Origin of the sequence: Sorangium sp. So ce362, assembly GCF_051519845.1 — a bacterium.
Taxonomy (GTDB): domain Bacteria; phylum Myxococcota_A; class Polyangia; order Polyangiales; family Polyangiaceae; genus Sorangium.
Window position 1 is genome coordinate 4,728,384 of sequence record NZ_CP150332.1, and the last position, 57,671, is coordinate 4,786,054.

The 57,671-nt window shown below is 72.5% G+C and carries 42 protein-coding genes and 1 pseudogene (1 of these 43 only partly in view); 28 read left to right on the forward strand and 15 right to left on the reverse strand.

Annotated elements, in window-relative coordinates:
- Window positions 1-42: 42 nt before the first annotated feature.
- Window positions 43-1,329, reverse strand: a complete 1,287-nt coding sequence (locus WMF17_RS18315) for a phosphodiester glycosidase family protein (protein ID WP_437603364.1) — start codon at window positions 1,327-1,329, stop codon at window positions 43-45.
- 436 nt (window positions 1,330-1,765) lie between these two features.
- Here WMF17_RS18315 and WMF17_RS18320 point away from each other — a divergent pair, with 436 nt between their 5' ends.
- The 4 genes from WMF17_RS18320 to WMF17_RS18335 all read left to right on the forward strand — a co-directional run bounded on the left by WMF17_RS18320 (window position 1,766) and on the right by WMF17_RS18335 (window position 5,755).
- Window positions 1,766-3,157 (forward strand): DEAD/DEAH box helicase, encoded by a 1,392-nt coding sequence (locus WMF17_RS18320; protein WP_437603365.1) that lies wholly within the window; start codon window positions 1,766-1,768, stop codon window positions 3,155-3,157.
- 204 nt (window positions 3,158-3,361) lie between these two features.
- The gene (locus WMF17_RS18325; protein ID WP_437603366.1) at window positions 3,362-4,375 is read left to right on the forward strand and encodes a M23 family metallopeptidase; all 1,014 of its coding nucleotides are present in this window, start codon (window positions 3,362-3,364) and stop codon (window positions 4,373-4,375) included.
- Between the two features lie 439 nt (window positions 4,376-4,814).
- Window positions 4,815-5,216, forward strand: a complete 402-nt coding sequence (locus WMF17_RS18330) for an SPW repeat domain-containing protein (protein ID WP_437650605.1) — start codon at window positions 4,815-4,817, stop codon at window positions 5,214-5,216.
- A 149-nt stretch (window positions 5,217-5,365) separates the two neighbouring features.
- Entirely contained in the window at window positions 5,366-5,755 is a 390-nt protein-coding gene (locus WMF17_RS18335; protein ID WP_437603368.1) for a hypothetical protein, read from the forward strand.
- On the opposite strand, the gene WMF17_RS18340 is transcribed toward WMF17_RS18335, so the two are convergent.
- A complete protein-coding gene (locus tag WMF17_RS18340; protein ID WP_437603369.1) occupies window positions 5,673-6,926 on the reverse strand; it encodes a dicarboxylate/amino acid:cation symporter in 1,254 nt (417 codons plus the stop codon). The two genes, WMF17_RS18335 and WMF17_RS18340, sit on opposite strands and share 83 nt — an antisense overlap.
- 214 nt (window positions 6,927-7,140) lie before the next feature.
- Between WMF17_RS18340 and WMF17_RS18345 the strand changes: the two genes are divergently transcribed.
- On the forward strand, window positions 7,141-7,635 hold the full coding sequence (locus WMF17_RS18345) for a DUF4442 domain-containing protein (RefSeq protein WP_437603370.1): 495 nt from the start codon (window positions 7,141-7,143) through the stop codon (window positions 7,633-7,635).
- Window positions 7,636-7,697: 62 nt separating this feature from the next.
- Here WMF17_RS18345 and map read toward each other — a convergent pair whose 3' ends face one another.
- Entirely contained in the window at window positions 7,698-8,447 is a 750-nt protein-coding gene (map, locus tag WMF17_RS18350) for a type I methionyl aminopeptidase (protein WP_437603371.1), read from the reverse strand.
- A 104-nt stretch (window positions 8,448-8,551) separates the two neighbouring features.
- Between map and WMF17_RS18355 the strand changes: the two genes are divergently transcribed.
- Together WMF17_RS18355 and WMF17_RS18360 are read left to right on the forward strand one after the other, a co-directional pair.
- A complete protein-coding gene (locus WMF17_RS18355) occupies window positions 8,552-8,869 on the forward strand; it encodes a LysR family transcriptional regulator (protein ID WP_437603372.1) in 318 nt (105 codons plus the stop codon).
- Window positions 8,870-8,898: 29 nt separating this feature from the next.
- Window positions 8,899-10,797, forward strand: coding sequence for an inositol monophosphatase family protein (locus tag WMF17_RS18360; protein ID WP_437650606.1), 1,899 nt, complete (start codon window positions 8,899-8,901; stop codon window positions 10,795-10,797).
- 136 nt (window positions 10,798-10,933) lie between these two features.
- Here the strand turns inward: WMF17_RS18360 and gnd are convergent, their stop codons facing one another.
- Window positions 10,934-11,917 carry a phosphogluconate dehydrogenase (NAD(+)-dependent, decarboxylating) gene (gnd, locus tag WMF17_RS18365; protein ID WP_437603374.1) on the reverse strand — a complete coding sequence of 328 codons (984 nt, stop codon included), beginning with the start codon at window positions 11,915-11,917 and terminating at the stop codon, window positions 10,934-10,936.
- Window positions 11,918-12,025: 108 nt separating this feature from the next.
- Window positions 12,026-13,060 carry an STAS domain-containing protein gene (locus WMF17_RS18370; RefSeq protein ID WP_437603375.1) on the reverse strand — a complete coding sequence of 345 codons (1,035 nt, stop codon included), beginning with the start codon at window positions 13,058-13,060 and terminating at the stop codon, window positions 12,026-12,028.
- A gap of 305 nt (window positions 13,061-13,365) precedes the next feature.
- Here WMF17_RS18370 and WMF17_RS18375 point away from each other — a divergent pair, with 305 nt between their 5' ends.
- From WMF17_RS18375 to WMF17_RS18385, 3 genes and pseudogenes are all read left to right on the forward strand, one after another.
- Window positions 13,366-13,587 (forward strand): hypothetical protein, encoded by a 222-nt coding sequence (locus tag WMF17_RS18375; protein ID WP_012236178.1) that lies wholly within the window; start codon window positions 13,366-13,368, stop codon window positions 13,585-13,587.
- A 621-nt stretch (window positions 13,588-14,208) separates the two neighbouring features.
- The gene (locus tag WMF17_RS18380) at window positions 14,209-15,477 is read left to right on the forward strand and encodes a DNRLRE domain-containing protein (RefSeq protein WP_437650607.1); all 1,269 of its coding nucleotides are present in this window, start codon (window positions 14,209-14,211) and stop codon (window positions 15,475-15,477) included.
- 164 nt (window positions 15,478-15,641) lie between these two features.
- Window positions 15,642-15,707 (forward strand): annotated as a pseudogene (locus tag WMF17_RS18385) (hypothetical protein); the annotation flags it as partial.
- Window positions 15,708-15,768: 61 nt separating this feature from the next.
- On the opposite strand, the gene WMF17_RS18390 reads toward WMF17_RS18385, so the two are convergent.
- Complete coding sequence (locus WMF17_RS18390) at window positions 15,769-17,370, reverse strand: metallophosphoesterase family protein (RefSeq protein WP_437650608.1); 1,602 nt, start codon at window positions 17,368-17,370, stop codon at window positions 15,769-15,771.
- Window positions 17,371-17,499: 129 nt separating this feature from the next.
- On the opposite strand from WMF17_RS18390, the gene WMF17_RS18395 reads away from it, so the two are divergent.
- On the forward strand, window positions 17,500-18,756 hold the full coding sequence (locus WMF17_RS18395) for an SUMF1/EgtB/PvdO family nonheme iron enzyme (protein ID WP_437603378.1): 1,257 nt from the start codon (window positions 17,500-17,502) through the stop codon (window positions 18,754-18,756).
- A 175-nt stretch (window positions 18,757-18,931) separates the two neighbouring features.
- Here the strand turns inward: WMF17_RS18395 and WMF17_RS18400 are convergent, their stop codons facing one another.
- Window positions 18,932-22,432, reverse strand: coding sequence for a kelch repeat-containing protein (locus tag WMF17_RS18400; protein ID WP_437650609.1), 3,501 nt, complete (start codon window positions 22,430-22,432; stop codon window positions 18,932-18,934).
- 251 nt (window positions 22,433-22,683) lie between these two features.
- On the opposite strand from WMF17_RS18400, the gene WMF17_RS18405 reads away from it, so the two are divergent.
- The 3 genes from WMF17_RS18405 to WMF17_RS18415 all read left to right on the forward strand — a co-directional run bounded on the left by WMF17_RS18405 (window position 22,684) and on the right by WMF17_RS18415 (window position 28,154).
- Window positions 22,684-23,376: a hypothetical protein gene (locus tag WMF17_RS18405; protein WP_437650610.1), complete on the forward strand. Its 693-nt coding sequence runs from the start codon at window positions 22,684-22,686 to the stop codon at window positions 23,374-23,376.
- Entirely contained in the window at window positions 23,319-23,882 is a 564-nt protein-coding gene (locus WMF17_RS18410; RefSeq protein ID WP_437650611.1) for a thrombospondin type 3 repeat-containing protein, read from the forward strand. The genes WMF17_RS18405 and WMF17_RS18410 overlap by 58 nt, the downstream gene beginning before the upstream one ends.
- A gap of 1,020 nt (window positions 23,883-24,902) precedes the next feature.
- Window positions 24,903-28,154: a thrombospondin type 3 repeat-containing protein gene (locus WMF17_RS18415; protein WP_437650612.1), complete on the forward strand. Its 3,252-nt coding sequence runs from the start codon at window positions 24,903-24,905 to the stop codon at window positions 28,152-28,154.
- Here WMF17_RS18415 and WMF17_RS18420 read toward each other — a convergent pair.
- Window positions 28,144-29,130 carry an aldo/keto reductase gene (locus WMF17_RS18420; protein ID WP_437650613.1) on the reverse strand — a complete coding sequence of 329 codons (987 nt, stop codon included), beginning with the start codon at window positions 29,128-29,130 and terminating at the stop codon, window positions 28,144-28,146. The two genes, WMF17_RS18415 and WMF17_RS18420, sit on opposite strands and share 11 nt — an antisense overlap.
- A 747-nt stretch (window positions 29,131-29,877) precedes the next feature.
- Between WMF17_RS18420 and WMF17_RS18425 the strand changes: the two genes are divergently transcribed.
- From WMF17_RS18425 to WMF17_RS18450, 6 genes are all read left to right on the forward strand, one after another.
- Complete coding sequence (locus WMF17_RS18425) at window positions 29,878-30,711, forward strand: hypothetical protein (protein WP_437603380.1); 834 nt, start codon at window positions 29,878-29,880, stop codon at window positions 30,709-30,711.
- A gap of 441 nt (window positions 30,712-31,152) precedes the next feature.
- On the forward strand, window positions 31,153-33,009 hold the full coding sequence (locus WMF17_RS18430) for a serine/threonine protein kinase (RefSeq protein WP_437650614.1): 1,857 nt from the start codon (window positions 31,153-31,155) through the stop codon (window positions 33,007-33,009).
- Between the two features lie 36 nt (window positions 33,010-33,045).
- Window positions 33,046-34,902 (forward strand): PEGA domain-containing protein, encoded by a 1,857-nt coding sequence (locus tag WMF17_RS18435; RefSeq protein ID WP_437650615.1) that lies wholly within the window; start codon window positions 33,046-33,048, stop codon window positions 34,900-34,902.
- Between the two features lie 227 nt (window positions 34,903-35,129).
- Complete coding sequence (locus tag WMF17_RS18440) at window positions 35,130-36,923, forward strand: OmpA family protein (RefSeq protein WP_437650616.1); 1,794 nt, start codon at window positions 35,130-35,132, stop codon at window positions 36,921-36,923.
- A 385-nt stretch (window positions 36,924-37,308) separates the two neighbouring features.
- Entirely contained in the window at window positions 37,309-38,694 is a 1,386-nt protein-coding gene (locus WMF17_RS18445; protein ID WP_437603386.1) for a hypothetical protein, read from the forward strand.
- Window positions 38,695-38,822: 128 nt separating this feature from the next.
- Window positions 38,823-39,596 (forward strand): PP2C family protein-serine/threonine phosphatase, encoded by a 774-nt coding sequence (locus WMF17_RS18450; protein ID WP_437603387.1) that lies wholly within the window; start codon window positions 38,823-38,825, stop codon window positions 39,594-39,596.
- Between the two features lie 42 nt (window positions 39,597-39,638).
- On the opposite strand, the gene WMF17_RS18455 is transcribed toward WMF17_RS18450, so the two are convergent.
- Both WMF17_RS18455 and WMF17_RS18460 read right to left on the reverse strand, forming a co-directional pair.
- Window positions 39,639-40,700 carry an EfeM/EfeO family lipoprotein gene (locus WMF17_RS18455; protein ID WP_437603388.1) on the reverse strand — a complete coding sequence of 354 codons (1,062 nt, stop codon included), beginning with the start codon at window positions 40,698-40,700 and terminating at the stop codon, window positions 39,639-39,641.
- 82 nt (window positions 40,701-40,782) lie between these two features.
- Window positions 40,783-42,018, reverse strand: coding sequence for a di-heme oxidoredictase family protein (locus WMF17_RS18460; protein WP_437650617.1), 1,236 nt, complete (start codon window positions 42,016-42,018; stop codon window positions 40,783-40,785).
- 194 nt (window positions 42,019-42,212) lie between these two features.
- On the opposite strand from WMF17_RS18460, the gene WMF17_RS18465 reads away from it, so the two are divergent.
- Window positions 42,213-43,001 carry a hypothetical protein gene (locus tag WMF17_RS18465; protein WP_437650618.1) on the forward strand — a complete coding sequence of 263 codons (789 nt, stop codon included), beginning with the start codon at window positions 42,213-42,215 and terminating at the stop codon, window positions 42,999-43,001.
- A gap of 10 nt (window positions 43,002-43,011) precedes the next feature.
- Here WMF17_RS18465 and WMF17_RS18470 read toward each other — a convergent pair whose 3' ends face one another.
- Window positions 43,012-44,493 (reverse strand): PGRS family protein, encoded by a 1,482-nt coding sequence (locus tag WMF17_RS18470; RefSeq protein ID WP_437603391.1) that lies wholly within the window; start codon window positions 44,491-44,493, stop codon window positions 43,012-43,014.
- A 282-nt stretch (window positions 44,494-44,775) separates the two neighbouring features.
- Here WMF17_RS18470 and WMF17_RS18475 point away from each other — a divergent pair, with 282 nt between their 5' ends.
- Complete coding sequence (locus WMF17_RS18475; protein ID WP_437603392.1) at window positions 44,776-45,261, forward strand: hypothetical protein; 486 nt, start codon at window positions 44,776-44,778, stop codon at window positions 45,259-45,261.
- Window positions 45,262-45,356: 95 nt separating this feature from the next.
- Here the strand turns inward: WMF17_RS18475 and WMF17_RS18480 are convergent, their stop codons facing one another.
- Entirely contained in the window at window positions 45,357-47,216 is a 1,860-nt protein-coding gene (locus tag WMF17_RS18480) for an acyl-CoA dehydrogenase (protein WP_437603393.1), read from the reverse strand.
- A 259-nt stretch (window positions 47,217-47,475) separates the two neighbouring features.
- On the opposite strand from WMF17_RS18480, the gene greB reads away from it, so the two are divergent.
- Window positions 47,476-47,949 carry a transcription elongation factor GreB gene (gene greB, locus WMF17_RS18485; protein WP_437603394.1) on the forward strand — a complete coding sequence of 158 codons (474 nt, stop codon included), beginning with the start codon at window positions 47,476-47,478 and terminating at the stop codon, window positions 47,947-47,949.
- A gap of 51 nt (window positions 47,950-48,000) precedes the next feature.
- Window positions 48,001-48,396 carry a lactoylglutathione lyase gene (gene gloA, locus WMF17_RS18490; protein WP_437603395.1) on the forward strand — a complete coding sequence of 132 codons (396 nt, stop codon included), beginning with the start codon at window positions 48,001-48,003 and terminating at the stop codon, window positions 48,394-48,396.
- Window positions 48,397-48,520: 124 nt separating this feature from the next.
- On the opposite strand, the gene WMF17_RS18495 is transcribed toward gloA, so the two are convergent.
- Window positions 48,521-49,438 (reverse strand): hypothetical protein, encoded by a 918-nt coding sequence (locus tag WMF17_RS18495; RefSeq protein ID WP_437603396.1) that lies wholly within the window; start codon window positions 49,436-49,438, stop codon window positions 48,521-48,523.
- A 312-nt stretch (window positions 49,439-49,750) separates the two neighbouring features.
- On the opposite strand from WMF17_RS18495, the gene WMF17_RS18500 reads away from it, so the two are divergent.
- Window positions 49,751-50,059: a YciI family protein gene (locus WMF17_RS18500; protein WP_437603397.1), complete on the forward strand. Its 309-nt coding sequence runs from the start codon at window positions 49,751-49,753 to the stop codon at window positions 50,057-50,059.
- 60 nt (window positions 50,060-50,119) lie between these two features.
- On the opposite strand, the gene WMF17_RS18505 is transcribed toward WMF17_RS18500, so the two are convergent.
- Window positions 50,120-52,636, reverse strand: a complete 2,517-nt coding sequence (locus WMF17_RS18505; RefSeq protein ID WP_437650619.1) for a hypothetical protein — start codon at window positions 52,634-52,636, stop codon at window positions 50,120-50,122.
- 190 nt (window positions 52,637-52,826) lie between these two features.
- Between WMF17_RS18505 and WMF17_RS18510 the strand changes: the two genes are divergently transcribed.
- Entirely contained in the window at window positions 52,827-53,438 is a 612-nt protein-coding gene (locus tag WMF17_RS18510) for a hypothetical protein (RefSeq protein ID WP_437650620.1), read from the forward strand.
- A gap of 107 nt (window positions 53,439-53,545) precedes the next feature.
- Here WMF17_RS18510 and WMF17_RS18515 read toward each other — a convergent pair whose 3' ends face one another.
- Window positions 53,546-54,835: a glycosyltransferase family 4 protein gene (locus tag WMF17_RS18515; protein WP_437650621.1), complete on the reverse strand. Its 1,290-nt coding sequence runs from the start codon at window positions 54,833-54,835 to the stop codon at window positions 53,546-53,548.
- A 264-nt stretch (window positions 54,836-55,099) separates the two neighbouring features.
- Here WMF17_RS18515 and WMF17_RS18520 point away from each other — a divergent pair, with 264 nt between their 5' ends.
- Both WMF17_RS18520 and WMF17_RS18525 read left to right on the forward strand, forming a co-directional pair.
- The gene (locus WMF17_RS18520; RefSeq protein WP_437603401.1) at window positions 55,100-56,563 is read left to right on the forward strand and encodes a hypothetical protein; all 1,464 of its coding nucleotides are present in this window, start codon (window positions 55,100-55,102) and stop codon (window positions 56,561-56,563) included.
- Window positions 56,564-56,953: 390 nt separating this feature from the next.
- Window positions 56,954-57,671 carry the 5' portion of a TIGR03013 family XrtA/PEP-CTERM system glycosyltransferase gene (locus WMF17_RS18525; protein WP_437650622.1) on the forward strand. It continues 644 nt past the right edge of the window, so the window shows 718 of its 1,362 coding nt (coding positions 1-718); it begins with the start codon at window positions 56,954-56,956; the stop codon falls past the right edge of the window.

A 57,671-nucleotide genomic window follows, 5' to 3' on the forward strand; every position in this document is an offset into this window, starting at 1 on the left:
GCGAGGCCCGGTCCGGAGGGGACCGCCGCGCGCTGCGAGGGGTCACGGCGTCGCGGCGGGGGGCGCCGGGGCCTTGCGGGTCAGGTAGAAGAAGTCGCGCAGGGAGCGCTTGCGGATGTACTCGTCTTCCGAGAACTCGAAGCCGCTCGCCAGCGCGACCGGCGCGAGGGCCCCGCCCTCGCCGGGCTCGTAGCTCAGGAACTTCGGGTACGACCAGTTCACGTCGAGCTGCGCCACGGCCGAGGCGCCGGCATGGCGCAGCCCGAGCCCGATGGCGGCCGCCGTCGTGTGGTTGCTGATGGCGACGAAGAGCACCTTGCCGTCGCGGTCGAGCCCCACCGCGGAGCGGCGGATCACCGTGTTGCCGTCCAGCGTGGCGCCCCAGTTGCGGACATCGGGCGCGCGGAGCAGCGGGTGGAGCTCGCCCTGGTCGACCATGCAGCTCGGCGTCTGGCGCCACCACCGCATGCCGCCCTCGTCGGCGGCCATCCGGGGCCACGGCGCGATCTGCATCCGCCCGTCGCGGTGGAGCGCGAGGGTGCAGCCCTTGTCCCGGGGGCGCACCAGGGTCACGTCGTCGACCCGCATCCCCCACTGGCCGTGCTCGGTCATGAAGCCGCCGTTGAACGCCGCGAGCAGCCGCTCGTGATGCGCCTCCGGGATCTTCGCGAGCCGCTCGTAGGTCTTGCCCTCCTCGGTCGTCGCCGCCGGCTCCCGCGAGCCGGCCATGAGGTGGACGTCGACCCCCGCGAGATCGACCGCCACGACGAACAGCTCCGCCCAGGAGCGGTGTGGATCCGGGTGGATCAGCGTCTTGTAGAGGCGCGGCGGGTCGCCCGGGCGCGCGCGATCCTCGATGGGCACCCACCGCCCATCGCCGGGAGCCGGCCAGGCCGTGTGCGACGGGCCGACGTCCTTCGGCCGGAACACCGCCGCCACGACCGTCGGGGCGATCGCCTCGGCGACCGCGGCGTCCGCCGAGGCGGCGGGGGCGGCTGGCGCCTGCTCGGGCACCTCCCAGTACGTCTTCGGCGGCTCGTTGCTGCGAAGGAGCCGGTGGACGCGATCCTCGGCGCTGTAGGCCGTCTCCTCGAGCGCGGTCACGTTCTCGGCCCCGATCACGGAGCGCAGGCCGTTCGCGACGAGTGGGCCCATCCACGGGATGCGGTGCACCGCGATCCACATCCCGACGCCGGCGAGCGCCGAGACGGCGACCGAGCCGAGGACCCAGCGCCGCAGCCGCGAGCGGCGCTGCGGAACGCCGGGGTGCTGCGGGGCGGAGTGCCCGGCCTGGGCCGGCGGTTTCGAGGCTTCGGCGGTTTCGGCCATGGAGTGCTGCCGGCGTGGTGCGGTGCTGCGAAAGGGAGGAAAGATGCGAGGCGACGCGGGCGCACGCGAGCTGCCGTCCCCGGCTCGGGCGACGGTGTAGCACGATGCGCCGAGCGCACGGAACCCGCTCCGCGCACGGCGCGACGCCGATCCGCGCGCGGGGTCCGGTCGTCGCGTCGGTCGCGCTGGTCGCGGGCGCAACGACCCGCCGCCGGGTTCGTGGTCGCCCTCGACTTCCTCACCACACCGTACTAGAGTCGCGGCCTCGGACTGACCTGGCACGGGTCGCGGTGCTCGGTCGCTGTCATGTGGGCCTCGCAGCCTCCTTTCATGGAGGCGCAAGGCGGCAGCTCTCCGTGATCGAACCCTCTGCAAAGGAGGGCGCGGTGCCGCGGCGCTCTCAGCCCTTGCTCAGGAGGGGCTCTCCACGAGCCCGATGTCCATGCAATTTCTCGATCTCAAGCTCATCGAACCGCTGCTCCGCGCCGTCGAGGCCGAGGGGTACAGCACCCCGACCCCCATCCAGCAGCAGGCCATCCCGCCCATCCTCGAGGGCAACGACGTCCTCGGGTGCGCGCAGACCGGGACGGGCAAGACCGCCGCGTTCGCCCTGCCGATCTTGCAGCGCCTCGCGCAGGGCGGCACGCCGACCCAGCGCGGGCTCCGCGTGCTCGTGCTCACCCCGACGCGGGAGCTCGCCGCGCAGATCGCCGAGAGCTTCACCACGTACGGCAAGCACCTCGGCCTGCGGACCGCGGTCATCTTCGGCGGGGTGGGGCAGCGCCCCCAGATGGAGGCGCTGCGCCGCGGCGTCGACGTCGTCGTGGCGACGCCGGGGCGGCTGCTCGACCTCTGCTCGCAGGGCGTCGCCCCGTTCGGGCGGCTCGAGATGCTCGTGCTCGACGAGGCCGATCGGATGCTCGACATGGGGTTCATCCACGACATCCGGCGCGTGCTCGCGATGCTGCCCGCGCGCCGGCAGACGCTGCTGTTCTCGGCCACGATGCCGCCGGACATCCAGAAGCTCGCCGACAGCATCCTGACCCGCCCGGTGCGGGTCGAGGTCGCGCGGATCGCCACGACGGCCGAGAACATCGACCAGCGGGTGGTCTTCGTCGAGCGGTCCGACAAGCGGGCGATGCTGGAGCACGTGCTCAAGGATCCCGAGCTCCGCCGCGCGATCGTGTTCACCCGCACCAAGCACGGCGCCAACCGCGTGGTCCAGCAGCTCAGCCGCGCGCGCATCGAGGCCGTCGCCATCCACGGGAACAAGTCGCAGGGGGCCCGCGAGCGGGCGCTCGCGAGCTTCAAGCAGGGGACGACGAGCGTGCTCGTCGCGACCGACATCGCGGCGCGGGGCATCGACATCGACGACATCTCGCACGTGATCAACTACGACCTCCCGAACATCCCGGAGAGCTACGTGCACCGCATCGGCCGCACGGCGCGCGCCGGGGCGTCGGGGGTGGCGCTCTCGTTCTGCGACAGCGAGGAGCGCCCGTTCCTCGCCGACATCGAGCGCCTCATCCAGAAGCGCCTCCCGCTCCTTTCGATCCCCGGACTCCCCGGCTTCCAGCCCGATCCCAGGCCCGCGTCGCAGCCCCTGGGGCAGGGGCGGCCGCAGGGACAGGGCCGGCCCCAGGGACAGGGCCGGCCCCAGGGGCAGGGCCGGCCTCAAGGGCAGGGCCGGCCGCAGGCGCGACCGCAGGGGCAGGGCCGGCCGCAGCCGCAGGGGCATGCCCGTCCCCAGGCGCAGGGGCAGCCGCAGGCGCGCCCCCAGGCGCGACCGCAGCCGCGCCACGATACCACCCCTCGCGTGGACAACTGATCCCCGCCGCCCACATCCGATCCGCCGCGGCACGCTCGCCCTGAGCGGCCTCGCGAGGCCGCCGCTGGCCGCGCTCCTCACGCTCGCCGACGCGGGCGAGGGCGCCCAGGCGGCGGCCCTCCGGCCGTTCGCACCGGCGCATGCCGGCATGGCCAACATCCACATTTTTCGTCGAGGTACGCAAAATCTGGCACGATCGCGGCCATGCGCGTCCCTGTCCTCGTCGTAAGCTTGCTCACCATCGCCGCCTGTGATCGCGGCGCTTCATCGAGCTCGCCCGCCGCGGGGGCCCAGGCTTCCGCCGACCCGGCGCCGGATGCCGCCGCCGCCCCGGTCGCCTCGGCCAGCGCGCCGGCCCCGACGGACGCGACGGCCGGGGCCGCGCCCGCCGCGGTCGATGGCGGCACGGGAGCGGCGGCGAGCGCGGACGTGGCCGACGCCGGGCCAGCCGCGGCCGACGAAACCCGGCTCGCGGTCGAGGGGCGCGCCGTCCAGGGAGGGCTCCTCCGCGCCAAGCTGAACGGCAAGCTGCGCCGGATGGCGTTCCCCGGCCATCGCGTGACCGTCAGCGACGAGGGGGAGTTTCTGATCGCCTTCTCGCGCAACGCGCCGGCGCAGGAGAAGCTGACCATCACGTTCGACGACGGGCAGGTGCTCGAGAAGATCTTCGACGTGGAGCAGCGCACGTTCGAGGTCGACAAGGTCGACAACCTGCCGGAGAACACGGTCAAGCTCGACATGGCGACCCGCGTGAAGCTCACGCAGACCGAGAAGAAGCTCGACGCCGTCCGGAACAAGTACACGAAGAAGAACTGCTACAAGAGCGGCTTCATCTGGCCGTCGAAGGGGTCGATCACCTCGCGGTACGGCCAGCCGCGCTTGCTCAACGGCACCGACGGCGGGATCCACTGGGGCGTGGACATCGCGGCTCCCGTCGGAACGCCGGTGCGCGCGCCCGCCTGCGGCAAGGTCGTGTTCGTCGAGAAGAACCTTCCGCTGAGCGGTCACACCCTGATCATCGATCACGGCCACGGACTGACCTCCACGTTCATCCATCTTCACGGCTTCGCCGCGAAGGTGAACGACGAGGTCAAGCAGGGTCAGGTCGTCGCGACCGTCGGCATGACCGGCCGCACGAATGGAGCGCACCTCGACTGGCGCATGAACCTCTTCGGGACGCGCGTCGATCCCGAGCTCCTGCTCGCGCCGGCGAAGTGACGGCCGGCAAGCTCCTTAAGAGCGTCCCTTACGCCGGCGTTCCCGGGGATCGAGGCTCGGGACGCCGGGCGAGCACGCTGGACAGTCGGGACAACACGCCTTCTCCGCCGACGACACGAAGCGCCCAGAGACACCGTGTCATGTGGCGGGTGGGCGCATGTCGGGGCAATGTGCCACACGAAGAGATCTCATGGTGACGGGCCATGTGGCGGCGGCGGCGTCCGGGTGCCCCGGAGCGCGTTGTGCCCAGCGCCGCCTCAGCGCACAAAGACAGGTCGGCCGACAATCCGTCTCCGTGATCTCTGCGCGATGGAATGATGGAATGGCCGTTGAGCTCGCTGGCGACCCTCTGCGCCGGGCCGCTCTGCGGCATGCGCCTTGCAACTCCACAGACCGACGAAGGCACTCACAACAACGTGTGGTTTGCAAGGAGTCGGTCATGAAGATCCTGTCGCCTCGAGTTCATGGGTACATCGATTACGCTGTTGCGGCCCTGTTCCTGCTGGCTCCTTCGCTGTTCGGCTTCGGCGGGCTCCCCGAGACGCTCTGCTACATCCTGGGTGCCGTGCACGTCGGCATGACGCTGCTCACCGCATTTCCGCTGGGCGCCGCCAAGATCATCCCGTTCCCGGTCCACGGAGCGCTCGAGGCCGCGGTCGCCGTGTTCCTCGTCGCGGCGCCCTGGCTGTTCAGCTTCGATGCCGCGTCCGCGGCGAGGAACTTCTATCTCGTGTCGGGCGTGGCCATCGGCCTGGTCTGGCTCGTGACCGACTACCGTTCGGCGTACGCCACGACGACGGCCAGCGGTCGTTACCGGTCGGAACACGGGTCGTTCTCCTGATGATCGCGTGAGCGTTCCTCGCGAATCGGCGCGTCGGCCAGGGCAGCGCCTCGGCCGCGCGCGTTTTTGTTTCCCGAACGGCGGACGTGACGGGGTGGTGGCTCGAGCGAGTTTGCGGCAAGCTCATGCATGGCGGGAGGGAGGACGCGATGAGCGACCTGAAGAAGACGGGCCTGGCGGGCCTGCAGGTGGGCGACTACCGCGTGGGGGCGGTGCCCGTCGGCGGGACGAGCGACGCGCTCGACACGGAGGCCAACCGCGAGCGGGCCCGGCGGGCCGAGGAGGACAGGCGGGCGGCCCAGTTCGGCGGCACGCCCGAGGGGGCAGGGGAGGCCGCGCTGGAGGCCGCCGAGGCCGCCGTGGACGAGGCGATCCAGGAGGCCCGCGCGCGCTTGAGGAGCGGCGAGGACGAGGAGGTGCCGATCCTGCTGCGCGATCCCGTGACGGGGACCACGCTCACGCACGCGCCTCTTCCTGCGGCTTGGGGTGCTGATCCCGCGACACGTACACCGCCGCTGCCAGGTCGCCCACGACGTTGATCACGGTCCGGCACATGTCGAGGAAACGGTCCACCCCGAGGACCAGGCCGAGCCCCTCGGGCGGGATGCCGAGCAGACCCAGGATCATCGCGATGACGGGGAGCGAGCCGGCAGGGATGCCCGCGGTGCCAATCCCCCCGAGCACCGAGATGAGCATCACGATCGCCTGCTGCCCCAAGGTCAGCGAGACGCCGTAGACCTGCGCAAGGAACAGCACGGTCACCCCCTCGAAGAGCGCCGTCCCGTTCTGGTTCATCGCGGCGCCGGCGGTCAGCACGAAGCGCGCCACGGACGACGGCAGCTTCAGCTCCTCCTCGGCCACCTTCAGCGAGGTCGGCAGCGTCGCGTTCGACGAGGCCGTCGAGAACGCCGTCACGATCGCCGTCCGGCTCCCGCGGAAGAAGGCGACCGGCGACATCCCGCCGAGGAAGCGCACCGAGAGCGAGTACACGACGAACATGTGCAGCCCGAGGCCGAGCAGCACCGTGAGCACGTACGCCGCCAGCTGCTGCATGATGCCGATGCCCATGCGGGACGTGATCGTGAAGAGCAGCGCGCCCACGCCGATCGCCGCGAACCGGAGCACCCCCTCGATGAGCCGCATCGAGACGTCGAACAGCCCCTGGATGCACTCCCGGAGCCGCGTCGCCCCCTCGGTCGGGGTGAGCGACAGGGCGAGGCCGAAGAGCAGCGAGAACGTGATCACGGCGAGCACGTCGCCCGCGGCCGCCGCCTTGACGACGTTGTCGGGCACCATCGCGATGATCATCCCCACCGGCGAGGTGTCGACCGGGGCGGTCGCCGCCTTGACCCCGCTGTGCGCGAGGCCCCGGACCGCCTCGGGCAGGCCGTCGCCCGGGCGGATCAGGTTCACCAGGACCAGGCCGATCAGCACCGCGATGGTCGAGACGACGGCCGTGTAGCCCAGCGTCCGCAGGCCGAGCCGGCCGACGTGCTTCAGATCGAGCTCGCAGATGCCCATGACGAGCGCCGAGAACAGGATCGGGAGCACGAGCATGAACAGCAGGCGCAGGAAGATCTGGCCCACCGGATAGGTGATATGATCGACGATCCAGGTGAGCGCCGGGGAGCCCGCCGCGACTGCGTTCGCCGTCAGTCCGCCGGCTGCGCCGACCGCGACCCCGAGCAGCATCGTTCGATGCGATGACATGGCGCCACCTTACACAAGGCGCGGCGCCGTGAGCCGCCGAGTTCGCGCCCCCTGCTCGCCCTCGGAGGCCGAGGAGAGCGCCGCCCGCCGCGATGTCCGCGCCGCCGGCGCGGGCACGACGGCGGCGGCGCTGCCCCGGGATCCGCGCGCCGCCCGCGCCGCGAGCGAGGCGCCGGCCCGGCATGCGCTAAGCTCGGCGCCCTCAGAGGCCCCCATGTCCACCAAGCCGAACTTCATCGCCCGCTCGCTCGCTCCGCTCCAGGTGCTCCCGTCCTTCCTGCGTTCTCGCGCGCAGACGGTGCTGCTCCAGCGCATGGTGCCGTTCACGGGGACCGCCGGCATCCAGTTCGAGGAGGTGGGCTCGGACCGGGTGGCGCTGCGGCTCGCCAACGGGCGCAAGGTGCGGAACCACATCGGCGGCGTGCACGCGGCGGCGGCGGGGCTCCTGGCCGAGACGGCGACCGGCTTCGTCGTCGCCGTCAACCTGCCCGACGACAAGCTGCCGCTCCTTCGCAGCATGAAGGTCGACTACAAGCGCCGCACCCAGGGCGGGCTGCGCGCGGTCGCGACCCTGTCCCCCGAGCAGCGGCGGTCCTTCCTGGACCAGCCGAAAGGGGACGTGGTCGTCGCCGTCACCGTGACGGACGACAGCGGCGCGACGCCGATGGAGTGCGAGTTCGTGTGGGCCTGGGTGACCAAGGGGGTGTGACGCCGCAGCCGCCGGCGCGAGCCAGCGCGCGGCGCGCCGGTGCCGCGCGCCGCGCGGCCGCCTCAGCGCGTCAGGATCTCGCAGCCGTCCCGCGTGACGAGCACGGTGTGCTCGAACTGCGCCGAGAGGCTGCCGTCCTCCGTGACGATGGTCCACCCGTCGTCGAGCGTGCGGATGTGGTGCGATCCCAGGTTGACCATCGGCTCGATCGTGATGGCCATCCCGGCGCGGAGCCGCATGCCCGCCCCGCGCACGCCGGTGTGCGCGACGTGCGGCGGCAGGTGCATCTTCCGCCCGATGCCGTGCCCGCCGACCTCGCGGACCACGCTGCACCCCTCCGCCCGCGCGAGCTCCTCGATCGCCGCGCCGATGTCGCCGAGCCGCGCCCCGTCGCGCACGACCGCGATCCCCGCGTCCCGGCACCGCCGGGCGACGTCCACCACGTGCCGCGCCTCGGCGCTCGGCTCCCCGAGGAAGAACGTCGCCGAGGTGTCGCCGTGGTAGCCGTCGAGCTCCGTGGTCACGTCGACGTTGACGATGTCGCCCGGCAGGAGCACCTCGTCGCGCCGCGGGATCCCGTGACAGACGACGTGGTTCCGGCTCGTGCACACTGCGGCAGGGAAGCCCTTGTATCCGAGCTGACTCGGGCGGCCGCCTCGCTGCGCTGTGTCCTCGCGCACCCACCGGTCGATGTCCGCGGTCGTCACGAAGGGCTGGAGCCGCGCCCCGACGGCGGCCAGCGTCGCCGCGGCCGCGCGCCCGGCGCGCCGCATCGCCTCGCACGCGTGAGGCCGGAGGATGTCCACGTTCATGCGAGGCGTATGCGCGCGCAGCGCGCGCCCATCCAATACCGTTTTGATCTCGGGCGCCCGCGCGCGGCTCCTCGCCCGGGCGGCGTTCGAGTAGAATCGGCCGCGTGAGCCTGTCGCAGATCCGCTACTTCATCGCCGTCGCCGAGGAAGGCCACGTCGGCCGCGCCGCGCGCCGGCTCCACATCGCGCAGCCGCCCCTCAGCCGGCAGATCCGCGGCCTGGAGGACGAGCTCGGCGCGCAGCTGTTCGAGCGCACCGCGCGCGGCATGCGCCTCCTGCCGGCCGGCGCGGCGTTCCTCGACCACGCCCGCAGCATCGTCGCGCAGGTCGACGCGGCCGTCGCCGACCTGCGCAGCTACGGCGCTCCGCCTCCGGGAGACGCGCTCGACGCCGGCCGGTGCCGGCGCTCCGAGCTGGCCTAGGCTGCCTCGCGTGGAGCCACGGGACCGGCATGGGCTACGACGCTGAGCTCGCGCTAGCCGTCGAGGCGGCGCGCCGCGCGGGCTCGCTCCTCCGCGCGGAGTTCCACCGCCCCGGCGGCCCCCGCGGCGCCGGGACGCACGCCGACGCCGACGTGGAGGTCGAGCTCCTGCTGCGCGACGCGCTCACCCGCGCCACCCCCTACACGTTCCTCGGCGAGGAGACCGGCGCCCTGGACGGCGCGGACCCGTCGCACCGCTGGATCGTGGATCCGAACGACGGCACCGCGTCGTTCCTGCACGGCTACCGCGGCGCCTCGGTCTCCATCGGCCTCCTGCGCGAGGGCACGCCGGTGCTCGGCGTCGTCTTCGCGTACGCCTACCCCGACGACCGCGGCGACCTCATCGCCTGGGCGGAGGGCACCGGGCCGATCCGGCGCAACGGCGCCCCCGTCTCGTCGTCGCTCGCCGGCGCCGCGCTCGATCGCTACGCCGTCGTGCTGCTCTCGCAGTCGGCGGACTACCTCCCGGCCCGCAACGCCCGGTGCGTCGCCCCCGCGCGGTTCCTCTCGCTCCCGAGCCTCGCCTACCGGCTCGCGCTGGCGGCCGTCGGCGAGGGGGTCGCCGCGGTCTCGCTCAGCCGGCCTCGCAGCTGGGACTACGCGGCCGGCCACGCGCTCGTGCGCGCCGCGGGCGGCGAGCTCGTCGACGACGACGGCGCGCCCATCGCGTACACGGCGCAGGGCGAGGGCGACATCTGCCGCCTGTTCGGCGGCGCCCCCGCGGTCGTCCGGGAGCTCGCGCGGCGCCCGTGGAACGCCGTCATCCACGGCCGCATCCCGGCGCCGCAGGGGACGTACGGTCTCCTGCGCCCGTCCCGCAGCCTGCTCATCGAGGGCGCCGGCGCGCTCTCCCGGGCCCAGGGCTGCCTGCTCGGCCAGCTCGCGGGCGACGCGCTCGGCGCGCTCGTCGAGTTCCGGACCGCGGAGCAGATCGAGGCGCTCTACCCGGGCGGGGTCCAGGATCTCGCCGACGGCGGGACGTGGAACACCCTCGCCGGGCAGCCGACCGACGACTCCGAGATGGCGCTCATGCTGGCGCGGTCGATCGTGCGCAAGCGCGGCTTCGTCGCCGAGGCCGCGCTCGACGCCTACGTGCACTGGTACGGCTCCCGCCCGTTCGACATCGGCAACACCACCGCGGCCGCCCTCTCCGCCGCCGCGGGCGCGCCCTCGCCCGGCGCGCGCCGCGACCGCGCGAGGGCGGCCGCGAGCCTGACCAGCGAGGCGAACGGCTCGGTGATGCGCGCCGCGCCGCTCGGCATCCTCGGCGCGGGCCGCCCGCAGGAGGCCGCGGCCTGGGCGCGCGACGACAGCGCGCTCACGCACCCCCACCCGGTCTGCTGCGCCGCCTCTGCCGCGTTCGTCGCGGCCATCGCCGCCGCCGTGGGGGGCGCCGGCGCCGAGGGCGCCTTCGCGACCGGCCGCGCCGAGGCGGAGCGGAGCGGCGAGCGCGTGGTCCTCGCCGCGCTGGAGGCCGCGCGCCGCGCGCCACCCCGGAGCTTCTCGCACCAGGCCGGCTGGGTCCTCATCGCCCTGCAGAACGCCTTCTACCAGCTCCTCCACGCGCCCTCGCTCGAGCAGGGGCTCATCGCGACGGTGATGGCCGGCGGCGACACCGACACGAACGCCGCGATCGCCGGCGCGCTGCTCGGGGCGGCGCACGGCCGGGACGCCATCCCGGATCGCTTCCGCCGCCTCGTGCTCACCTGCCGCCCGCTCCCCGAGGCAGGGGCGAAGCACCGGCGCCCGCCCGAGCTCTGGCCGGTCGACGCGATGCTCCTGGCCGAGGCGCTCCTCGCCTCGGGGCAGCGAGCGCAGCCCGAGGAGAGCGACCTGCCGGAGAGCTTCCGGACCGGTGATACAAGTTAAATCAGAATAATTTCAACAATTTACGTCCATTTTGTGAGCCTCTCCAGGAGGATGAGAGGTTCCGGGCGGGGGGTGGCCCGGGCGCGCCGGGAACGCGCTCCCGGCTCGTCGCTCGAACGGCGGCCGGGAGCGCCGCTCAGCCCCCCGTCGGGCGCTCCAGGTGACCGCCGAACTTGTGGCGCATCGCCGACAGGACCTTCTCGGCGAAGGTGTGATCGTGGCGGGAGCGGAAGCGCGCGTAGAGCGCCGAGGAGAGCACCTCGGCGGGCACCGCCTCCTCGATCGCCGCCATCACGGTCCAGCGCCCCTCGCCGGAGTCCTGCACGAAGCCGCTGTACTCGCCGAGCTCCGGGCTCTCGGCGAGGGCGATCGCCGTGAGATCGAGCAGCCACGAGCCCACCACGCTGCCCCGCCGCCAGACCTCGGCGATCTCGCCGAGGTCGAGCGCGTACCGGTGCTCCTCGGGCAGGCGCTCGGTGGCCGCGTTCTTCAGGATGTCGAACCCCTCCGCGTACGCCTGCATGAGGCCGTACTCGATGCCGTTGTGGACCATCTTCACGAAGTGGCCGGCGCCGACCGGGCCGCAGTGGAGGAAGCCCTCCTCCGACGTGCTCTGCGCCGCGCGCCGGCCCGGCGTGCGCGGGATGTCTCCCGGCCCGGGCGCGAGCGTCCGCAGGATCGGCTCGACGAGGGCGAACGTCTCGGGGGCGCCGCCGACCATGAGGCAGTAGCCGCGCTCGATCCCCCACACGCCGCCGCTCGTCCCCACGTCGACGTAGCGGATGCCCTTCGGGGCGAGCGCCCCGGCGCGGCGGACGTCGTCCTTGAAGTAGGTGTTGCCCCCGTCGATGATCACGTCGCCCGCGCCGAGCTTCTCGCCGAGCTCCTGCACGACGTGCTCGGTCGGCGCGCCCGCGGGGAGCATGACCCAGATTACGCGCGGCGATGCGAGCTGCGCCGCAACCTCGTCGAGCGACGAGGCCGTCCCTGCGCCCTCCTCGCCGAGCTGCTTCACGCTGTCCTGGTTCAGATCGAACGCCACGACCTCGTGGCCGCCGCGCATGAGCCGGCGCGCCATGTTGGCGCCCATCCTCCCGAGTCCGATCATTGCGAGCTTCATCTGTCACGCTCCGGTTTGCGACGGCGGGCGTATCACGGGGAGCTGCGCGCCGCGCGCGGCAGGCGCCGCTCCGATCGGGGCGCTCCTTCCGCAGGCGGCCGGAGGCGGCTACCGCGGCTTCGGCCGGAGGACGCCCATCACGTGCTCGAGCGCGCTCTTCAGCGTGCTGAACACCGGGATCCCGTCCAGGCTGCCGCCGGCCTCCAGGATGTGCTCGACCATCACCGCCGGGACGCCGGAGATGATGCACTGGCTGCCGAGCAGCCTCGTCGCCGCGAAGAGCCGGAGGAGGTGCTCGATCGTCGAGGCGTCGGTCGCGTGCGCGCCGGTGAGATCGACGATCATGAAGCGGGCGGCGTGCTGGACGACCGCGCCGAGCACCTCTTCCATCATGCGCGCCGCCCTCACGCCGTCGATCATGCCGATCACGGGCAGCGTGAGCACGCTGTCCCACACCTGGATGAGCGGCGTGGACATCTCGAGCATCGCCTCGTGCTGCGCGCGGGCCCGGTCGAGCTGCAGCCTGAGCTCGAGCTGGACGCGCTCGAGCTCCTCGTTCTGCTCACGCAGCTGCGCGCTCGCGGCGGCGAGGTCGAGCGAGTTCTTGAGCATCGTGTAGGTCGCCCCGACGTAGAGCGCGTACGTGGTCGCGCTCGCCAGCGCCTTCCGGTCGATCTGGCGCTGGTCTTCCAGGGCGAAGAGCATCGTGCCGATCGTCTTCTTGTAGACCTGGATCGGCACGTGGAAGACGACGTCGGGGTCGTCGGCGAGGAGCCACGCGCGCGCGCTGTCCGCCTCCCGCGCCTCGGCCCACGGCCCCTTGAACCACGCGGCGCGCTGCGCCTCCAGCGCCGCGACCATCCATGCGTCCACGACGACGCCGCCGCCCTCGGGCGCGCCGTACTCGAAGCTGCCGCGCTCGTACCGCGCCGCGACCCGCGCGCCGCCGCCGTCGTTGCCGAGCACGACGCAGAGCCGCTGGGACGGGACGATCCAGCGCGCGCTCGAGCAGACCTCTTCCCAGAGCGATCTCAGATCCGGCTGGCTCGCGAGCTTGAGGAGGATCTCGTTCAGGACGCCGAGGACGATCCACCCTCCGCCGGCCTCCGGGGGCTGGCCAGACTCTGGCGTCGGCGTCAGCAATCGACGTCGAGCGCGGGGCCCGCTGCGTGGGTCCGTGGTTCGGTGCGCTGCGAGGAGGCCACCGTCATGACGCTCCCCCGGGACGCTTCCGCGCAGAGCCCCGCCTCGCCGATGCGAGCGACGGGATCAGGACCAGATCGAAATCTCGGCACGGTGCATACTCCTCGCGCGCGGCGCGGTTGCATCCTACAGCGCAACCCGCCCGCGGTGGAGGGTCTCTCGCCCGGCCGGCCGTCGGGGACGCCGCCGCGCGCGCCGCGGCGCGGTGTGCGCCGCGCGCGGCCGTTGCGTGCTACCGCTAGGGCATGAAGATCAAGGCGCGTGACGGCAAGGTCTACGAGGTCGCCCCCGCTCCGCCCGGAGGGAGCCACGAGGTGCGGCTCGACGGCAAGGTGGTCGGCTCGTTCGTGCTCCTGCCCGACGAGACGCAGGTCACCGTGAAGAGCAAGCCCGCCACCGACGCGCTCCTCGTGGACATCGCCGATCGGTTCGTCGCCGAGGGCGGCGCGCCCATGGGCATCAGCTGATCCTGCGCCGACGCGGGGCCGCCTGCGGGCCCCACTCCCGAGAAAGGCCGGTCGTTCCGGCGCTCTCGTCGCGGCGCTCTCCTCGGCCGCCCTGTCCCGTTCTACCTCGACGGCGTCGGTGCTGCAGACTTCGTCCGACATCGTCATCCTGATCCTGACCGCATGTCGTTTCCGAGATAGCGCCGTCGCTCTGCCCGGAACCCGTCAACGACGTCGACCCGTTGCACCGCAGCGGCAGCCTGAGCGCAATCTCGCGCGCCGCTCTCCGGCGTCCTCGTCGGAGACGGCACTCGTCATACTGCTCCTGGCCGCGGTCGCGCCGCTGCGCCGGGCCGCGCGGAGGGGGAGGGAGGCGGCGTAAAGCGTGCGGCCATCTGAGGCGGCGCGCAGCGTGCGGGCGGGGTGCTCCTCGCTCCGGCCCGCACCAGGTCGCTCGACGCGGATGGGACGACCTCGGCGTCATGCCTACCTCTCCTCGTGTCCAACTCTGGGCGAGCGTAAGCGCTCCCCCAATCGTCACCGTATATCCGCCCGCCCCCCGCGCCCGACGCGTGAACACACACACGCCTGGCCCACCCAGGAGCATTGTATACCGTGCAGAGGAGGGATATAAAGTTGATCATGCGATACATCCGTACAAGCGCCGCTGGCGCTTGCCTCTCCCTCCTCGTGCTTGCGGCGTTCCCCGGGACGGCGTCTGGGGCGACGACCGCGATCACGCTCATCATCAACCACGCCGATTGCGGCGACGCCGAGTTCTCACTGTACCTGAACGGGGTCCACCTCGGCACGATCCCGAGCGTCAACGACTGCGAATGCGGCACAACGACGCTCCAGAAGAGGTTCACCGAGCCCGAGGTGCTCGCCCTCTACAATCCGGCCACATGCAACGATGTCCGGGTCGATATCGCCAGGGGCGCGAATCTGCTCGTCGGCTTCGCGCGCATCCACGTCGATGGGACCGAAGGCTCGTCGTTCCTGTGCCTGCACGACGCGGTCTCCGGTACGTTTCCGTGCGGCGATCGCGACGTCTGCGACGGCTACAACCGCGGGCTGACGTCGCTCGGGAGCCACGACGGGGACGGCGTCGCGCCGGGCCTGGGCACGGGCTGCGACAACTGCGCCACCGTGAACAACCCGGACCAGGCCGACAGCGACGCTGACGGCATCGGCGACGCCTGCGACCCGTGTCCGCGCGGCGACAGCGACGGCGATGCCGTCTGCGACGCGGTCGACAACTGCCCGGCCGCCGCCAACCCGGACCAGGCCGACAGCGACGCCGACGGCATCGGTGACGCCTGCGACAACTGCCCGGGCGTCGCGAACCCGGACCAGACCGACGGCGACGGCGACGGCACCGGCGACGCATGCGTGGACGCGTGCGTCACCGTGCAGCGAGGCACCGCCGGCGAGGTCGCGGACGCCGGTATCTGGGAAGCGTTCCCCGACTACGGCGACGGCCGCGTCCCCTACAACGACTCGGGCTCCGCGCACGGCCTCCCCAAGCAGGCGCTCTTCAGGTTCGGGCTCGACAGCATCCCCGCCGGCGCCACCGTCACCTCGGCCGACTTCGGCGTTGTCGCCTACGGCGCCGGCGATCAGCGCGTCCGTATCCACCGGATCACCGCGCCCTGGAGCGAGGACGCCGTCACATGGAACCGCTTCGCCGCAAGCTACGACGAGGCCGTCGAGGCCGACCTGACGTGGGCCGGCCCCTATGAAATGACCGCCGATCTGACCGGCCTCGTCCAGGCGTGGGTCGATGGCTCCGCCCCGAACCACGGCTTCCTCGTCGAGGAGGATCCGCACGGGCGCACGTCGTACAGGTCGAGCGACCACCCCCTCCAGAGCGACCGACCCTGGCTCGAGATCTGCTACTTCGTTCCCTGATCCGCGCCGCGCGGGCTCGCCTCCGCGCCGTCCGCCGCCGCCGGGTAAGCAGGACGAGCACGCCCTGGTGGACGCCCGAGAGCGAGGACTCCAGGCCGAGCGTCATCGGGAGCTTCAGGCTGCCGGTCATTGCCCTGGCGGGGACCGTCGATGAGGATGCGCGCGTGAACTATGCGTGCGGCATCGACTCGTTCTCGTCCATCCTCGAGGCTCCCTGCACGCTGTCCGAAGCCATGGATCGCGCGCCGCTCCTCATCGCGAACGCGGCCGAGAATGCGCTGCGCTGCATCCTCATCGGCCGAGCTCTCCCCGGGCTCCGCGAGGCGCGCGGGCGCCCTCGTTTACGCGCGCGGAGCGGAGCGGGTGCGTCTCGACGCGCCAGTTGCCCTCGTCCGTCAGCCGGATGGCCGCGAACCGGGCGATGCCGTCGAGGTGGCCGTCCGTCTCGTGGCCCAGCGTCGACGAGGGGTGCGCGTAGACGCTGACGCGACCGCCGCTCTTCGAGCGGTAATGGCCGAAGAACGCGAGGTGCTTGTGCCCGTGCAGCACGAGCGCGCTGTTCTTCCTCGGGTTCTTCTGCTGATACGCCGCGAGCATCTCGAGCAGGCGCGGGCCATCCATCGCGATCATGAACGTGTCGTTGAGCGAGATCGGCCCCGCGAGGCGCGCCACGTGGTGGTGCAGGAGCACGACGACCGGGCCGGTGCCCCGCCTGAGCGCGCGGGCCAGGCGCCGGAGCTGACCGCCGCCGATCTGCCCGATCGCGTTCGACCCCACGAACCGCGACCGGTAACGGTTCGAGTTGAGCCCGAAGATCCGGATACCCCCCTCGAGATCGAGCCGCCTCGGATACAGGCCGGCGATCGCGCGCAGCCGGCGCCGGGCCCGCTTGCGGGCCGGGATGTGCAACGGGGGCTGGAACGGGCCGCGCTCGACCCGGGTGAGCACCTCGATGAAGCGCTGCTCGCGCTCCGCTCGCTTCGTGAGGTACGGATCGGGCGACGTGCCGAGGTTGATGGCGATATCATGGTTGCCAGGCACCATGAGCACCTGCGTGGCGGCAGGGATGCCGGCGAGCGCCGCCTCGAGCTCGGCCCACTGCGCCTCTTCCCCGAGATCGGTCATGTCGCCGGTCAGCGCGACGAGCGGCGGCCTCATGGCCGCGATCTCCGCGACGAGCCGCCGGAGACGGCCTGTCAGATCGGCGGTGTCGGGGCGCGCGACGCCCTCGGGCCACGCGGCCGAGCTCTCCTCGATCTCGTACGGCTCGCGGCCGTCCGCCGTGAGGTGCAGATCGGAGAGCTGGCAGAGCACGAGCCGCCCGCCGGGGATCGCGTCCCCGGGGTCGGGGAAGAGCGTCGCCGCGCCGCCATACCGCAGGATCACGCGGATCGCCTCGCCCATGGCGAACGCGAGCCAGGCATAGAGCGAGATCCCGAGGGCGAGCAGCGCGAGCGCCACGCAGCCGACCAGGACGAGCGCCGCGCCGCCCCCGAAGGAGAGCCTGCCGCCCGCAGGGAACCACGCGAGATCGGACCCGATGGACGAGGCGAAAGGCCCGTCCGGCCGCGCAGAGACCCAGCTCGGGACCCCGATCTCCAAGAGATGCACGATGAGCCCGCCGGCGAGACAGAGCGCGGCGAGGAGGAGGACCAGCAGGATCACGCGATCGCGGACGACGTCGATGACGTCGACGACCTCGCCGAGCCGCCCCCGAAACGACGATCCGAAGTAGCGGCTCCCGTAGGAGATCTTCTTCCATGTCTCGGGCCGCCACACGCGGCCGCGGCTCGCGATGCGCGAGACGACCACGGCGGGGGCGACGATCAGCGCGAACAGGACGAGCACCGGCAGGAGCGCCAGGTAGAGAATTCGGAGGGCCGCCCTGCGCACGATGCCCCATTTGACGTGCCCCGGGCAGGACCGTCAAGGCGTCGCTCGGGCCGGCTGGCGATCGCGCGCGCTCTGAAAGTTGCCGAAATCGACGGATGTCCGTAGCCGTAAGCGCGAGGTCGCACGCCGATGTCCTGCCCCGAGACGCCGAACGATCCGGCCTCCGCGCCGCGACCGCCCGCGCCGAGCGCACCGCCGCCGGCGCTCTCGGCGGGCGTGCGCGCCGACAGGGCGCGCGGGGGCGGCCGCGGAAGGACAGCGGCCCTCGTCGCCGCGGGCGTGCTCGTCGCGGGCGCCGCCGTGTGGATCGGCGCGGGCGCCGCCGTGTGGACCGGCGAACGCGCGCGCCTGTCGAGGGCGCCGGTGGCGCGCACCGCAGCGCCGCTCCTCGCAGGCGCGCTACGGGAGCGCCCGGCCGCCGCGTCGGCCGCGCCGGCGGAGCGCGTGGCGCCCACCATGGATGATGAGGACCTCGCGCCTGCCACGCTGGACGAGCAGCGCGCCCGGCTGTTCGCGCGGATGCGGCGCGAGCTCGCGCTCTCCGACGAGGCGATGCGGCAGGTCGAGGCGATCTTCGCGGCGTCGCCGGTGCTCGGCCAGGGCAACCCCGCGCTCACGCGCCACCCGATGTCGCGCTCGGAGTGCCGCCGCATCCGGGAGATCGCGGGCGTCGAGCGGGCGCGCGAGCCGGCCTGCGGCGCGCCGGGGATGGTGCCGCTCTTCGACCCCACGCGCGGGCAGACGGCGGAGGACGCCCCTGTCTGCATCGATCAGCTCGAGTTCCCGAACATCCCCTGCGAGTACCCCGTGGTGCACGTCCGGGCGCGCGAAGCGGCGCTCCTGTGCAGGGCGATCGGAGAGCGGATCTGCGATGCGCACGAGTGGGAGGGGGCGTGCGCCGGCGCCCTGAGGGAGCCCGACGTCGAGTACGAGTGGGAGAGGCCCCGGAGCGAGGCGAGCTGGCATCACAACCTCCTGCGCGAGAAGGTGTGGAGCTACGGTCCCGAGAAGAACCACGCGCTCTGCGGCACGGAGAGCTCCCGCACGCCGGGATGCCCAGGCGGCGGGTGGGACCGCTGCGGCTCCAACACGTATCCGGCCGGCGCCTTCCCCGCGTGCCGGAGCAGCCTCGGGGTCTTCGATCTGCACGGCAACGTGGCCGAGCACATGAGCCTGCCCATCCTGCCCGACGAGCTCGCGCGGCGCGGCGATCGGGGCTTCACCGAGATGAAGGGCAGCTGGTTCGCGTTCTCGTCGATGGAGGTCCACGCCGACGACTGCCGCTTTCGCGCGCCCGACTGGCACGCGACGCGGCTCATGAGCAAGGGCAGCCACGCGAACTACCACCTTGGATTCCGCTGCTGCAAGGACATCGCGCCGCCGTAGGCGCGCTTGGATTCCGCTGCTGCAAGGACATCGCGCCGCCGTAGGCGCGCGCGCCCTGCAGCGCGCGGCGGTGGCCCCCCTCGGTGCGAGGCCGCGCCGCCCGGCCCCGGCGAGCCGCAGGGCGCGACGCCGCCGGGCCTCTCGCCCTCCCTGGTGGCCGGGATTCGCCGCGGGCTCAGCGGCGACGCCGGCGCGCAGCCGCGGCGACGCCGAGCCCGGCAAGCAAGGCCAGCAGCGGAGAGCCGGCGCCTCGCTCGCCCAGGTCCGCCGCGCCCGGAACCCGGCAGGAGCAGGACGGGACACCGGGGGGCGAGAGCGGAGCAACGCACTCGCCGGCCAGGCTGCACACCGACGGGGAGACGCAGTCGTCCGTCGACCGGCACTGCTTCAAGCAGTCGCCGGCGCCGGAAGGGCAGCGGTAGGGGGAACAGTCTGGATCCGCTGCGGCCGCAGTGCGGAGCGTGTGATCGCCGTCGCAGCTCGGGCCGGTCTCGCGCAGATCGGCGCAGGCGCCCTCCTGGCAGATGAAGTCGAGGATGCAATCCGCGTCCGACGTGCAGGTCGTCCGGCACGCCGTGCCGTCCTCGGCGCAGCGGAAACCGCGGCATGACGAGGTCTCGGTCGTGTAGCTACCCTCGCCGTCGCAGAGGAAGCGCGCCTGGGTGCCAGCGCCGACGGCGCAGTCGTCGCCTGCACACGTGCACTCGCCCTCCTTCAGGGCCTCATCGCTCTGGGGGAACTTGCACGATCCGTCGGCGTTCCCGCCGCAGTAGCCGCGACAGCTCTCCTCACCGACGCAGCCCTCGCGCCGCGGGGCTCCGTCAGCGCCGGCGTTGGGGTGCGGGGGCTCTCGCCGCTCGTCCGTTCCGACCGACGTGCACTTGCCGAGCGAGCTCGGGATGTCGCAGGCCTGACAGGGGGCTCCGCATGCGCTGTCGCAGCAGACTCCATCGACGCAGTGCGCGGATGCGCACTGCTCGTCGTCGGTGCAGCTCGCGCTGACGGGCAGCTTGCGCGTGCACAGGCCGGCGCTCGCCGGAGAGCCGCCCCCGGCCCCCGCGCCACCTGCGCCGCCAGCCCCCGCAGCGCTCGCCGAACCGCCGGCACCCCCGGCGCCTGCGACGCCGCCAGAACCACCAGCGCCCGCCGCGCCGCCGCCCGCCGCGCTGCCGCCCGCCGCGCCGCCGGCCCCCGCACCACCAGCGCCCGCCGCGCCGCCAGCCCCCGCACCGCCAGCGCCCGCCGCGCCGCCGGCACCGCCAGCACCCGCACCGCCGGCACCCCCGGCGCCGCCCTCGCCCTCTGCGCCCGCAGAGAGGTCGCACCACGCGTCCGCTGCGCAGTCGGCGCTCGTCGTGCACCGGCTGCTGCACCGGTTGTCAGGTCCGCACACGCCGGGAGCGCAGCTGCGCGTCTCGCCGGGGTCCGCCACGACCTCGCCGGCGTCGCTGCATTTCTTGTGCACCTCGATGCCGTTGACGCACTCCACGGGATCCACGAGGAGCGCCGTATTGGCCACAACAACCCCGCAGTACCCCGTTTCGTCGTCGTGGACGTCGTCGTCGCCGTCGTTCTCCTTGCGCTCTGCCCGGCACGAGATGCACTGGCCTGCGCAGCGCTCGCTGCAGCACACGCCCTCTGTGCAGTACCCCGACAGACAGTCGCTGTCCTCTCGGCAGGCATCCCCGAGCCCCCTGACCAGCACCTCCGCGCTGGATTGCACGACGACATCGTCCGCAGCGAGGCCGAGGCCGCCCGTCACCAGCACGCCGTCTCCGGACGCGATGGAGTCGCCGCCGCTGACCCGCACGGCCGCATGGTCCTGACGGTGCTGGTCCCTCGCGCCCGGGATGAGCGAGCCGAACCTGCCCGCCTGCGCCGAGTAGATCTCCGCGCTGGCCAGCGGGGCGCCGTCGGTCCCGCCGACGATGACGACGTCCCCGCTCGAGAGCCGCGTCGCCGTGTGCGCGGACCGCCGCGCGCCCATCGCGGGCGCCGCGCCGACGGCGACGGCGTCCCCCGTGATCGTGACGCGCTCGGCGCTGCTCAGGTAGGTGCGGTTGCCGCTCGCCGCGGTCACGCCGCCCGTGAACAGGACGCGCGACGAGCTCTCCCCCGAGTCGGGGTCGAGGAGCGTGGCCGTGTGCCGGGCCCGGCTGCCGATCAGCCGCTGGGGGAGCAGGGTGAACGTGCCCCGCGAGCCCTCCGCCGGATCGTAGAGCTCGAGCGTCTGCCCGGCGAGGACGGCGTCCACGAAGCCGCCGGCGATGAGCACGCGGCCGTCGTTCAGCAGAACGGCCGTATGCGCCTTGCGCGACGCCTGCATCACGCCGCCGCCGGAGACGAACGCACCGCTCTCCGGGTCGTAGACATCGAAGGTCCCGAGCGGGAACACGTCCGCGGAGGAGCTCGCGCCGCCGGCGATGAGCACGCGGCCGTTCGCGAGCCGCGTCGCGGTGTGGGCGATCCGCGCGGCGCTCATCAACGGGCCCGGCGAGAACGCGCCGTCGGCGTAGACGAGCGTGGTCGTGCTGGCCGTCCCGGTGGCCGACCCGCTGCCGCCGGCCAGGAAGACCGCACCCGTGTCGAGCCGCGTCGCGGTGTGACCGCCGCGCCCCTGGGGCATCGGGGCGATCACGCTGAACGAGCGGCTCTGCTGATCGTAGAGCTCGACCGAGCCGAGCGCCGCGCCCGAGGCGCCGAAGCCGCCGGCGATGAGCACCCGGCTCCGCGGATCGGTCTCGTCCAGCCGCGTCGCCGTGTGCCGCGTGCGCGCCACCGCCATCGCCTCGGAGGTGACCTGCCAGTACGGGTCCACGAGCGCCGGATAACGCACGCCCGCGCCCGCCCAGGCGACCGTCACCGCGCACGACGGCGCGCCCGGCGCGGTGACGGGGCGACCCCACGGCGCGCGCGGGCTCGTGTCGACCGCGCAGCCCTCCACGGAGAGCCGCGCCGGCCGCCGCTCGCCGTCCGCGTCGAGCACGTACGGCGGCGCGATGCGCAGCCGCGGGGCGCCGCCCGCGTCGAGGAACTCCAGCGTGCTCTCGACGAGGCGCAGGCCGGCGGCGCCGCCCACGTCGACGCGGTAGCGGAGCTCCTCGCGAGCGGGCGCGCGCTCGAAGAACGCGAAGTCCTCGGTGCCGGCGCGGTCGACGCGGTGGAGCAGATCCGCGCCTCCGGGGCCGCCCGCCGCGTAGATCGCGATGCCGTCCGCCTCGGCGAGCGGCGCGTCCGCGGCGCCGTCCAGCGAGAAGGCCACGCCGAGGCCCGAGGCCACGTCGGTGAGGCGCACCGGCCCGGAGGCGCGGGCCGAGAGCTCCACGGCCGCGAGCGCGCGCGGGACGTGCGGCCGGACGGCGCCCGGCGAGACGGCGATGCGTGCCGGCCCCGGGCGCAGCGCGAGCGCGGCGCCGGCGCCCGGCAGGCGCGCGCGGATCGCCGTGAGCCGGGCGCGGCTGTCCGCCGCGTCGACCGGCGTGGGAGGGGTTCCCGGCGGATCCGCCGGGGCGCGGGGGCGCTCGGAGCAGACCGCCAGCAACAGGACGGCGCCCGCCCCGGCGAGGAACCTGGCAGGTCGCGGGAGCGGCGCGGCGCGATCGCGCTTGAGCTTGAGCACGGAGTCGTGGTCCTTCCTCGGGAGCCCGTCCGGCCCGCGCAGCGGTGGCCGGCGCATGGCGCTGCCGGACGAGGAGGCCGCACGATAACAGAACCGGAGCGCGCCACGCCGCGGAAATCACGGGTCGCGGGTCGCGGCGCGGGGACGGCGCGGGCGCAACGTGGATCGCGCCGGCCCCACACGGGACCACATGGCCGCGATCCCGTCGCCGGACGCGCTTGCTGCGGGCGAGAGCCAGGGTGTAAATGGAGATCTCGGCCGAACTCAGAGGGGAATTCATGCGACGATTGGGCTTACTTTCACTTGCCGTGACGGCGCTCCTCCATGGGGCCGCGTGTGGTGAGGATGAGGGCGCGCCCGGCGCGTCCAGCGGCGGGACCGGCGGCGCGGGGGCAGCGAGCGCGACCACCACGACGACGAGCGGCGGTGGGAGCAGCGCCGGCGGCGGCGGCGAGGGAGGCCAGGGGGGGGGCACGGGCGGCGCGGGCACGGGCGGCGCGGGCACGGGCGGGGCTGGAGGCGCGGGCACAGGCGGAACTGGAGGCGCGGGCGCAGGAGGCACGGGCGGGGCGACTTATGGCTACTGCGCCAAGGGGTGCACGACCCCCGCAGATTGCTGCGCGCCGGGCCAGGGCAACTGTCCGAGCGACAGCTATCCCACCAATTATACTTGCGACAACGGCATCTGCGGGGCGCCGCAGTGCGCGAGCCACGACGAGTGTACGAACGGTGGTCTCAATCCAAACAAGCAGTGCGTGCCATCCGGCGGGGTGAGCCAGTGCGTCACCCCCTGCACCCTCGACACGGACTGCTCAGGGAGAGCCACGTGCGTCGGGGTTGACGATGCCGGTAACAAGTTCTGCCGGATCGCATCCGAGCCGTTCGTGTGCACCAGCACCGCGGAATGTGGCGGCTCGGGCAAGTGCGTGGAAGGCGCATGCGTATGCGAGGGCGACGGCGACTGCACGGACCCTTCTGCGAACGCTTGCGCCTTGCGGTAACCGCCGCGCGGCGCCGCGCAGGTCGCGAGGGACGTACTCGCAGCAGGCGCGGCGCTTTCGATCGTATCTTTCCACCACCATCGCGGAGGGATCGACGTGGCCCATCACCTCCTGTCCCGTGTCTCTCGCCCGTGCGCTCCGCGTCGTGGCCGTCGCTCCGGCGCTGTAACACGGCATTTTCGCCTCCTCGTCATTGGCTTGTCGCGGCGGCCCTGAGCACGCGGAGCGCCTGGGCCCAGTGCACTCCGCCCGCGCCGAACGATCCCGATGGCGACTGCATCAATAACTTCGGTACGTCCCCCGGCAACTGTCCCAACATTGCCAATTCTGAGCAGGAGAACGGAGATGTCGACAGGTACGGCGCCGCCTGCGACCCCGACGACGACAACGATGGCGTTCCCAACACCTCCGACAACTGCTCGCTCATCCCAAATCTCGCGCAGCTCGACCACGATGACGACGGCATCGGTGATGCCATGCGAATGCATGGATACAGCGCAGCTTGAGTGCGATGACGGCAATCCATGCACGCTGAACGATACGTGCCAGAATCGCGAGTGCACGCCGGGCGTCGCCGTGGTCTGCCCCGATCCTCTTGACGCAGTGTGCAAGCAAGGCTGGTGCAGCGATGATGACGGCGCCTGTCGGCTCGTGCCCCGCCAGGAGGGGACCCCCTGCTCCGGCGGCATCTGTCTCGCAGGGGGCTGCTGGATGGAGTCGCTCAACGGGGAAGGGGCAAGCGGGAGCGGAGGGGGAGACGGGGCAGGCGGGGAGGGGGCGGCCGGCGGGGGAGCGGCCAGCGCCGGGAGCGCCGGTGCAGGCGGCGCGACCGGAGCCGACGCGGCCGGCTCCGGTGCGAGTTCCTGGGAGGCGGCCGGCACGGGCGGCGCCGCCTGGACGCCTCCCCCCGCCGTCGAAGGTGCAGGAACGGCGCGTCTCCACGGGAACGGCTGCGCGTTGGGCGCCACGCCCCGGGACGCCGGCGGCGTCCCGGCATGGTCCGTGCTTGTGCTTCTGGCTCTTGCCGGAACCAGAGGGCGTCGCGCCGCACGTTCTGTTGCTCGGGCACCACACCGGCCCACACAAAGGCACCCCCCTCGTCACACCCTCTTGCCGCCGGAGAGAACAGGGGTGTAAAACGAAGATCTCGGCCGAACCGAGCGAGGGTTCATGCGACGATTGGGGTGTCTTTCATTCGCCGCGACGGCAACCTTCAACCTGGCCGCATGCGCTTGCGACCCGATGAGCTGCGGCGAGGATTCGCCCCGCTGCGTGACCGCCACGGCGGGCGCATCGAGCACCAGCACCGCGACCGTGAGAGGCGGCGGTAGCAGCGCCGACGCGTCTGCCTTGTGATGGACGCCCGGCGACGCCGCGCAGCTCGCGGGGAATGTACCTCCCGGATCAGGGAAGCGCTTTCAATCGTGTTCTCCTACACCTACCGCGGAGGGTTCGCCGTGGCTCATCGCCTCCTGTCCCGTTTCTCTCGCCGGTGCACTCTGCGTGGTGGCACGCTCTCGTCCGCCGTGACGTGGCATTCCCGCCTGCTCGTCATGGGCTTGTCGATCCTCGCGGCGACGGTCCTGAGCACGCGGAGCGCCTGGGCCCAGTGCACTCCGCCCGTGCCGAACGATTCAGATGGCGACTGCGTCAGCAACGTTGGCGCGGACGCGGACAACTGTCCCGACATTCCCAATCCCGAGCAGGAGAACGGAGACGGGGACAGGCACGGCGACGCTTGCGACAATTGCCCGAGCATCAGGAACGAAAGCCAGGCGAACCGGGATGAGGACAGCAGGGGCGACGTCTGCGACAACTGCCCGGATCTGAAGGCCGAGGACTTCGGCGACAACGACGGCGACGGAGCCGGGAACCCGTGCGATCCTGACGACGACAATGATGGCGTCCTCGACGAGGTCGACAACTGTCCGTTCGTCGCGAACCCGCCCCTACGACCGGGTGAGCCGCAAGCCGACAACGACGGCGACGGCCTGGGCGACGCCTGCGATCCCGATGACGACGAGGATGGCGTCCCCGATTTCGGCGAGGGAGATGAGCCGCTCGACAATTGCCAGTTCGTCGCGAACCCGCCCGAGACCCCCGGCGCGCCCCAAGCCGACAACGACGGCGACGGCCTGGGCAACGCGTGCGACAACTGCCCCGATGACGACAATGGACCGCTGGCGCCGGGGCCCGATCTGGATATCCAGATCGACAACGACGGCGACGGCCTGGGCAACGCCTGCGACCCCGACGACGACAACGATGACGTCCTCGACGAGGTCGACAACTGCCCGTTCACCGCGAACCCGCCCGAGATCCCTGGCGAGCCGCAGGCCGACAACGACGGCACTGGCGGCGGTGACGCCTGCGACCCCGACGACGACAACGATGGCGTCCTCGACGAGGTCGACAACTGTCCGTTCGTCGCGAATCCGCCCGCGACCCCTGGCGGGCCGCAGGCCGACAACGACGGCGACGGCCTGGGCGACGCCTGCGACCCCGACGACGACAACGATGGCGTCCTCGACGACGTCGACAACTGTCCGTTCGTCGTGAACCCGCCCGAGACCCCCGGCGCGCCGCAGGCCGACAACGACATCAGCGATGGCCAGGATGGGGGCGACGCCTGCGACCTCGACGACGACAACGATGGCGTAGACGACGACATCGACAACTGCCCGTTCACCGCGAACCCGCCCGCGATCCCAGGCGGGCCCCAGGCCGACAACGACGGCACCGGCGGCGGTGACGCCTGCGACCCCGACGACGACAACGACGATGTCCTCGACGACGTCGACAATTGCCCGTTCGTCGTGAACCCGCCCGATACCCCCGGCGAGCCGCAGGCCGACAACGACGGCGACGGCCTGGGCGACGCCTGCGACCCCGACGACGACAACGATGGCGTCCTTGATGACGTCGACAACTGCGTGTTCGTCGCGAACCCGCCCGCGATCCCCGGCGAGCCGCAGGCCGACAACGACGGCACCGGCGGCGGCGACGCCTGCGACCCCGACGACGACAACGATGGCGTCCTCGACGAGGTCGACAACTGCCAGTTCGTCGCGAACCCGCCCGATACCCCCGGCGAGCCGCAGGCCGACAACGACGGCACCGGCGGCGGCGACGCCTGCGACCCCGACGACGACAACGATGGCGTCCTCGACGAGGTCGACAACTGCCCGTTCACCGCGAATCCGCCCGCGACCCCTGGTGGGCCGCAGGCCGACAACGACGGCACCGGCGGCGGCGATGCCTGCGACCCCGACGACGACAACGATGGCGTCCTCGACGAGGTCGACAACTGCCCGTTCGCCGCGAACCCGCCTCCGGGTCCGGGCGCCCCGCAGACCGACACCGACGGCGACGGCCTCGGCAACTCCTGCGACGCCGACGCCGACAACGACGGCATTCACAACCAGCTGGAGACGCTCTGGACCACGAGCTCGCTGAACGCGGACACCGACGCTGACGGGATCGACGACGCCACCGAGGTGTGCCCCAACTTCGTGACGTGCGTCCCGTGGAACAGCATCGCCGGAGACGGAGACACAAGCGGGATCATCGACAGCCTGCGGATCTGCACTCAGGACGACGCCCCACGGAACTGCTATATCGCCAGGGCCGTCGATACGGTCCGCAACGATGGCATCCCCGACGCGCTCGAGGTGTGCTCGGAGAGCGAACCGCGCACCTGCTATGCCCTGATCCCGGTCGACACCGATGACGACGCGCTCCCCGACAGCCTGACGCCCTGCGAGGCGGGGGGCTGCTACTTCACGCAGCCGACCGACACGGACGACCCCGATGGCACCGACCCTGACGATGGGGGCATCGACGCGGTCGACCTCGACAGCGATGGAGATTCCGTGCCCGACCTGGAAGAGGCGCTGCCGCTGACCCCGGATGGCCTCCCGGCAGACACCGACTCGATCGGCGCCGACCGCGACTGGATCCCCGACTATCGCGATCCGGACTCGGATAACGACGGCATCCTCGACGAGACAGACAACTGCAGGTCCCACCGCAACACGGAGCAGTACGACGAGGACGGCGACGGGCGCGGCGACGCGTGCGACGACGAGGACCTCGACAACGATGGAGTCCTGAACTTCGAGGACAACTGCGTGTACGTGGCGAACGGGCCCGCTCTGCCGACGCCGGACGACCCGAGCGATGACCAGCTCGACGCCGACGGTGACGGCGAGGGCGACGTGTGTGACGACGACGACGACAACGACGGCACGCCCGACGACGAGGACAACTGCCCCCTCGTCGAGAACGGGCCCGCCCTGCCGACGCCGGACGACCCGAGCGACGATCAGACGAACACCGACGGTGACGGCGAGGGCGACGCGTGCGATGACGACGACGACAACGACGGCACGCTCGACGGCGACGACAACTGCCCCCTCGTCGACAACGACCAGTCCGACGCGGACGGGGACGATCTAGGCGACGCCTGCGATCCGTGCCCGGATGAGCCGGGCGAGGCGTGCATGCCGACCGGCCAAGGCGGCGCGGGCGGCGCGGGCGGCGCAGGCGGCGGCGGTGAGGCCGGGGCCGGCGGAGGCCAGGGCGGCGCGGGCGGCGCGGACGAGGAGCCGCCGCTCGACAGGCCGGAGTTCGAGGGGGGCTGCGACTGCCGGATGATCGCCGGCGGAGGCGCCAGCGAGGGCGCCGGCGCCAGCCTGCTGCTGCTGCTCGCGGCGCTCGCGCGCCGGCGCGCCCCGCGGTCTGCGCGCCCGCGCTCCGGCGCGCCGTTCAGGCCTTGAACGTGTCGTAACGACCGGCTCGGGGCGCGACGCGCGCCTCGAGCGCGCCGCGCTCGGCGGGCGGCATGGGGAAGGGCAGGGCCCTCGCGCCGAGGTTCTCGCGCACCTCGGCGATCGAGGAACAGCCGATGATCACCGTGTCGGCGTGGCTCGCGGCGTAGTGGATGAGCTCGCCTGGGCTCGCGGCGCGATCCTGGAGCAGGCGGCCCGCGGCCATGATCTTCATGCCGATGACGCCGACGCCGCGCCGCCGCGCCTCCTCGACCACCGTCGTCAGGAAGGGGAGCCGCGCCGGATCCGCGGGGTTGATCGCGCACAGCACGGTGTCGACCGGATAGCGCCGCATCGCCTCGACGAGGATCTGCGGGTCGTGGTGCCCGGTGATCCCCACGTGGCGCACGCGGCCGTCCGCCCTGGCCTGCTCCACGGCCTCGATCGCGCCCCCCTTGCCAAAGATGGCGTCGAGCTCGTCGCTCTCGCGCAGATCGTGCAACTGCCACAGATCGAGGTGGTCTGTCCCGAGGCGGCGCAGGCTGTCGTCGAGCAGCCTGAGCGCGCCGTCGCGATCGCGCGCGTGCGTCTTGGAGGCGAGGAATACCTGCTCGCGGGCCCTCGGTCCGGCGGCGCGGAAGGCCTCACCATAGTAGTCCTGGCTCTGCTGGTACGCAGGCGCAGTGTCGCAGTACCTGACCCCGAGGCGCAGCGCCTCCAGGATCACCGGCACCGCCTCGCGGTGGCGACCGGTCGTCCGGAGGATCCCCTCTCCGCCGAGCGACACCGGCTCCACCTGCGCGCCGGTCCGCCCGAGCCTGCGCAGCGGCGCCGGCGCCGCGGCATCTCGCGGGGACGCAGGCGCCCCGGGCGGCGCGCACCCGACAGCCCCGCCCGCCATGGTCGCCTCGGTCGTGGCGGCCGCTCGCAACACCCCACGACGACCCGTGTCTGCCCCTTCCGTCTCGCTCGGCTCGTTGCTCATGCGTCCTCCGGAGAAAAGTTCTACCAACCCGCCGGCCGTACGTAAACGGCGCCTGGGTCCACAGGGCGCATACTTGCTCACATGAGCCCACTTGCGCGCATCTGGTGGTCTACTGGCGCAGGAGCGCGCCGGCGGGGCTCGTTTCGAGCGCCCGTCGCGGAGCTGCGGTGACGGAGGCGGATGGTTACGGCCCGAGTCGATCGATTCTCGTGCTCTGCCTTCATTGGTCACAAACGGCGCATCCTGAGCAGGTCAGGCGCAGAAGGGTCGATATCTCCGGGGCGGTACGGGCGGGTTCTGGCCGGGTCAGACGAGCGGCGGAGAGGCGGCGCGCGGCGGCCGTCTGCGCGTCGCCGGAGGGGCCCAGCTGCTCTCGTTCGCGACGGCCGCGGCGCGGGCGAGAGCGCACGTGATCTGCTCGAACGCGCGAGAGAGATGGGTTTGCGCGCCCCGCTCGAGCGCCGGCCGCCGAGGCGGTGAGTTCGCCATCTCCAGCCGATGCACGCAGCCCGCGCGCAGGGGCCGCGGCGCTGGGGGGCCGTCCGGCCGGTCCTCGCGTTGAGATATCGGAAAACCAGAGCCGGCGCTGATCCAGAGAATGTCTTTTCGCCGATGCGGCGAGGCCGGCGACGCGAGCTCGCAGCGGCAGTGTCTGCACACGAGCGCTGAGGCACACAGCCTGCTCTTCGGTGAACCCAGGATGGCTCGGGGCTTCCGGCCATCACGGGATATTGAGGAGGACAACACATGCTCTCGATTCATGGCAAGGTGATGGGGCTCGCGATGGTGATGGCGGCGCTGGGCACGGGGTGCGCCGTCGATTCAGTGGGCGACGCGGACCTCACCGAGGTCGAGCTCGTCAATTCGGCTGCCGGGGCGCTCGAGGGGGACGAGGCTGCCGGGGCGCTCGAGGGGGACGAGGAGAGGGGTGGATTCCAGGCGCCGGGCAAGTCGCCGCTCGGGCCGAGCAAGGGGAAGGGAGGGATGCTCGGGCCGCAGGGGCCCATCGACCTCGGGCAGGGGACGGCGGGCCCCGGTCTACAGGAGCAGATTGGCCAGGTGGGCCAGGCGCCGATTGCCCAGGTGGGCCAGGCGCCGATTGCCCAGGTGGGCCAGGCGCCGATTGGCCAGGTCGGGCAAGGGCCGGTGGGCGCGCCGGGCCTCGGCGCGCCGGGTGTCGGCCTCGGCGCGCCGGGCGTCGGCCTCGGCGCGCCGGGCTTCGGCTTCGGCGCGCCGGGCGTCGGCGCAGTGGGCTCGCGCTTCGGCGGCTTCGGCGGCTTCGGCGGCGGCTTCGGCTGCTGCCCGTCGAATTTCATCAACAACAACAACATCAACATCAACACGCTCTTCGACCACAACTTCCGCCACGACTGCTTCCGCAACGACTTCCGCCACGACTGCTTCCGCGACGACCGCTTCCGCGGCGACTGCTTCCGCGACGACTGCTTCCGCGACGACTGCTTCCGTGATCGCAACAGGTTCGACGACTTCGACTTCTGCTGCTTCCGTGATCATGACAGGTTCCGTAACCCCGGGTTCCGGCCCCCCCACTGCGGTGGGGAGAACGGCTTCCGCTGGTAACGGGCGCTCGAACCTCCGCAGCTGCTGGCGCCACGCCCGCTCGCGCGGCGCTGGCGGCCCCCTCGACCGCCTGACGGCGTGCCTCCGCAGGCGCACGGGCGGTCACGGGAGAGCGCGAGTCGCTCGTCCTCGATGGCCGACCGGGCGTCGGCCTCCCGTCGCGCGCTCTCTCGCAGACCTCTCCGCGGTCGCCTGGGGTCCACCCCCCAGGCGGCCGGCGGCGCCGGGGACGTGACGGCGGCGGAGGCGGGCGGCCGGCGCCTCGACCCGACGGGGCGCGACCGGGTGGGGCCGCCCCCGTTTTCGGGGGTGGGCTTCCCTCAGGAGCGCGATCTGTCCCGCCGAGCTGTACGAGGATCCGCGGCAGGTTGAGCCGCGAGCGCGCGCGCGTTCGCGGACATTGCTCCCCCGTGCGCAATCCCCTAGAGTGCCCCTAACGCTGTGATCGGCACGATCATCGACGGCAAATATCAGATACGCCAGCTGCTCGGAGAGGGCGCCATGGGCTCGGTCTATGAGGCCGAGCACACGGGGACCGGCCGTCGCTGCGCCGTCAAGGTGATCAGCTCGGCCGATCTCACCCGCGATCCGAAGGTGGTCAGCCGCTTCCAGCGCGAGGCGCGCGCGGCGGGCGCGATCGACACGCAGCACATCACCCAGGTGCTCGACGCCGGCGTCGATCGTGGATCGAACCTGCCTTTCCTCGCGATGGAGTTCCTCGCCGGCGAGGACGTCCACCAGCTCATCAAACGCGTCGGGCCGCTCGCGCCCGACCTCGCGCTGCGCATCGTCGCGCAGTCGTGCCTCGGGCTCCAGAAGGCGCACGAGGCGAGCGTCGTCCACCGCGACATCAAGCCGCACAACCTGTTCCTCGCGCGGCGCGACGCCGGCGAGATCCTCGTCAAGCTGCTCGATTTCGGCATCGCCAAGGTCAAGATGGACCGGGCGAACGAGACCGAGGGCGCCGATCTCACGCGCACCGGGAACCTCATCGGGTCGCCGCTCTACATGTCGCCCGAGCAGGCGCGCGGCCAGAAGGAGATCGACCACCGCACCGACATCTGGTCGCTCGGCGCCGTGCTCTACCAGGCGCTCACAGGGCGAACCCCGTACCATCACATCACCGCGCTCGGCGAGCTCATCATCTCCATCTGCTCGGATCCCCCGCCGCCGGTGCAGGACTTCGCGCCGTGGGTGCCGCCGGAGGTCGCGGCGATCGTGCACCGCTGCCTGCTGCAAGCGCCCGGGCAGCGCTACCAGAGCGCGCAGGAGATGTTCGGCGCCATCCGGCCGATGCTCCCCTACGGCTGGGGCATCCACGAGAGCATGCTCGTGCCGCTGCCGGAGGCCGTGCACAGGCAGTCCGCGCCGCGGTTCTCGGTGAACGTCAGCCTCCCGCCCCCGAACCAGAGCGGCGCGTATGCCGGCGCGTCGCCCGCGAACCAGAGCGGCGCGTATGCCGGCGCGTCGCCCGCGAACCAGAGCGGCGGATACGCGGCGCTCGCGGCGTCGCCCGCGAACCAGAGCGGCGGATACGCGGCGCTCGCGGCGTCGCCCGCGAACCCGAGCGGCGGGTACCCCGCGGCCCCGCACGAGCACCGCGGCGGATCGCACCCGTCGTTCGCGCCGCCGGCGAACCAGAGCGGGCCGCACGGCGCGGTCGTCCCGGCCGGCAACCACGCCGGCGCCGCGACGACCGGGGCGCTCACGCAGTCGCATCGCGGCACGCAGCCCGGCGCGTCGCGGGGGCCGGTCGTGGCCGGCGCCGCGCTGCTCGCCGCGGTCATCGCGGCCGGCGTGTACTTCGTCAGCAGCCGGCGGTCGCCCGAGCCCGTCGCGCCGCCGGTGGCGCAGGCGACCGCCGAGGCGCTCCCGCCGGCGGCGGCCACCCCGGCGCCGGCGCCGATGCCGCCGCCGCCGCCGGCCGCGACGGGGACGTCGGAGGTCGTCGAGGCCGCCGAGCTGCATCCGAGGCGCGTTCAGGTGGTCATCCTGCCTGCCGACGCCTCGGTCGAGATCGAAGGCGCACGCGCGAAGACCAGGAACGGCATCCTGGAGATCACCGGGCCGCTCGGGAGCGAGCACAGGGTGCGCGTGTTCAAGGGGGCGAACGAGGTGGTGACCGACGTGTTCGTGACCACAAGCGGCGCGCGGCCGCTCAAGATCGAGCTCGTGCCGCCCTCGGCGAAGGGCGCTCCGGCGCCTCCGGCGAAGAGCGTCTCCGCCGCGCCGACGCCGCCACCCGCGCCGACGACCCCCAAGGGGATCATCGACAACACCGAAGAGTTCGGAAAATAACAGCAGAAGAACAGGCTGAGTACGGTGCTCGATCGAATGGATCTGCGTACGCGGCGCGGCGGCTCGTGCCCTCTCTCCCTCGCGCGACGCCCCCGGCCGGCGCGGCGGCTGCGCGCGCTCTCGGCCGCGCTCGCCGTCGCGATCGCCGCGGGACCGGCGCTCGCACAGCCGGCGCCGGCCGGCGCGGAAGGCGCCGCGCCGGCCGGCGCGGAAGGCGCCGCGCCGGCCGGCACGGAGGGCGCCGCGCTGGCCGAGGAGGCGCCCGTCTCCGAGACGGACCGGCAGGTCGCGCGGCTCCACTTCGAGAAGGGGCTCGCCCTCCTGCGCGAGGAGGCCTGGAGCCCCGCGCTCGCCGAGTTCCTCCTCTCGCGCAAGCTCTACCCGACGCGCGCGGCCACGAACAACGCCGCGATCGCGCTGCGCAAGCTCCAGCGCTACGACGAGGCGCTCGAGATGTTCGAGACCTTCCTGCGCGACTTCACCATGTCGACCGCCGAGCGCGCGGTCGCGCAGCGCCAGATCGCCGAGCTGCGCGCGCTGGTGGGGACGCTCGACATCACGAGCGCCGAGCCCGGGGCGTCCATCGTGGTGAGCGGCGAGGAGCGCGGGCAGTACCCGCCCGTCAAGCCGATCCGCGTCGCCGCGGGCGCGCACGTCGTCCGCGTCTTCAAGGAGGGCTACGAGCCGGTGGAGACGCGCGTCGACGTCGCCGGGGGCCAGACGGTCACGGTGGACGCGAAGCTCCGCAGGCTTGTCCGCTCCGGCCGGCTGCGCGTGGTGGAGCGGGCCGGCAAGACGGTCGACGTGCTCGTGGACAACGTGGTCGTGGGGCAGACCCCGTGGAGCGGCCCGCTGTCGGTCGGCGACCACATGGTGGCGCTGCGCGGCGAGGGGAAGCTCGGGACGCAGCCGACGGCGGCACCCGTGAAGCCGCAGGAGCTCACCACGCTGTCGCTCCTCGCCGAGGACCTCGACGCGTCGCTCCGGGTCGACCCCACGCCGCCCGGCGCGAGCGTCTGGATCAACTCGGTCAACGTCGGCAACGGCGTCTGGCTCGGCCGGCTCAAGGCCGGCGCGCACCGGGTCGAGGTGAAGGCCGACGGGTTCGTCACCGAGGCGCGCACGGTGACGCTGCAGAAGGGCCAGCGCCAGGGCCTGAGCCTCCCGCTCGAGCGCGACGAGAACGCGGATATCTGGCGCAAACCGCCGAAGTTCACGCTCGACGCGAGCGCCTCGTTCCTTGTGGCGCCGACGCTCGGCGGCGCGATCGCGAGCGGCTGTCGCTCGGGCTGCTCGAGCTCGATCGGCCTCGGCGGGCTCGGCATGATCCACGGAGGCTACGAGCTCGGCTCGGGGCTCGGCGTCGGGATCGAGATCGGCGGCCTCATCGCGACGCAGCAGATCGAGGAGCGCCCGGCGGAGCTCAGGCCGATCGGCTACCGGGAGCCGCTCGGCGGCACGGCGAGCGACGCGCTCCGGCTGGGCGGCCTCCTGGCCGGCGCGACGTTCGGGTATCACCTCGGCGAGCGCTTCCCCGCGCTGCTGCGGCTCGGCGCCGGGGTGCTCGTGGGGGAGGTCCGCGACGAGCGGAACGGCAGGTTCAGGACGGCCGAGGGGGCGTGGTTCAACACGTACCCGGTGGTCGACTTCGCCTCGGCGACGTACTTTTACGTGGATCCGGAGGCGAGGCTGGGCCTGCGGCTCGGGGAGCGCTGGGAGCTCTCCGCCAGCGTGAAGCTGCTGCTCCTGATCGGCCTCAGCAAGCCGGCGTGGGACAGGACGATCGAGCTCGCGGCGTCGACCGACGGGATCGGCACCTACGCGCCGGAGTCGCTCATGGGCGACTTCGTCCTGATGATCGCGCCCGGGGCGAGCCTGCGGTACCAGTTCTGAGACCGGCGCTGACGCACCGGTCCGCAGCGCGCCCTCAACGCGGTCGGCCACTGACCTGCACGGCCTCGCGCAACCGCTGCTGCCCATGGGAGCAGCGGTAGAGGGTCATGATGAACCCCCACGCGCCGAGGCGCGACGGCATGTTGCCCCCCGCCTCACCCCCCCGCTATCGTGGCCAGCCGATGAGGTCCTCCTCCGTCGCAGCGGCAGCGTCAGCAGCCTTCCTCATGACGCTCGCCAGCGCCTCGCGAGGTCAATCCACCGGCGGCTTCTCCCTCAACCGGTTCGAGCCGGCGCCCGCCGGAGACGCGTTCTTCGGCGTGCCGTCTCCCGCAGCTCCCGGCCACTTCGCGGCGCGCGTCCACGCGATGCTCGATTACTCCCACCAGCCGATCCGCACGAGCGGCGCGGCGGATGTCGCGATCGTCTCCTCGCAGGCGTACCTGCGCCTCGACGCCTCGCTCGCGCTGTGGGAGCGCTTGCTGCTCTCGATCGATGCGCCGCTCGCCATCGCGCAAGCCGGCGACGACCCAGGCATCCCCGGCGTCCAGTTCACCGAGCTGACGGCGCCGGAGCTCGGCGACTTCCGCCTCGGCGCGCGGCTCCGTCTGCTCGGCGAGGACGCAGGTCCGGTCCAGCTCGGGCTCGGCGGCTACCTGTTCCTGCCCACGGGCTCGCCGGCGCAGTACACCGGCGACGCGGAGGTCCGCGGCGCCTTTCACGCGAGCGTCGGCGGGCGCGTCGGCTCGGCCCGTTCGACGCTCGGCTTCCTGTGGAATGCGACCGGCGGCGTCGAGCTCGGCGGAGGGGCGAACCGCCCGCCGCTGGTCACGTTCGGCGGCGCCGCGGGGCTCCTCTTGAGCGGCGATCTCCTCCAGCTCGGCGCCGAGCTGTACGGCGCAGCTCCGCTCGGTGAGGAGCTCGTGTTATCGAGCGTGCCGGCCACGCCCGCGGATGCGGGCGTCAACGCCGAGCTCCTCTTCGGCGCCAAGCTGCGCGTCCTCGGCGGCCTGACGTTCGGGGCCGCGGTCGGGCCCGGCCTCCTGACGGCCGTCGGCTCGCCGACCGTCCGCGCCGTCGGCCTGGTGGGCTGGGCGCCCCTCCCGGCGCCGGCCCCGGAGCGCGCGCAGACCTCCGCCGTCGCGGGCGACAAGGACGACGACGGCATCGACGACCACATCGATGCCTGCCCCGATGTCAAGGGCGATCCGTCGCCCGACCCCGCGAAGGACGGCTGCCCTCCGGCGGATCGCGACGGCGACGCGGTGCTCGACATCGACGACGCGTGCCCGTCCACCCCGGGTGCTCGCCGCGCCGACCCCACGGCGAACGGCTGCCCGGACGACTCGGACGACGACGGCTTCCACGATGGCATCGACGCTTGCCCCAGCGTGCGCGGCGGCCCGAGCGACGACCCGAAGCAGGTGGGCTGCCCGGGCGACGCGGACGGCGACGGCATCGCCGACGCCTCGGACGCCTGCCCGAAGCTCAAGGGGCCAGCGAGCAAGAACCCGAAGCTGAACGGCTGCCCGGACGATCCGGACGGCGACGGCGTCCGCGGCGCCGCGGACGCCTGCCCGAACGAGCGGGGGCTCTCCGATCCCGATCCACGGAAGAACGGCTGCCCGAAGTTCGTCCGCGTGAGCGCCGACGAGATCACGACGTCGAGGCCGGTGCAGTTCGTCGTCTACGGCAAGACGCGCACCCAGACGGTCGATCCCGTCTCCGACGAGATCCTGTACGAGGTGCGCGACGCCATCCAGCAGAACCCGGACATCGAGCTCGTCGAGGTGCAAGGCCACACGGACGACAGCGGGACCGAGGGGTACAACCTGCGCTTGTCCCAGCAGCGCGCGGAGGCCGTCCTCTCGTGGCTCGTGGCCGCCGGGGTGCCGCGGGAGAAGCTCGTCGCCAGGGGCTACGGCTTCGAGCAGCCGCTCGGCGACAACCGCGTCAAGACAGGGCGCCAGAAGAACCGCCGCGTGCAGTTCATGATCATCAAGCGCAAGGGACAGCCGTAGCGAGCAGGCGTCGTCGCCAGAGCGACGACCGCGGACGACACGGCGCCCAAGACACCACAACACCACACTCCCCGACAGCCCGACAGCGGCCACCCGAGGGCGCCCGAGGATCACGCCCTCGCAAGGCTAGCCAGGACTAGCCAGGAGCAGCCTAGGACGATGCAGCACCGCCGCGTCCGCACGCGCCCTCCGCGCCCTACGCGACGCCCGACACCCGGTCGTGACCATTCCCTGACAGGCCGTGAACAGGCGCGTGTGTCATCTTGACGAGATGCTCCATACGGTGGCAATCTCAGATATCCATCTTTGTGAGCTCGAGCCGGGTGACGGTCTGTGGATGCGCTACCGTCAGGCTCCGTACTCCCCCGACAGCGAAGTCGCGGCGATGCTGGACGCGCTTCGGGACGAGATGAAGCAAGGCACGGCGCGCGACGCCCGGCGACATGAGCTCACGCTGGTGCTCAACGGCGATGTGTTCGACCTCGACGCGCCGCGCGTGATCGACCAGAAGAGCGTCTTCCACGACCTCCCGCGCAGCGCCGAGCACGCGGTCCCGGCGATGGCGGCGATCCTCGCGGATCATCCGGTGTTCATCGAGGCGCTGGGCCGCGTCGTCGCGGATGGACACACCGTCGTGTTCATCTCGGGCAACCACGACGTCCAGCTCACGTTGCCCGAGGTGCGCGACATGGTCCGGGCCCGCGTGGTCGAGGCGGCGCTCGCCGCGCTGGCCGACGCGTCGCGCCCCGGCTCGATCTCGCGCGCAGCGCTGGGCGCTCGCGTCGTGTTCCGCGCCTGGTTCCACAAGACGCCGGACGGCATCATCGTGGAGCACGGCAACCAGTACGACGCCTACTGCAGCTACCGCTACCCGATGGTCCCGTTCGGTCGGAAGCCGGGCGAGATCCAGCCGACCATGGGCTCGCTCGTGTGCCGGTTGCTCGTCTCGCGGATGGGCTACTTCAACCCGCACGTGGACTCCTCGTTCATGCTGTCCGCGTTCGGCTACCTCGCGCACTGGGCGCGCTACTACATGTTCTCGCGCCGCACGCTCGCGGGGGCCTGGGCGCTCGGCGCGCTCCGCACCGTCGTCGAGCTCGTGCGCCGGCGCGAGCCGGAGCGGCGCGCCCGCCTGCGCGAGTGCCTTGCGGCCGCCGCGCAGGAGACGGGCGCCCCGCTCCGCGCCGTCGCCCGCCACGCCCGCCTGTTCGCGCGGCCGGCCGAGGACCGGCTGGGGCTCGTCGCGCGCGAGCTCTGGCTCGACCGGGCCGCCCTGGCGCTGCTCGCGGTCGCGGTCGCCCTCGTGTGGCTGCTGCTCGTGCCGGGCTGGCTCACGCCGGCGGCGCTCGTCGCGCCGGCGGGGCTCGTCGTCTACGAGCGCCTCGTTCCGAAGCTCCCGCTCGACGCGACGTGGCAGCGGGTCAGCCGCGCCGCGCGCCAGGTCGCCCGCGCCCACCGCGCCAGGGCGGTCGTCTTCGGCCACACGCACACGCCCGAGGGCACCTGGGAGGGCGGGCTGTTCTTCGGCAACTGCGGCTCGTGGTCCGCCGCCTTCGAGGACATCGCCTGCACCAAGCCGGTCTTCGCCGCGCGCCCCCTGGTCTGGCTGAGGTCCGAGCCGGGCTCGGGCAGCACCGCGCGCCTCTCGGGCGGGCTCGTGACCTGGAAGAACGGCCGCTTCGAGGTCCGCACGGCGAGCGTCCCGCCCCCTGCCGAGCCGCTCCGCGAGCCGCCGCTCCGGTCGCCCGCGACCGCCGCGCTGCGCACGTAGCCTGGCCACGCGAGCCCGAGCGGCCCGGCGCTCTCCGCTCGAATTGAGCCCCTTCCTGACTTGCGCAAGGCGTCCGGCCGCTGGATGCTGCCCGGAGTCGACACGCGTGTCACCGACGAGGAAGCTCCGTGAACTCCCCGCTCCGTATCGAAGCCGCCGGTGACAGCCACGTTGGCCGCCAGCGCGAGCACAACGAGGACAGCTTCGCCGTCGATCTGGATCTCGGCCTCTTCGTCGTCGCCGACGGCATCGGCGGCGCCGCCGGCGGTGAGATCGCGTCGCGGATGGCGGTCGACATCGTGCAGTCGTGCTGCAAGGACGGCGAGGGCGAGATCACGCAGCCCACGGGGTACGACGAGATGGCGGCGCCCCTCGAGTTCCGCCTGGTCTCGTCCATCTGGCGCGCCAACGAGCAGATCTTCGAGGTGGGGCAGCGCGATCCGCGCTTCTACGGGATGGGGACGACGTTCGCGGGCGTCCACGCCGACGCGACCTCGGCGTGCATCGCGCACGTCGGCGACAGCCGGGTCTACCGTTACCGCCAGCACCGGCTCGAGCGGCTCACCGAGGACCACTCGCTCTGGAACGAGCACCTGCGCAGCGGCGAGGAGCTGCCCGATGACGTGGATCCGCTGCTCGCCCGCAACGTCGTGACGCGCGCGCTCGGGATGGGAAAGACCGTCGACGTCGCCACGCGCATCGAGCGGCCGGAGGCCGGCGATCTCCTGCTCATCTGCTCGGACGGCCTCTCCGGCCCGGTCCCCGAGCCGGAGATCGCCGAGGTGCTCGCGCAGGGCGACGACCTCGCCGCGACGGCGCGCTCGCTCGTCGACCGCGCCAACCTGCACGGCGGCCCCGACAACGTGACCTGCGTGCTCGTGCGCTGGAACGCCGCCGGCTGACGCGCCCCCCCCTGACGCGCCCTCCCGGACGCATGATTGCCGTCAGGGCAGCTCGTCGATCCCGAGGAGATCCGCGGATCGCGTCATGTCGTACGCGAGCGTGCCCGGCGTCGCGTCGTCGCTCTCGCGCGCCACGAGCGAGAACAGCACGCCGAACGGGGTCGCGAGCTGCTCCTCGGTCGGCGCCACGTCGCTCCACCCCTCGGGCAGCGGCGGCAGCGCGTCGCCTTCGATCGCGTCGTAGGCGCTCGACAGCCGGTCGAAGCCGGCGACCACCGCCTTGTCGACGTCCGCGCCCTCGGCCCCCTTGGTGAGCAGCCACGGCTGGAAGGCGGCGTAGGTCTGCGCGCCGGCCGCGACGTTCGCGCGCATGTCGGCGAGGGTGTACTGCGCGTAGCGAGACTCCTCCTCTCCGGTCGCCGCTTTGCTCGTCTTCTCGACCTGCTCCAGGATGGAGCTGATGACCCCGCGGTACGCGGACGGCGCGTCGAGCGCGAGGCCCTCGAAATCGGTCTGCATCTTCTCCGCGTCGGCCCTGAGCCGCTCGCAGAGCTCGTCCTTGAACGCGGCCGCCTCGGCCTCGGTGGCCGGGGGGGCGGCGGGGCTGTAGTTCGTGAGCGCCGACTCGAAGTCGAGGACGGGCTGCGGGATCTCGTCCGCCCAGAGGATGCGCTCGACGGCGTGCACGCCGGTCACCCCCTCGCCGTCGAAGAGGTCGTCGTCGGCCGTGACCTCGATGAACGCGTCGTAGCGGGCGTCCGTCGAGGTGTCGAGATCCTGAAAGACGACCGCGATGGCCCCCTCGACGCGCTCGTAGGCCTGACGCGCCTTCTTCCACTCGGCCTTCATGGCGTCGACGGCTTCCTTGTCGCTCGTCGCGCTCCACCCGTCCTCGTCCGGCTCGGGCGCGGCCGCCTGGAGCGCGGCCGTGGCGGCGGCGAACTGGTCGAGGTTGTCCTGGATGAAACGCTTCACGTCGAGCACTGCCCGCCGCTCGTAATCCGCGTCGGTGTACAGCGTCTCGTTGTCGCTTCCGCACGCGGGGAGCGAGAGGGCGGCGGCGGCGATGGCCAGACCGGACCGCAGGCAGGCGGGGAGTTGCATGGATCTTCGAGCTCCTTGCCGCGGCTCGCCCGGAGCGAGCGCGCGAAGTGGGTGGGCGCGAGCGCGCGCCCTCGAACGTCGTTCAGAGCGAGCGCACAAAGTCGATGAGGGCCTCGCGATCCTCGCGGGAGAGCGCGCGGAACGCGGCGACCGAAGCGGCCGCCTCCGAGCCCGGGCCGTCGTGGAGCAAGATGGCCTGCTCGATGGTCCTGGCGCGGCCGTCGTGGAGGTACGAGGTGCTGTGACGCATGCCGATGAGCGGCGCCGTCCGCCAGGAAGCGGAGCTCGCCGACTCGTCGGCCAGCCCGTCGGCGAGGTCCGGGCCGAGGTCGTGCAGGAGGAAATCGGTGTAGACGGGGGCGTCGATGTCGGCGAGCTGCGCGATCGGGTAGTCGGCGCGCGTCCTCAGGGAGGGGACGTGGCAGCCGGCGCAGTCGACCTCGGCGAACAGCGCCTGACCGTGCTCGTCGGCGGGCGCGCGTTTCGGGATCTCCAGCAAGCGCATGTAGTCGGCGACGGCGTTCACCGTGTCGACGGCCACGTCCTCGCCCGGCTTGGCGTCGTCCGTGAGCCCGTCGGGGTTCGGCAGCTCCTCCGGGCGGAGCGGCGAGGTGATGCCCATGTCGCCCTGGTAGGCGTCGGCCGTGAAGTCGTCGAGCGTGGCCACCCGCGCCTTGAACCCGAAGCGGCCGATGAGGTTCTCGTCGCCCTCGGCGAAGGTGTGGAACGACTCGTCCGCGTTCTTCTTCGAGTGGAACACCACGCGGTTGACGCGCCCGCGGATCGCGTCGCCCCGCGCGGCCTGCTCGGCCGCGACCCGCTCGATCTCGGCGTCGTCGACCGCCTCCATGTAACCGCGCCCGAACACCGGCGGGCCGAGGCGCTGCGAGAGCTTGATCGTCCCCTCGATCTCGGGTCGCGAGAGCGTCGTCGCCCCGCCGACCGCGTAGGGCCGCATCGTGTGCCCGTAGGGGAGCCCGGCCTGATCCACCGCCGGCGTCACGCCGTCGGCGTCGACGAGCGCCATCTTCTGGACGGCGCCCGGGCCGCGCGCGGCCCCCTCGTGGCACCCCGCGCACGAGGCGCGGATGTAGAGCGGCCCGAGCCCGTCGCGCTCGCGAAACACGAAGTCGAAGAGCGCGTCGCCCTCCTTGAACCGGGCCACCTGCTCCGCCGAGGCGCCGTGCAAAGGGATGTCGCTGAGGTCATCGCCGATCAGCTGGACGCCCGCCAGCGGGTCGCTGGGCGCAGGCTCTCCGCCGCAACCGGCGTTGCTGAAGAGCAGCGGAAGCACGAGAACCGAGGCAAATCGCGACATCTTCTCGACGCATAGCGCAACGGTAAATGAAAGTCAATGTCAACAACGCGGGCGTTGTGTGCCCGGCGACGCGCCCGACGCCGCCGCGAGGGGATCGCGTGCGGGCGGTTCGTGTCGCCTCGCGAAGCGCGGTGGAGGCCCAGGCGTTACACTGCCGGGCCGGCGCGGACAGGGCTCACGCTGGAGGACAGCGGATGACGCAGCGAGATGACGAGCGGCGCGCGGCCTCGAGGGCCCTTCAGGACGGGCTGCGGGAGATCGCGTTGAACGAGGAGCGCCGCGCGGCTCACCAGAAGCTCAGCGCCGGCTGGCTCCGGTACATGGGCCCTGGCTACGGCAACGACATCTGCTCGATGTGCGGCGCGCTCCTCGAGCGGGGCACGGGGTACATGCACTGCGCGCGCTGCCTGGCGACGCGCGGGATCGACGAGCAGGCGCTGCTCGGTGCCTGCGCGGAGGCGACGGCCGGGGACTGGCCGTTCCAGGACCGCCGGCTCGACGGCAGGCGCTGGGCGCACGCGCTGATCGCGTTCTGGCGGAACCACGTCGATCCGATGGAGTCGAGGGCGGTCCCGTACCGGAACAACACGCTCGAGTCCGCGTTCTCCTACATGAAGCGGCGCCTCGCCGAGGCGGGGGTCGCCGAGATCTGGACGGTCGCTGACGAGAGCCAGCGCGGGCTTGATCCGGCGATGGTCGTGCGCGCCCGCGGCGACGCGCTGGCGATCGGCGTCACCACGCAGCGGCGCATCGCGACGGCCGAGGACGGGGCGCGCGGCGGGCACGTCGCGCTGTTCGACGAGTTCCTCCGCCTCGCGGGCGAGCGGGAGGGGTTTCTGGTGGTCGAGAAGCTGAGCCGGCGCGCGCGGCGCGACGCGCCGGTCCGGGAGATCGCGGTGACCACCGCGGAGGGACGGCGCGTGACGCAGCTCCGCTGCATGCAGGAGGATCGGAGCTGGCCCTCGCCGCCGCCGCCGGATTAGGCGCTATCCGCTACTGCCCGAGCCCCTGCTCGATATCGTAGATCTCGGCCGCCACGCCGTCCGCCCCGTTGTACTTCGGCGCGGCCCCGCGCCCTCCGGTCCCGACCTCGCCGATCTCGATCGTCGTGTTCTTGAGGAGAGGCTCCCTGACCGCATAGGCGATGGCGATCGAGTGGCCGCCGAGCCCGCCGCCGCCGCGGCCCCCCTGACCGCCCCGACCGCCCGGGCCGCCGCTGCAGGCGAAGTTCAGCGCGGTGGCCTTGCCCAGGATGCCGCCTGGCCCGCCCAGGCCGCCCTCGCCGCCGTCCTGGCCCTGGCCCCCGTCTCCGCCCTTGCCGCCGCGGCCGGTCTTCAGCACCACGTCGGTGAGGTAGACCGAGGCGCTCCCTGCGAACAGGGCGATGCTCGCCCCGCCGGCGCCTCCGCCGTTGCCGCCGAGCCCGCCGCAGCCGCCCGCGCCGCCGGAGCCCCCGCCGGCGCCGCCCGCCGAGCTCGCGAACGGGCACATCAGCGTGCCCGTGCCGCCCTTTCCGCCGCCGCCGCCGCCGCCGCCCTGGCCCGGCAACCCCGGCAACCCGTTGCTGGCGAGCGGGCCGGTGTACCCATCCAGGAAGAGCGAGCCGAAGCCGGTCGCCCCCGCGCCCGGCAGCCCGTCGGCGCCATCCGCGCCCACCTTGCCCGGCGTGCAGGCCCTGGAGCTTGTCTCGCCCGTTCCACCGTTCGCCGCGCCGGTCGGGACCCCATCGCCCCCGTCGGCGCCCGACTCGACCCGACCCGTCCCCCCGATGCCGCTGCGCGAGTCGTCCGAGCGGTCGTCGGACGTACCGCAGGTGTTGTTCACCGGGACCGCGCCGGCGACCGTCGCGGACGTGCACGCGGCGTTGCCGAAGGTGCCGGACGTCCCCGCCTCGGCAGGGTCGTTCACGAACGCGTCTCCCGGGGCGCCCGGCGCCGCGTCGCCCGCCTCGAGGATGCACCGGTTGAAGTCGACCGAGATCCCCGAGGTGTTCGCCGCGATCGACGAGCGGCCGGCCAGCCCGGTGTGGGTCGGCAGGATCGAGCGCGCGATGACGTGGATGTCCTCGATCACCGCCACGCCGCTGCCGCCGTGGAACTTGAGCGGCGTCTCGCCCTCGGGAGCGGTGAGCGTGGTCTTCTTCTTGTCGCCTATCCAGCGCCAGCCGTCGCGGCAATCGAGCCCACCGAAGATCATGTGTCCCCCGGGCACGAGCAGCGGCTCATCGAACTCCTGGGCACAGACATAGACGCGCTTTCCCTGGTGCCAGACGAGCTGGAGCGCCTTCGAGATCGTCCGCAGCGGCGCCCCCGAGGTCCCCGCGTTGCCGTCGTTCCCGGTGCTCGAGACCCACAGCCCGCACGACGAATCGACCTTCTTCTTGTTCTTGCTCGGGACGCAGGCGTCTTCCGACGAGCGATCCTCGGTCTGCATCTCCACGGAGTCGCCCCCGAACGCGCAACCGCTGCCCGTCACCGCGGCAGCCGAAATGAACCCCAGCAATACCAGTGCATCAACTTTGAATTGAATCCCCATACTATTCTTATTCCGGCCAACCCGACGTGTTTTCCAAGCAAAGCGACCTGGCACGTCCGCGCGGCGCGCTCTCCACGGCTGTTCCTCGTCACGGCCGCGGTCGACGCGAATTGTCACCGCCGCGCGCGGCCGTGGCGGGAAGCACGGCCGCGCGACCGGAAGGGGGCGTGTCTGTGTCTGCCGAATTGCCCACCGCCGGGGTTTCCGTGCGAACATCGGCCCATGAGCGCGAACCTGAAGGACCTCGTGCGCGAGCTGCTCGAGGCCGGCGGTGGGGAGCCGCTCGACGGCGGTCGTTTCCTGCCGCTCGTCACGCTCGAGTCGGGCGCGCGGGTGGGGCTCGACAGCTCGGCGACCTGGGTCTTCGCGCCCGAGGGCGGCGGGGCGGCTCAGGCCCTGGCGCCCGAGCGCGGGCGCGCCTTCTTCGAGGTGCTGGAGTCGAAGCGGGACGACTTCGACGCGAGCATCGAGGCGGCGGCGAAGGCCGCGGGCTTGCCTCCCGAGGAGGTGGCCTTCTCGTTCCCCGCCGCCGACGTCGTCCGTACGGTGCTCGCGAGGGGCCTGCCGAGCATGACGCGGCTCGCGCTCTCGTGGCTCCGGTTGACGGAGGTGCGCGCGCTCCGCGCCGACATCATGGCCGTGTCGCGCGACCCGACGATGCCGGTGCCCGTCCGGAACCTGGCGGAGCGGCTCACGGTCCCGGAGTGAGCCCGCCCCGCGCGGCCGAGACCCCGCCCGGAGGCGGGGTCGGCGCGGGGAGGGAGGTCAGGCGGTCGCGAGCGCCTCGACCGGGGTGAGGGAGGTCAGACGGTCGCGAACGCGTCGATCGGGATGTCGAGGGCGGACGAGTCCTCGCGGCCGAGGAGCTCGGCGGAGAACTTCGCGTGCGGCAGCACGTTGGCGGCGAAGTAGAGGGCCGCGTGCTTCTTGCCCTCGTAGAAGGCGCGGTCCTTCGCGCCGGCGTCGCCCGGCGGCAGGGCCTCCAGCGCCTTGAGCGCGATGACCGCGCCGTCGAGCAGGAGCCAGCCGATCGCGAGCTCGCTCATCATCTCGAGGAAGCGGTTCGCCGAGAGCGGCACCATCGGCATCTTGCCCATCTGGAACCACGAGAGCAGCCGCATCGCGGAGCCGGCGACGGCCTCGTGCGCCTCGCGCAGCTCCTTGACGCTCGCGGCGAGGACGGGGTGCTTGTCGTTCGCCTTCACGAACTCGGCCACGTCGTTCAGGAAGGCCTGCAGGTTGACCCCGCCGGCCTGGCCGAGCTTGCGCCCGACGAGGTCCATCGCCTGGATGTGGTTCGTGCCCTCGTAGATCGAGAAGACCTTCGCGTCGCGGCAGTACTGCTCGACCGGGTAGTCCTTCGTGTACCCGGCGCCGCCGAAGGTCTGGATCGCCGTCTCGCAGACGTGGAACGCCTGATCGGACGAATAGGCCTTCACGAGCGGCACGAGCAGGTCGACCTGGCCCTGGTTGTACGCGGCGGCGCGATCGTCCTTGCCCTGGTAGACGGCGACCGCGTCCTGGTGGCGCGCGAGCTTGATGATCAGCGCGCGGATGCCCTCCACGCGGCTCTTCATGTCGAGCAGCATCCGCCGCACGTCCGGGTGGTCGACGATCGGCACGCGCGGCGCGGTCGCGTCCTTCCACTGGAGGATCGACGAGCCCTGCTTGCGGTCCTTCGCGTACTCGAGCGCGTTCAGGTACGCCGACGACGCGACCGACACGCCCTGCAGGCCGACCGAGATGCGCGCGCCGTTCATCATCCGGAACATCTGCGGCATGCCCTGGTGCTCGACGGTGCCGACGAGCTCCCCGAGGCAGGCGTCGTTCTCGCCGAAGTTGAGCACGCACGTCGACGACCCGTTGATGCCCATCTTGTGCTCGATGTTGCCGACGAGGACGTCGTTCGGCTCGCCGAGCGCGCCGTCGTCGTCCACCCGGAGCTTCGGCACGACGAACAGGCTGAGCCCCTTCGTGCCCGGCGGAGCGCCCTCGGCGCGGGCGAGCACGAGGTGCACGACGTTCTCGGTGAGATCCTGGTCGCCGCCGGAGATGAAGATCTTCGTGCCGCGGATGAGGTACTTGCCGTCCTTTTGTTTCACCGCGGTCGTCCGCGACGAGCCGACGTCCGAGCCCGCCTGGGGCTCGGTCAGGCACATCGTCCCGCTCCACTGCCCGCCGTACATCCGCTTCAGGTAGATGTCGCGCTGCCGCGGCGTCCCGAAGTGCTCGATCAGCTCCGCCGCGCCGTACGTCAGCCCGGGGTACATGTTGAGCGCCGCGTTCGCGCCGCAGAGGAACTCCTCGACCACCGTGTAGAGCGTGAAGGGGCCGCCCTGGCCGTCGTAGGCGGGCGAGACGGAGACCGACTTCCACCCGGCCTCGTACAGCTTGTCCCACGCCCCCTTGAACCCCGGCGGGGTCTTGACCTGCCCCGCCTCGATGCGACAGCCGACCCGATCGCCGACCGCGTTGAGCGGGCCGAAGATCTCGCACGCGAACTTGTACGCCTCGTCGACGACCATCGAGACCTCGTCGCGTCCCCACGCGTCGTACGGCGCGCTGCCGAGCAGCTCGTCCAGGCGGAATTGCTCGAACAGGAGGAAGCGGATCTCGCGGAGGTCAGCCTTGTAGCGGTTCTGGTGGGTTTGGGCATTCGACATGGGAGACCTCCTCGTTGCCGCGGCGAGGGGCGCTGGCAGCCGGTTCCCTTCCCGGTCTTCCGCGCAGCTGCGGCACAGTTCTTCATTCGCCTAGCATGCCGCCGCGCCGCGTCAACAACCGTCCGTGACAGGGAGGCCATCTTGTGGAAATCAAAGGTGATCAGGGGCTCCGCCGGGGGTGTTTTGGGGGACTCCGCACCGGGCGCAACGGTGGTGGATCTGGCGGGCGGCGCGGCGTAGGCTCCGTCGCGATCGAACCATGTCCGACCCGGCTTACATCACGCCCGGCGGGGCGAGGAAGCTGTCCGAGGAGCTCGCGCGGCTCCGTTCCGTGGAGCGGCCGCGCATCGTCCAGGAGGTCGCCGAAGCGGCGGCGCAGGGCGACCGGTCCGAGAACGCCGAGTACATCTACGGCAAGAAGAAGCTGCGCGAGATCGACCGGCGGATGCACTTCCTGACCAAGCGGCTGGAGAAGGCCGTGGTGGTCGACCCGTCGGAGCAGCGCGGCGACAAGGTCTTCTTCGGCGCGAAGGTCGAGATCGAGGACGAGGACGGCGCGCGCCACACCTACCAGATCGTGGGCGAGGACGAGATCGACAGCGCGGCCGGGCGCATCAGCTGGCGCTCGCCGGTCGGTCGATCGCTCCTCGGCAAGCGCGCGGGCGACGTGATCACGGTGCGCCGCCCGGCGGGCGAGACGGAGATGGAGATCATCTCGGTGCGGTACGGCTGAGCGCCGCGCTGGCGCGGACGCGCGGAAGGAAGAGAAGGAGCAGGAGTCGGCATGAGGATCTTGCACACGATGCTGCGGGTCGGCGATCTCGAGCGCTCGATCGGCTTCTACAGGGATGTGCTCGGGATGCAGCTCCTGTCGCGGCAGGACTACCCGGAGGGCAAGTTCACGCTGTGCTTCCTGGGCTACGGGAAGAACCCGGAGCACGCGGAGCTCGAGCTCACGCACAACTGGGGCGTGGAGAAATACGAGCTCGGCACCGCGTACGGGCACATCGCGCTCGGGGTGGACGACATCCGCGCGGCCTGCGACCGCATCCGCGCGGCGGGCGGGAAGATCACGCGCGAGCCGGGCCCGATGAAGCACGGCAAGACGGTGATCGCGTTCGTCGAGGACCCGGACGGCTACAAGGTCGAGCTCATCGAGGAGTCGAGCCGCAACCGGTAGCCCGCGGATCGCGGCCGGCGGGTCGAGATCGAGGAGAGAGCGCCGGAGGGGAGCGGGCGCGGAGAGGCGCGGAGGCTTGAGGGCCCCCGCGCCCTTCCTCGTCGCGTTCGCGAGGCGCTGGCGCTCAGGCGCTGGCGATCGGCGCGGCGTCGTTCGCCGGCTCGGTGGACGAGAGCGCGCCGCCTTCCGCGGCGGACGCCTCGTCGGCGGTCGCCTTCGCCGACGCCTCGGCGGCCGCGCCGCTCGCGGCCGCGGCGGCCTTCTCGGCGTTCGGCCGGCGGCCGCGCGGCTTCTGCAGGAGCGACGGGGCCAGATCGCCGTCGCCGCCCTCGTGCCAGCGCAGGTAGGCGACGGCGCGGCGGCACTCCTCGTAGGCCTTGGCGACCAGCGAGATCGAGCGCGCGCGGCGATCGCTCGCGTCGGTGATCTTCGGCGCCGCGGACGAGCCCTTGCCGGGCTTCGCGGCGAGCGCGGCGAGCAGGCGCACGCCGAGATCCGCGGCGCGCTCGAGCTCCTCGTCCTCGACCGCCGTCTTCGCGCGGACCTTGTCCCAGGAGCTGCGGAACAGCTCGACCAGGGCGATGAGATCGCTCGCGAGATCCGTGTGGCCCTTGCCCTTGCGAATGTCGGCGATGCGCTGCTTGTCGAGCAGGTTCCTGTACGCGAGCGCCTCGGCCGCGACGAGGAGCCCCTCGCGCACGGTGCCGGCATCGTCGGTGAGCTTCTTCGCGTCGAGCTCGCTCGCGGGCGTGCTGTAGAGCAGGTCGGCGTACCACGCCGCGAGGGCGTAGTCCTCGAGCTCGTCCAGCATCTCGATCGGGTGGTTCGGGAGATCGCGGACGATCTCGTCGCGGAGCTCGCGCAGGTGGGGCAGGGCGGAGAGCACGGAGCTCACGGCCCTGGGGACCTCGACGTAGACGGTCACGAGGTCGTCGGGGCCGAGCTCGAGGAGCTTCGGCTCAACACGGCCGTACGCCGCGAGCGCGGCGGCAGGCGAGGAAGGGAGAACGGGAGCAGGTGCTGCTTTCGGGGGTCGCGCCATACAGATGTCTCCAGCGGAGGGCGCGCACACTGCCAGACGAGAGCGCGAAGGGAAAGGGGGGCGTGCGCCCTCGCGGGATCCGCCACGCCGCCGCGCTTCCTCATGGCGGGCCGCCAAGTCAAGCCTGGAGATCGCGATGGCGACACATTCCGTCGATGCCATGGTTTTTCTCGCTGCCCGTCGCGGCGAGCCCGCTGGCGCGCGTTCGCGCCCTGCGCGGCCGCGCGATCTCCTCCGGGCGGCGGCCTGGCAGGAACAGGCCCGGCCGGGCGCTGCGCTCTGGTAGATTGCGGCCCGAGGAATCGAGACATCATGTACGCGATTGCGATCATCCGTTACCGACGACCGCTCGACGAGGTGCTGAAGGTCGTCGACGACCACCGCGCTTATCTGAAGAGGCTGATGGAGCAGGGGCTGCTGCTCGCGTCTGGGCCGCTCGATCCGCGTTCTGGCGGGGCGCTCCTGCTCCGGGTGCCGGACGAGGCGGTCGGGGCGACGCTCGATCAGATCCGGGACGACGATCCCTTCACGAAGCACGGGCTGGCGCAGTACGAGCTCCTGCCCTGGGCGCCGGTGTTCGGGAAAGAGGGGCTCGACAGGGGCTTCGCCGCGAAGCCCTGAAGGCAGCGCCGCGCCGGGATCGCGCCGGCCCCCGCCGCGCCGCCCTGCGCGGGCCGCGCGCTACGGCGCGCCGAACGTCAGCACGCCCGCGTCGTCGGTCGTGTGGGCGCTGCCCGGCGTGACGCGGACCACGAGCTCCGCCCCCCGCGGGACGACGGCCACGTCGTAGCCGGCCTTCGGCTGAAGGCCGGTGATCACGTGCCTGCGCGTCGTGCCGGGCACCTGATAGGACACGGGCCCCGGGGTCGCTTGCAGGTCCGAGCGGAAGAGGACGGCCCTGCCCGCCACCAGGGCGCCCTCGAAGCCGGAGCCCTGGGCGCCCTCGATCCGCGCGGCCGCGTCCATCCTCGCGCCCGCGTCCGCGCCTTGCAGCACGTGGAGGAAGCGGACGTCCGCGGGGCCGGCCGGGTCCTCCACGACGAGGCGGTGGGTCGTCGGCTCCATCTGCGCCGCGTCGTCGACATCCTCGACCGGCACGGCCGTCATGCGGGCGTTCAGCGGCAGGAGGCTCTGGACGAACAGCGTCTGCCCCTTCGGGGTCACGGCGCTGGCCGTCCGGCCCGAGAGCCGCGGCGCCGCGGTCGTCATCAGGTTGAACCGCTTGAACCGGCCGGCGGTGCGCGACGCCGCGCGGTCGTAGACGACCACGTGATCGGGCTCCAGCCAGACGACCGACCGGCTCGCGTGGACGACGTCGAGGGCGGCGTCGGACGGGGTCCAGGCGTTCGGGCGGGTGTTGTACAGATCCGTCGCGAGCCCCTCGGCGAACACGTAGCCCGCGCCCCGGCTCATGCGCGCGGTCGGATCGCCGGCGGCGCGCCCCTCGCGCCACTGGCCGCCTCGCGGGGCGAGCTCCTTCTCGAACCAGCGCAGCCGCGACGGCTGGTCGTTCTGCAGGGAGAGGGTGTTGTGGTAGTCGACCGTGGTCCCGATGAGGTTGTTCGAGTAACTCGTGTGCTCCTTGGTCAGCCACTCTCCCTTCCGGTAGAGCTCGATCTGATTGCAGTCGCCGAGCTGGTGGTTGATGGTGACCCAGCCGCACCGCCAGGTGAACCACGTCGCGCTCTTCGTCCAGTCCGAGCGCGCGAGGACGGCGCCGCGGCCCGGCGCCCGCTCGAAGAAGGCGGTGGGCATCGCGGGCCGCGGATCCGCCGGGAGGGGCGCGGCCGGGTCGAAGAGCATGAAGCTCAGGATGGCGCGGCTCGGGGCCGGCGAGCCCCAGACCTTGGACGTGCGCGCATAGAGCGCGGGCGCGCCGCCCTCCATCGCGTTGGCCACGATCCACCGCGCCTTCTTCAGGCGCGCGGTGTTGCCCGTGAGGTGGTCGTAGACGCCCAGCGAGCCGAACACCTCGGCGAAGCGCGGCTCGACCCAGAGCCGCAACGTGTCGCCGTAGTTCGCCGCCTCGTAGACCGGCCCGAGGTCGGGCATCGACGGATACGTGACCGGGCCCGGCGCGATCGAGTGCAGGAACCCGTCCGTGAACCGGTCCCAGTACCCGCTGCCCAGCAGGCCGATCGGAGGGCCCGAGAGGGCGCGGGTGCCGTAGCCGGCCGTGTGGAGCCCGAGGAGCGCCTGGTGGAGGCTCGCGAGGCCCCCGCCGTAGAGGAAGCCCTCCACGGGGAGGCCGCCGCTGGCCACGCCGAGGCCGTCGGACGAGACCCCGAGGTGCTTGGCCGCGATCTCGGGGGCCTCGAAGACGGCGAAGGCCTGGTAGAGCCAGGCGCCTGTCGCGTCGGCGAGGTAGCTGCGCAGCGTGTTGCCGAGCGCCTCGGGCGGGGCGTTCGGATCGAGCGGGCGGTCGTCCGCCTCGTCCATCGCGAGCGACATCAGCGTGACCTGGCGCAGGTGGCCGAGATAGAAGTTGTTCGCCGCCCACCGGAGCTGGAGCGGATCGCGGAGCAGCGCCGGATCGTTCATGACGCCGACCGGGTGGGGGTGCTCGTTGCCCGCCGTGGCGGCGTGGAGGTTGTCGTCAGCCCACCTGAGGAACACCTGCCGTATCTTGGCCTTGTCCCCGGCGGTGAGCAGGGGGCGGCCGCTCGCGTCGGTCGCACCGTAGATCCAGTCCACCGTCAGCGGGAACCCTTCACCCCACCAGCGCGAGCGGTCGCCGGTCGCGAACCCCGGGGCGCGGAAGGGCTCGCCGGCGGCTCGCCCCTTGCTCGCCTCCTCGATGGCGTACATCAGCAGGTTGCGCGCCCTGACGGCGTGCACCGGACGGGCCGCGACGTCCGGATCGATGAGCGACATGAAGGCGAAGAACTCCGCATACGCCTCGGTCGGATATTGCACGTAGGCGTTGGTGCCGCCGTCCGGCCACGCCGGGTTCGGCCGGCCGTTCGGGTAGAAGCGGCCCTCGTAAGATGCGATCGCGCCCTGGAGCGCGGGCAGCAGGGCCTCCTTGTACATGCGGTTGCGGCTGTCGGCCGCCCACCCGCGCAGCCTGGGGAGGTGGTCTTTCGTGAGCCAGAGTCGCGGGTGACCGGCGACGGGCGCCGCGTCGGCGCGCGCCGCCGCGCCGACAAGGCACAAAGAGAGCACCGCAGCGGTGAGGATGTGGTGAATCGGTCGCATGCGCTCCTCGGTGTTGCTCGGCGCGAACCGCCGCGCCGGCCAGCGTCGACCGACGCCGAACAGCACGCGTCATGCCGGGTACAAGCGTGCACGCCGCGCGTCACCCGGAAAAACGGCGCGTGACGCCAATCCGTCGCACATCGGAGCGGACCTGCCGCTATACTACGAGAAGATGGGAGTGCTCAGTCGTATGCTGGCGCCAGACTTCTCCCCGTTCCTCGGCGATCCTCGGATCCTCGGGGAGGGCAATCTCGTGAAAGGCACCCTGATCGGCTCGCGCGCCCAGGCGCTGCGACAGAGCTACGGCGAGCGGTTCGTGGCGGATCTGAGCCGTCGGCTCTCGCCGCAGGCGGCCCGCTACCTCGGCGAACCGCCGATCCCTTCGACCTGGAACGAGCTGGCGCCGCTCATCGAGATCGACTGCGCGCTCCTGCACGGGCTCTTTGCCGGCAGGATGGAGAAGATGCGCCATTTCGGCGCGGACGTCGCCCGGAACGATCTGACGACGATCTACAAGACGATGGCGCAGGGGGGCTCGCCGTCGATGCTGTTCAAGCGCTTTGGCCTCGTGTACAGGACTTACTTCAAATACGGCGACTTCAGCGTGCGGGTCGTCAGCGAGGTCTCGGGGACGGCCACGCTCGCGGGCGGCGGCCTGCCGCTCTACATGTGCAGTCAGGCCATCTCGGGCTGGGTCGAGGCGGGCCTCGCGCTCTCGGGCAGCCGGCGCATCGCGGTCGAGCACACGACCTGCAGGCACCGCGGGGCGCCGCGGTGCACCTGGTCGATCTCGTGGGGATGAGCGGGGAGGGGGGCCATCCACCTCCACGACGAGCGCCAGCTCCACCGCCATCTCCGGCGGATCCTCCGCACGACGCCGGGCCGTTGCCGGCGCCGGCGTCCTCCGCTTCAGGCGGCGACCCGCCCGCCGCCTCCGAACGCCGCCCGCGCGAGCAGCCGTCGCAGCGCCTCCGCGCTCTCCTCCCACGACGGGGGCGCCGCGTCGGCGAACGCGCCGTCGTCCCACGTCCGCGCGAGCGCGTCGCGGAGCGCCCGGGCGAGCGCTCCGGCGTCGCGCGGCGGGACGAGCAGCCCGGTGCGCCCCGGCGTCACCACATCCGGAATGCCCCCCACGCGCGTCGCCACCACGGGCCGCGCGGCCGCGAGCGCCTCGAGCACCACGTTCGGGGTTCCCTCCGCCCAGCTCGGGAGCGCCAGTAGATCCGTCGCGGCGAGGTGGCGGGCAACCTGGGAGAGCGGCCGCGCCCCGACCGCGAGGATCCGGCCGCGCAGGTCCGCCGGTCCGCGCTCACGATCGCGCCGCAGCGCGGCCTGCTCGACCGCCTCCCGCGCCGGGCCATCGCCGACGACCACGAGGTGGACCGGCTCGCCTCCGTCGCAGCCGTCCCTGCCGAGCGCCTCGAACGCGCGCAGCAGCTCGTGGATGCCCTTCTCCCGGCTGACGTTCCCGACGAACGTCACGACGCGCCCGCGCTCCGGGAGCCCGAGCTCGCGCCGGGCGGCGCCCCGGTCGGCCGGGTGGAAGAGCGCGCGGTCGACCCCGTTGCGGACGAGGACCGCGCGCGCCTTCGGGGCGCCGAGCGCCGCGAGCGCCTCGACCATCGGCCGGCTCACGCCGATGGCGTACGCGGCGGACCGGAGCGCGCTGCCGACGAGCGGGCGCACCGAGCGCCAGCGGGCGACGACGTTCACGTCCGTGCCATGGGCCTTCACCACATAGGGGAGGCCGAGCATCCGGGCGAGCAGCGCCGCGGCGCAGGCGTCGGGGTAGAGCCACGCCCCCAGCACGACGTCGAACCGCCCGCGGAGCCCCGGGACGTGCGGCAGGAGCCCCGCGAGGTAAAGCGGCGCGTTCACGGGCGCCAGCACGCGGCCCGCCCCCGGGAGGTACGGCGCGCGCGGGTGCACAACCGAAACGCCGTCGATCTCGTCGCGCTCGGGCACCGCCGTCAGGCGGCCCGGACGCGTGCGCTCGCCCAGGAGCGATACGCCCGGGTGGTACGGGATCGCCGCGAGCACCTCCAGCGCGCAGCGTCGCGACAGCGCCGCGAGCTGCTGCCGCTGGAACGCGCACGACAGCGGCTCAACCCGGTTCGGAAAGATGCGCGTCACCCAGAGAACGCGCAGCGACCTCGACCCGCCTTCCTCCCCCACGCCCGCTTCCACGCCAAACCTCATGATGTAATGTATATTACAAATAGTCCTCCCGCCCTCAGCGGGGCAAGGGCGGACTCCGAGGTACGTCCCGCCCTGCCTGCGCACGTCCACACCGCGAGAGCGCGCCCCGCGCCGCGGCCGCGGTCTGTCGAGGCAGATTTGTAATGTTGCAAACATCAACGAACGTGGGACGCTCCGGGCGCCGGGCGTGCTGCCGGGGAGGGGAGGGCGGCCGATTCGGGTCGCTCCGCGCCGCGGGGCTGCCGCTCGACAGCGAGGGGGCGCGTGTTCTCGTTCGTCTTGCCGATGTGGGACTCCGACGTGACGGCGCGGGCCGTGGTGGAGCAGAGCGTGGCGTCGAACGTCGCGGACGTGGGCTCCGGCGCGCTGATGGCGGGCGTCGGGGGCTCGGTCGAGGGCTCGCTGCGCGGCGAGAGGTCGCGCTACGGATTCAGCGTCGACGGGAGCTACGAGCGGGTCTTTCGGATCTCGCTCGACGCGGCGCGATCCTCGCCGTCCGACAGCGTCTCGGCGCGCCTCGGCGGGGGAGCGGGCTGGGCGCTCTCGCCGCGCGCGGATCTCTCGATGGCGACGGCCGGCTACCTCGCGACCCGCCTCGGCGTGCGCGCCGCCGATGCGCTCGCCACGCGCGATCCGTTCCTGTCCGGCAATCGCCTGCAATACACGCTCTCCGGCGGACCGACCCTGTCGATCACCACGTCGCGGCGATCCGCGGCGCGCCTCGACGTCGGGTACGAGCAGGCGGGCGCGCTCTCGGCCGACGACCCCGCCGCGGTCGGGATCGACGCGCACACGGGGCGCGCCCAGGTGAGCACGGCGATCGAGCTCGGCGCGCTGGACACGCTGACACCCGAGCTCCGGTACGAGCTCACCCAGTACCACCACGCGCTGCTCGACACCGAGCTCACGCGCGGCGAGGCCCGCGTCCACGCCGGCGTCGCGCTCCTCTCCGCGTCTCACGAGCTCACGCGGAACGCCTCGACGCGCATCGAAGGCGGCGTGACCGTCGCGAGCCCGCCGCCCGTGCTGTCGTCGCGCGACGCGGTGGTCGCGCCGACGGCGCGTGTCGGGCTCACCTACGTGCAGGAGCGCTACCGGCTGACAGCGGGTTATGCCTATGCCTACACGTCGCTCGGGCCGAGGATCGGATTCGGTCACGAGCACGAGGCGTCCCTCGAAGCGAGCTTTCGGCCCGCGCGGGGCGGCGCGACCCGCGACCTCCTCGTGACCGGCGTCGCCCGCTTCGCGACCGGCAGCGCGCCCGTCGCCGCGAATCCGCCGCTCCACCTCGCCCCCGGCGCGCCGGCGCCCTCCAGGGAGGGGTCGCTGTCCACGACCACGGCGCTCGCCGGCGCGGAGATCGCCTACCCCCTGGCGCGCGGGATCGCGCTCCGCGGCGGCGTCGATCTGGAGTACGTGCGCGCCGCGCTCGACCCGGCCCCGAGCGCGGGCGAGGCCGGCGGCTCGCTGAGGAGCATCGTCATGGCCGGGATCTCGGGGACGCTGTCGACGGATCGCCGCCGGACGGTGCGCCGCGATCCCGACAGCGCGTGGGACGACGAGCGCCGCACCGCGATGATCCAGGGAATGCCGTCCGGCCGCTGGCAGCCGCCCGAGCCGGGCCGAGAGCGCGACGACAGCGACGGCGCCCCCGGCGAGACCCCGGGCGAGACGCCGCCCGCGCGCGCCGGTGAAGCCGGCACGCCCGCGACGCGCGAAGCGCGATAAGCCGCCTCGACGCTTCGACACGCTTCGACGCACCAGAGCCAAGCGCGCTCCCGGCCGGGAGCGACGCGCCCGCCGCGCGGCGGATCCGCCAAAGCCCCAGCGCGCCCCCTGGACGCGACGTATGCAGTCCGTCGACGGTGTTCTCCCGCCGCGACCCCTCTCGACGGCCTGTACATCACCGGCGCAATCGCCCGCGATGAGGTCAATTGCGCCGCGCTCAGCTTCGCGCGGGGCGGCTCAGTCCGCCGCCGATGAACGAGATTCGTCGGAGGCATCTGGCGATCTGCCCCGGTCTGCTCTAATGTAGGTCCAACTACAACCGTGTGTGCCCCGCCAGAGGCGATGCGCTGTGACGCGCGAGCGCCCGGGGCCGACGAGAGTGGAGGGACGATGCTGGAGCTGTTCCGGTCGCCGCGCCGGGCCATGGTGTGGTTTGTCGAGGCCAGCCTGCTCTCGTTTCTGGTGTGTTGCGCGCCGGGCGTGCTCGTGGGCTGGGAGCATGCGCTCGACGGAGCGCGCTTCGGGCAGACGTTGAGCATCTCGCTCGTCGCGCTGACGTCGCTCTACTATCACGGCCTTTATGGGCCCGAGCCGCCCAGGGCACGCGCGCTGTTCCTGACGACGTTCCGGGCGCTCGGCCTGGCGGCGGCGGTGCTGTGGCTCGCGTTCTGGCTCGTGCCGGACGCGGAGGTCGGCGATCGGGTGCTCCTGACATCGCTCGGGGCGGCGGCGATCGTGCTCCCGGCGTGGCGCGCGGCGTGCAATCGGGTGCTGAGCAGCGAGAGCTTCTCGAAGGTGGCGATCGTGCTGGGGTCGGGCGAGCTCGCCCGCGCATGCGCGGCCCTCATCCGGAAGGACGGAGACGTCCTCGGGCTGCGCCTCGCCGGCCGGGTGGTCAGGGACGAGGAGCCGATCGACGAGCCCGAGGTCGCGGGGAGGTACCGGGATCTCCGGCGCCTCGTCGAGCAGCGCGGCGTCGCGGCGGTGATCGTGGCGACCTCCGAGCGCCGCGCGGCGTTCCCGCTGGAGGAGCTGCTCGATCTGAAGTTCCGCGGCGTCCAGATCGAGGAGGGCATGGACTTCTACGAGCGCGTGACCGGCAAGATCT

Bases quoted from the DNA above. Each gene is read 5' to 3' on its own strand.
- WMF17_RS18315 (WP_437603364.1), bottom strand. From the start codon at position 1,329: ATGGCCGAAACCGCCGAAGCCTCGAAACCGCCGGCCCAGGCCGGGCAC.
- WMF17_RS18320 (WP_437603365.1), top strand. From the start codon at position 1,766: ATGTCCATGCAATTTCTCGATCTCAAGCTCATCGAACCGCTGCTCCGC.
- WMF17_RS18325 (WP_437603366.1), top strand. From the start codon at position 3,362: ATGCGCGTCCCTGTCCTCGTCGTAAGCTTGCTCACCATCGCCGCCTGT.
- WMF17_RS18330 (WP_437650605.1), top strand. From the start codon at position 4,815: ATGAAGATCCTGTCGCCTCGAGTTCATGGGTACATCGATTACGCTGTT.
- WMF17_RS18335 (WP_437603368.1), top strand. From the start codon at position 5,366: ATGAGCGACCTGAAGAAGACGGGCCTGGCGGGCCTGCAGGTGGGCGAC.
- WMF17_RS18340 (WP_437603369.1), bottom strand. From the start codon at position 6,926: ATGTCATCGCATCGAACGATGCTGCTCGGGGTCGCGGTCGGCGCAGCC.
- WMF17_RS18345 (WP_437603370.1), top strand. From the start codon at position 7,141: ATGTCCACCAAGCCGAACTTCATCGCCCGCTCGCTCGCTCCGCTCCAG.
- map (WP_437603371.1), bottom strand. From the start codon at position 8,447: ATGAACGTGGACATCCTCCGGCCTCACGCGTGCGAGGCGATGCGGCGC.
- WMF17_RS18360 (WP_437650606.1), top strand. From the start codon at position 8,899: ATGGGCTACGACGCTGAGCTCGCGCTAGCCGTCGAGGCGGCGCGCCGC.
- gnd (WP_437603374.1), bottom strand. From the start codon at position 11,917: ATGAAGCTCGCAATGATCGGACTCGGGAGGATGGGCGCCAACATGGCG.
- WMF17_RS18375 (WP_012236178.1), top strand. From the start codon at position 13,366: ATGAAGATCAAGGCGCGTGACGGCAAGGTCTACGAGGTCGCCCCCGCT.
- WMF17_RS18380 (WP_437650607.1), top strand. From the start codon at position 14,209: ATGCGATACATCCGTACAAGCGCCGCTGGCGCTTGCCTCTCCCTCCTC.
- WMF17_RS18395 (WP_437603378.1), top strand. From the start codon at position 17,500: ATGTCCTGCCCCGAGACGCCGAACGATCCGGCCTCCGCGCCGCGACCG.
- WMF17_RS18400 (WP_437650609.1), bottom strand. From the start codon at position 22,432: ATGCGCCGGCCACCGCTGCGCGGGCCGGACGGGCTCCCGAGGAAGGAC.
- WMF17_RS18410 (WP_437650611.1), top strand. From the start codon at position 23,319: ATGCGAGGGCGACGGCGACTGCACGGACCCTTCTGCGAACGCTTGCGC.
- WMF17_RS18420 (WP_437650613.1), bottom strand. From the start codon at position 29,130: ATGAGCAACGAGCCGAGCGAGACGGAAGGGGCAGACACGGGTCGTCGT.
- WMF17_RS18425 (WP_437603380.1), top strand. From the start codon at position 29,878: ATGCTCTCGATTCATGGCAAGGTGATGGGGCTCGCGATGGTGATGGCG.
- WMF17_RS18435 (WP_437650615.1), top strand. From the start codon at position 33,046: ATGGATCTGCGTACGCGGCGCGGCGGCTCGTGCCCTCTCTCCCTCGCG.
- WMF17_RS18440 (WP_437650616.1), top strand. From the start codon at position 35,130: ATGACGCTCGCCAGCGCCTCGCGAGGTCAATCCACCGGCGGCTTCTCC.
- WMF17_RS18445 (WP_437603386.1), top strand. From the start codon at position 37,309: ATGCTGGACGCGCTTCGGGACGAGATGAAGCAAGGCACGGCGCGCGAC.
- WMF17_RS18455 (WP_437603388.1), bottom strand. From the start codon at position 40,700: ATGCAACTCCCCGCCTGCCTGCGGTCCGGTCTGGCCATCGCCGCCGCC.
- WMF17_RS18460 (WP_437650617.1), bottom strand. From the start codon at position 42,018: ATGTCGCGATTTGCCTCGGTTCTCGTGCTTCCGCTGCTCTTCAGCAAC.
- WMF17_RS18465 (WP_437650618.1), top strand. From the start codon at position 42,213: ATGACGCAGCGAGATGACGAGCGGCGCGCGGCCTCGAGGGCCCTTCAG.
- WMF17_RS18475 (WP_437603392.1), top strand. From the start codon at position 44,776: ATGAGCGCGAACCTGAAGGACCTCGTGCGCGAGCTGCTCGAGGCCGGC.
- WMF17_RS18480 (WP_437603393.1), bottom strand. From the start codon at position 47,216: ATGTCGAATGCCCAAACCCACCAGAACCGCTACAAGGCTGACCTCCGC.
- greB (WP_437603394.1), top strand. From the start codon at position 47,476: ATGTCCGACCCGGCTTACATCACGCCCGGCGGGGCGAGGAAGCTGTCC.
- gloA (WP_437603395.1), top strand. From the start codon at position 48,001: ATGAGGATCTTGCACACGATGCTGCGGGTCGGCGATCTCGAGCGCTCG.
- WMF17_RS18495 (WP_437603396.1), bottom strand. From the start codon at position 49,438: ATGGCGCGACCCCCGAAAGCAGCACCTGCTCCCGTTCTCCCTTCCTCG.
- WMF17_RS18500 (WP_437603397.1), top strand. From the start codon at position 49,751: ATGTACGCGATTGCGATCATCCGTTACCGACGACCGCTCGACGAGGTG.
- WMF17_RS18505 (WP_437650619.1), bottom strand. From the start codon at position 52,636: ATGCGACCGATTCACCACATCCTCACCGCTGCGGTGCTCTCTTTGTGC.
- WMF17_RS18510 (WP_437650620.1), top strand. From the start codon at position 52,827: ATGCTGGCGCCAGACTTCTCCCCGTTCCTCGGCGATCCTCGGATCCTC.
- WMF17_RS18515 (WP_437650621.1), bottom strand. From the start codon at position 54,835: ATGAGGTTTGGCGTGGAAGCGGGCGTGGGGGAGGAAGGCGGGTCGAGG.